This is a genomic window from Brevundimonas sp. C43 (genome assembly GCF_030732185.1).
Lineage (GTDB): Bacteria > Pseudomonadota > Alphaproteobacteria > Caulobacterales > Caulobacteraceae > Brevundimonas > Brevundimonas diminuta_C.
In genome coordinates, this window is record NZ_CP132231.1 from 782,898 (window position 1) to 837,191 (window position 54,294).

The 54,294-nt window shown below is 63.9% G+C and carries 60 protein-coding genes, 2 tRNA genes and 1 pseudogene (2 of these 63 running past the window's edge); 33 read left to right on the forward strand and 30 right to left on the reverse strand.

Going from position 1 to position 54,294, the window contains the following annotated elements; translation table 11 throughout:
- On the reverse strand, positions 1 to 1,088 hold the 5' portion of the coding sequence (locus Q9R14_RS03845) for a carboxylesterase/lipase family protein (RefSeq protein ID WP_371929757.1). It extends 475 nt beyond the left edge of the window; the window shows 1,088 of its 1,563 coding nt (coding positions 1–1,088); the start codon lies at positions 1,086 to 1,088; the stop codon falls past the left edge of the window.
- 335 nt (positions 1,089 to 1,423) lie between these two features.
- On the opposite strand from Q9R14_RS03845, the gene Q9R14_RS03850 reads away from it, so the two are divergent.
- The 7 genes from Q9R14_RS03850 to Q9R14_RS03870 all read left to right on the forward strand — a co-directional run bounded on the left by Q9R14_RS03850 (position 1,424) and on the right by Q9R14_RS03870 (position 7,957).
- On the forward strand, positions 1,424 to 2,629 hold the full coding sequence (locus Q9R14_RS03850; RefSeq protein ID WP_185224815.1) for a site-specific integrase: 1,206 nt from the start codon (positions 1,424 to 1,426) through the stop codon (positions 2,627 to 2,629).
- 336 nt (positions 2,630 to 2,965) lie between these two features.
- Positions 2,966 to 3,178 carry a helix-turn-helix transcriptional regulator gene (locus Q9R14_RS16355; protein ID WP_371929758.1) on the forward strand — a complete coding sequence of 71 codons (213 nt, stop codon included), beginning with the start codon at positions 2,966 to 2,968 and terminating at the stop codon, positions 3,176 to 3,178.
- A gap of 77 nt (positions 3,179 to 3,255) precedes the next feature.
- The gene (locus Q9R14_RS03855) at positions 3,256 to 3,486 is read left to right on the forward strand and encodes an AlpA family transcriptional regulator (RefSeq protein ID WP_269219356.1); all 231 of its coding nucleotides are present in this window, start codon (positions 3,256 to 3,258) and stop codon (positions 3,484 to 3,486) included.
- Positions 3,487 to 3,515: 29 nt separating this feature from the next.
- Positions 3,516 to 3,671 carry a helix-turn-helix domain-containing protein gene (locus tag Q9R14_RS16360; RefSeq protein WP_371929779.1) on the forward strand — a complete coding sequence of 52 codons (156 nt, stop codon included), beginning with the start codon at positions 3,516 to 3,518 and terminating at the stop codon, positions 3,669 to 3,671.
- Positions 3,672 to 3,885: 214 nt separating this feature from the next.
- A complete protein-coding gene (locus Q9R14_RS03860) occupies positions 3,886 to 5,670 on the forward strand; it encodes a site-specific integrase (protein WP_269219355.1) in 1,785 nt (594 codons plus the stop codon).
- Positions 5,667 to 6,812, forward strand: a complete 1,146-nt coding sequence (locus tag Q9R14_RS03865; RefSeq protein WP_269219354.1) for a site-specific integrase — start codon at positions 5,667 to 5,669, stop codon at positions 6,810 to 6,812. Before Q9R14_RS03860 ends, Q9R14_RS03865 begins: the two co-directional genes overlap by 4 nt.
- 131 nt (positions 6,813 to 6,943) lie before the next feature.
- Entirely contained in the window at positions 6,944 to 7,957 is a 1,014-nt protein-coding gene (locus Q9R14_RS03870) for an IS110 family transposase (protein WP_039247628.1), read from the forward strand.
- Positions 7,958 to 8,231: 274 nt separating this feature from the next.
- On the opposite strand, the pseudogene Q9R14_RS03875 reads toward Q9R14_RS03870, so the two are convergent.
- Positions 8,232 to 9,441: pseudogene (locus Q9R14_RS03875) on the reverse strand (IS3 family transposase).
- 405 nt (positions 9,442 to 9,846) lie between these two features.
- Here Q9R14_RS03875 and Q9R14_RS03880 point away from each other — a divergent pair.
- The 6 genes from Q9R14_RS03880 (at position 9,847) to Q9R14_RS03905 (ending at position 13,745) form a co-directional block, all read left to right on the forward strand.
- Positions 9,847 to 10,308, forward strand: coding sequence for a hypothetical protein (locus Q9R14_RS03880; protein WP_269219353.1), 462 nt, complete (start codon positions 9,847 to 9,849; stop codon positions 10,306 to 10,308).
- 572 nt (positions 10,309 to 10,880) lie between these two features.
- Positions 10,881 to 11,030 (forward strand): YhhA family cyclophane-containing RiPP, encoded by a 150-nt coding sequence (gene yhhA, locus Q9R14_RS03885; protein WP_269219352.1) that lies wholly within the window; start codon positions 10,881 to 10,883, stop codon positions 11,028 to 11,030.
- The gene (yhhB, locus tag Q9R14_RS03890; RefSeq protein ID WP_269219351.1) at positions 11,030 to 12,187 is read left to right on the forward strand and encodes a cyclophane-forming radical SAM/SPASM peptide maturase YhhB; all 1,158 of its coding nucleotides are present in this window, start codon (positions 11,030 to 11,032) and stop codon (positions 12,185 to 12,187) included. The genes yhhA (Q9R14_RS03885) and yhhB overlap by 1 nt, the downstream gene beginning before the upstream one ends.
- Entirely contained in the window at positions 12,184 to 12,357 is a 174-nt protein-coding gene (yhhA, locus tag Q9R14_RS03895) for a YhhA family cyclophane-containing RiPP (protein ID WP_269219350.1), read from the forward strand. Before yhhB ends, yhhA (Q9R14_RS03895) begins: the two co-directional genes overlap by 4 nt.
- 1 nt (position 12,358) lies before the next feature.
- The gene (gene yhhC, locus Q9R14_RS03900; RefSeq protein WP_269219349.1) at positions 12,359 to 12,961 is read left to right on the forward strand and encodes a cyclophane-containing peptide 2OG-Fe(II) oxygenase YhhC; all 603 of its coding nucleotides are present in this window, start codon (positions 12,359 to 12,361) and stop codon (positions 12,959 to 12,961) included.
- The gene (locus Q9R14_RS03905; protein WP_269219348.1) at positions 12,939 to 13,745 is read left to right on the forward strand and encodes an HEXXH motif-containing putative peptide modification protein; all 807 of its coding nucleotides are present in this window, start codon (positions 12,939 to 12,941) and stop codon (positions 13,743 to 13,745) included. Before yhhC ends, Q9R14_RS03905 begins: the two co-directional genes overlap by 23 nt.
- On the opposite strand, the gene Q9R14_RS03910 is transcribed toward Q9R14_RS03905, so the two are convergent.
- Together Q9R14_RS03910 and Q9R14_RS03915 are read right to left on the reverse strand one after the other, a co-directional pair.
- Positions 13,742 to 14,404 (reverse strand): hypothetical protein, encoded by a 663-nt coding sequence (locus Q9R14_RS03910; RefSeq protein ID WP_269219347.1) that lies wholly within the window; start codon positions 14,402 to 14,404, stop codon positions 13,742 to 13,744. The two genes, Q9R14_RS03905 and Q9R14_RS03910, sit on opposite strands and share 4 nt — an antisense overlap.
- Before the next feature lie 95 nt (positions 14,405 to 14,499).
- Positions 14,500 to 15,864 carry an AAA family ATPase gene (locus tag Q9R14_RS03915; RefSeq protein WP_269219346.1) on the reverse strand — a complete coding sequence of 455 codons (1,365 nt, stop codon included), beginning with the start codon at positions 15,862 to 15,864 and terminating at the stop codon, positions 14,500 to 14,502.
- 564 nt (positions 15,865 to 16,428) lie between these two features.
- Here Q9R14_RS03915 and Q9R14_RS03920 point away from each other — a divergent pair.
- From Q9R14_RS03920 to Q9R14_RS03930, 3 genes are read left to right on the forward strand one after another with little or no spacing between them, the layout of a single operon-like run.
- Positions 16,429 to 16,935, forward strand: a complete 507-nt coding sequence (locus Q9R14_RS03920; RefSeq protein ID WP_269219345.1) for a hypothetical protein — start codon at positions 16,429 to 16,431, stop codon at positions 16,933 to 16,935.
- Positions 16,936 to 16,938: 3 nt separating this feature from the next.
- On the forward strand, positions 16,939 to 17,442 hold the full coding sequence (locus tag Q9R14_RS03925; protein WP_269219344.1) for a Pycsar system effector family protein: 504 nt from the start codon (positions 16,939 to 16,941) through the stop codon (positions 17,440 to 17,442).
- A gap of 1 nt (position 17,443) precedes the next feature.
- Entirely contained in the window at positions 17,444 to 18,145 is a 702-nt protein-coding gene (locus Q9R14_RS03930) for an adenylate/guanylate cyclase domain-containing protein (protein ID WP_269219343.1), read from the forward strand.
- 220 nt (positions 18,146 to 18,365) lie between these two features.
- Here Q9R14_RS03930 and Q9R14_RS03935 read toward each other — a convergent pair whose 3' ends face one another.
- Positions 18,366 to 18,641: a metal-sensing transcriptional repressor gene (locus Q9R14_RS03935; RefSeq protein WP_269221135.1), complete on the reverse strand. Its 276-nt coding sequence runs from the start codon at positions 18,639 to 18,641 to the stop codon at positions 18,366 to 18,368.
- Positions 18,642 to 18,707: 66 nt separating this feature from the next.
- Positions 18,708 to 19,067: a MerC domain-containing protein gene (locus Q9R14_RS03940; RefSeq protein ID WP_269219342.1), complete on the reverse strand. Its 360-nt coding sequence runs from the start codon at positions 19,065 to 19,067 to the stop codon at positions 18,708 to 18,710.
- 56 nt (positions 19,068 to 19,123) lie between these two features.
- Here Q9R14_RS03940 and Q9R14_RS03945 point away from each other — a divergent pair, with 56 nt between their 5' ends.
- Positions 19,124 to 20,452 (forward strand): MFS transporter, encoded by a 1,329-nt coding sequence (locus Q9R14_RS03945; RefSeq protein ID WP_269219341.1) that lies wholly within the window; start codon positions 19,124 to 19,126, stop codon positions 20,450 to 20,452.
- Between the two features lie 125 nt (positions 20,453 to 20,577).
- Positions 20,578 to 21,762, forward strand: coding sequence for a chromate efflux transporter (gene chrA, locus Q9R14_RS03950; protein ID WP_269219340.1), 1,185 nt, complete (start codon positions 20,578 to 20,580; stop codon positions 21,760 to 21,762).
- Between the two features lie 80 nt (positions 21,763 to 21,842).
- On the opposite strand, the gene Q9R14_RS03955 is transcribed toward chrA, so the two are convergent.
- The 6 genes from Q9R14_RS03955 to Q9R14_RS03980 all read right to left on the reverse strand — a co-directional run bounded on the left by Q9R14_RS03955 (position 21,843) and on the right by Q9R14_RS03980 (position 29,505).
- A complete protein-coding gene (locus Q9R14_RS03955) occupies positions 21,843 to 22,514 on the reverse strand; it encodes a transmembrane anchor protein (RefSeq protein WP_269219339.1) in 672 nt (223 codons plus the stop codon).
- A gap of 14 nt (positions 22,515 to 22,528) precedes the next feature.
- Positions 22,529 to 23,254 (reverse strand): HupE/UreJ family protein, encoded by a 726-nt coding sequence (locus Q9R14_RS03960; RefSeq protein ID WP_269219338.1) that lies wholly within the window; start codon positions 23,252 to 23,254, stop codon positions 22,529 to 22,531.
- A complete protein-coding gene (locus Q9R14_RS03965; protein WP_269219337.1) occupies positions 23,251 to 26,433 on the reverse strand; it encodes an efflux RND transporter permease subunit in 3,183 nt (1,060 codons plus the stop codon). Before Q9R14_RS03965 ends, Q9R14_RS03960 begins: the two co-directional genes overlap by 4 nt.
- A 15-nt stretch (positions 26,434 to 26,448) precedes the next feature.
- Positions 26,449 to 27,714 (reverse strand): efflux RND transporter periplasmic adaptor subunit, encoded by a 1,266-nt coding sequence (locus Q9R14_RS03970; protein WP_269219336.1) that lies wholly within the window; start codon positions 27,712 to 27,714, stop codon positions 26,449 to 26,451.
- Complete coding sequence (locus Q9R14_RS03975) at positions 27,711 to 28,979, reverse strand: TolC family protein (protein WP_269219335.1); 1,269 nt, start codon at positions 28,977 to 28,979, stop codon at positions 27,711 to 27,713. The genes Q9R14_RS03970 and Q9R14_RS03975 overlap by 4 nt, the downstream gene beginning before the upstream one ends.
- A 112-nt stretch (positions 28,980 to 29,091) precedes the next feature.
- Entirely contained in the window at positions 29,092 to 29,505 is a 414-nt protein-coding gene (locus Q9R14_RS03980; RefSeq protein WP_269219334.1) for a hypothetical protein, read from the reverse strand.
- Positions 29,506 to 29,676: 171 nt separating this feature from the next.
- On the opposite strand from Q9R14_RS03980, the gene Q9R14_RS03985 reads away from it, so the two are divergent.
- Positions 29,677 to 29,874, forward strand: coding sequence for a hypothetical protein (locus tag Q9R14_RS03985; protein WP_269219333.1), 198 nt, complete (start codon positions 29,677 to 29,679; stop codon positions 29,872 to 29,874).
- Here the strand turns inward: Q9R14_RS03985 and Q9R14_RS03990 are convergent.
- Both Q9R14_RS03990 and Q9R14_RS03995 read right to left on the reverse strand, forming a co-directional pair.
- Entirely contained in the window at positions 29,871 to 30,224 is a 354-nt protein-coding gene (locus Q9R14_RS03990) for a VOC family protein (RefSeq protein WP_269219332.1), read from the reverse strand. The genes Q9R14_RS03985 and Q9R14_RS03990 overlap by 4 nt on opposite strands.
- Positions 30,221 to 30,862, reverse strand: coding sequence for a hypothetical protein (locus tag Q9R14_RS03995; protein ID WP_269219331.1), 642 nt, complete (start codon positions 30,860 to 30,862; stop codon positions 30,221 to 30,223). The genes Q9R14_RS03990 and Q9R14_RS03995 overlap by 4 nt, the downstream gene beginning before the upstream one ends.
- Positions 30,863 to 31,062: 200 nt before the next feature.
- On the opposite strand from Q9R14_RS03995, the gene Q9R14_RS04000 reads away from it, so the two are divergent.
- Entirely contained in the window at positions 31,063 to 31,614 is a 552-nt protein-coding gene (locus tag Q9R14_RS04000; RefSeq protein WP_306003566.1) for a helix-turn-helix domain-containing protein, read from the forward strand.
- Positions 31,615 to 31,905: 291 nt separating this feature from the next.
- Here Q9R14_RS04000 and Q9R14_RS04005 read toward each other — a convergent pair.
- From Q9R14_RS04005 to Q9R14_RS04035, 7 genes are all read right to left on the reverse strand, one after another.
- Positions 31,906 to 31,995: transfer RNA gene (locus Q9R14_RS04005), tRNA-Ser, on the reverse strand.
- An 87-nt stretch (positions 31,996 to 32,082) separates the two neighbouring features.
- Positions 32,083 to 33,015, reverse strand: coding sequence for an NAD regulator (locus Q9R14_RS04010; protein WP_306003567.1), 933 nt, complete (start codon positions 33,013 to 33,015; stop codon positions 32,083 to 32,085).
- 4 nt (positions 33,016 to 33,019) lie between these two features.
- Positions 33,020 to 33,661, reverse strand: a complete 642-nt coding sequence (locus tag Q9R14_RS04015) for a YfbR-like 5'-deoxynucleotidase (RefSeq protein WP_017505221.1) — start codon at positions 33,659 to 33,661, stop codon at positions 33,020 to 33,022.
- 94 nt (positions 33,662 to 33,755) lie between these two features.
- Positions 33,756 to 34,556 carry a methyltransferase type 11 gene (locus tag Q9R14_RS04020; protein WP_306003568.1) on the reverse strand — a complete coding sequence of 267 codons (801 nt, stop codon included), beginning with the start codon at positions 34,554 to 34,556 and terminating at the stop codon, positions 33,756 to 33,758.
- A 73-nt stretch (positions 34,557 to 34,629) separates the two neighbouring features.
- Positions 34,630 to 35,490 carry a MoxR family ATPase gene (locus tag Q9R14_RS04025; protein ID WP_306003569.1) on the reverse strand — a complete coding sequence of 287 codons (861 nt, stop codon included), beginning with the start codon at positions 35,488 to 35,490 and terminating at the stop codon, positions 34,630 to 34,632.
- A 63-nt stretch (positions 35,491 to 35,553) separates the two neighbouring features.
- A complete protein-coding gene (locus tag Q9R14_RS04030) occupies positions 35,554 to 35,748 on the reverse strand; it encodes a hypothetical protein (protein WP_306003570.1) in 195 nt (64 codons plus the stop codon).
- Positions 35,749 to 35,760: 12 nt separating this feature from the next.
- Positions 35,761 to 36,204: a hypothetical protein gene (locus Q9R14_RS04035; RefSeq protein ID WP_306003571.1), complete on the reverse strand. Its 444-nt coding sequence runs from the start codon at positions 36,202 to 36,204 to the stop codon at positions 35,761 to 35,763.
- 156 nt (positions 36,205 to 36,360) lie between these two features.
- Here Q9R14_RS04035 and flbT point away from each other — a divergent pair, with 156 nt between their 5' ends.
- Entirely contained in the window at positions 36,361 to 36,783 is a 423-nt protein-coding gene (flbT, locus tag Q9R14_RS04040) for a flagellar biosynthesis repressor FlbT (RefSeq protein WP_045811316.1), read from the forward strand.
- A complete protein-coding gene (flaF, locus tag Q9R14_RS04045; RefSeq protein ID WP_055808591.1) occupies positions 36,743 to 37,108 on the forward strand; it encodes a flagellar biosynthesis regulator FlaF in 366 nt (121 codons plus the stop codon). Before flbT ends, flaF begins: the two co-directional genes overlap by 41 nt.
- A 251-nt stretch (positions 37,109 to 37,359) precedes the next feature.
- Here the strand turns inward: flaF and Q9R14_RS04050 are convergent, their stop codons facing one another.
- From Q9R14_RS04050 to Q9R14_RS04080, 7 genes are all read right to left on the reverse strand, one after another.
- Positions 37,360 to 38,124, reverse strand: a complete 765-nt coding sequence (locus Q9R14_RS04050; protein ID WP_221414913.1) for an exopolysaccharide biosynthesis protein — start codon at positions 38,122 to 38,124, stop codon at positions 37,360 to 37,362.
- A gap of 99 nt (positions 38,125 to 38,223) precedes the next feature.
- Positions 38,224 to 38,409, reverse strand: a complete 186-nt coding sequence (locus tag Q9R14_RS04055; protein ID WP_271041364.1) for a DUF3008 family protein — start codon at positions 38,407 to 38,409, stop codon at positions 38,224 to 38,226.
- Positions 38,410 to 38,439: 30 nt separating this feature from the next.
- Positions 38,440 to 39,609: an isovaleryl-CoA dehydrogenase gene (locus Q9R14_RS04060; protein ID WP_306003572.1), complete on the reverse strand. Its 1,170-nt coding sequence runs from the start codon at positions 39,607 to 39,609 to the stop codon at positions 38,440 to 38,442.
- Between the two features lie 43 nt (positions 39,610 to 39,652).
- Positions 39,653 to 40,807, reverse strand: coding sequence for a lysozyme (locus tag Q9R14_RS04065; RefSeq protein ID WP_306003573.1), 1,155 nt, complete (start codon positions 40,805 to 40,807; stop codon positions 39,653 to 39,655).
- Between the two features lie 78 nt (positions 40,808 to 40,885).
- Positions 40,886 to 42,304, reverse strand: a complete 1,419-nt coding sequence (gene mgtE / locus Q9R14_RS04070; protein WP_306003574.1) for a magnesium transporter — start codon at positions 42,302 to 42,304, stop codon at positions 40,886 to 40,888.
- A 65-nt stretch (positions 42,305 to 42,369) separates the two neighbouring features.
- Positions 42,370 to 42,454: transfer RNA gene (locus Q9R14_RS04075), tRNA-Leu, on the reverse strand.
- Positions 42,455 to 42,540: 86 nt separating this feature from the next.
- Positions 42,541 to 42,792: a FliM/FliN family flagellar motor switch protein gene (locus tag Q9R14_RS04080; RefSeq protein ID WP_017505209.1), complete on the reverse strand. Its 252-nt coding sequence runs from the start codon at positions 42,790 to 42,792 to the stop codon at positions 42,541 to 42,543.
- 65 nt (positions 42,793 to 42,857) lie between these two features.
- Between Q9R14_RS04080 and lipB the strand changes: the two genes are divergently transcribed.
- From lipB to Q9R14_RS04125, 9 genes are all read left to right on the forward strand, one after another.
- Positions 42,858 to 43,574 carry a lipoyl(octanoyl) transferase LipB gene (gene lipB, locus Q9R14_RS04085; RefSeq protein ID WP_306003575.1) on the forward strand — a complete coding sequence of 239 codons (717 nt, stop codon included), beginning with the start codon at positions 42,858 to 42,860 and terminating at the stop codon, positions 43,572 to 43,574.
- A 127-nt stretch (positions 43,575 to 43,701) separates the two neighbouring features.
- Positions 43,702 to 45,186, forward strand: coding sequence for a hypothetical protein (locus Q9R14_RS04090; RefSeq protein ID WP_306003576.1), 1,485 nt, complete (start codon positions 43,702 to 43,704; stop codon positions 45,184 to 45,186).
- Positions 45,187 to 45,258: 72 nt separating this feature from the next.
- Positions 45,259 to 45,753: a peptide-methionine (R)-S-oxide reductase MsrB gene (gene msrB / locus Q9R14_RS04095; RefSeq protein WP_306003577.1), complete on the forward strand. Its 495-nt coding sequence runs from the start codon at positions 45,259 to 45,261 to the stop codon at positions 45,751 to 45,753.
- A gap of 48 nt (positions 45,754 to 45,801) precedes the next feature.
- A complete protein-coding gene (locus Q9R14_RS04100; RefSeq protein ID WP_306003578.1) occupies positions 45,802 to 46,389 on the forward strand; it encodes a hypothetical protein in 588 nt (195 codons plus the stop codon).
- Positions 46,390 to 46,662: 273 nt separating this feature from the next.
- Positions 46,663 to 47,958, forward strand: coding sequence for a site-specific integrase (locus Q9R14_RS04105; protein ID WP_306003579.1), 1,296 nt, complete (start codon positions 46,663 to 46,665; stop codon positions 47,956 to 47,958).
- Between the two features lie 89 nt (positions 47,959 to 48,047).
- Entirely contained in the window at positions 48,048 to 48,485 is a 438-nt protein-coding gene (locus Q9R14_RS04110) for a hypothetical protein (protein ID WP_306003580.1), read from the forward strand.
- 70 nt (positions 48,486 to 48,555) lie between these two features.
- Positions 48,556 to 48,753 carry a helix-turn-helix transcriptional regulator gene (locus Q9R14_RS04115; protein ID WP_371929759.1) on the forward strand — a complete coding sequence of 66 codons (198 nt, stop codon included), beginning with the start codon at positions 48,556 to 48,558 and terminating at the stop codon, positions 48,751 to 48,753.
- A 178-nt stretch (positions 48,754 to 48,931) separates the two neighbouring features.
- The gene (locus tag Q9R14_RS04120) at positions 48,932 to 51,334 is read left to right on the forward strand and encodes a DUF5906 domain-containing protein (RefSeq protein ID WP_306003582.1); all 2,403 of its coding nucleotides are present in this window, start codon (positions 48,932 to 48,934) and stop codon (positions 51,332 to 51,334) included.
- A 540-nt stretch (positions 51,335 to 51,874) separates the two neighbouring features.
- Positions 51,875 to 52,195 (forward strand): hypothetical protein, encoded by a 321-nt coding sequence (locus Q9R14_RS04125; protein ID WP_306003583.1) that lies wholly within the window; start codon positions 51,875 to 51,877, stop codon positions 52,193 to 52,195.
- Between the two features lie 47 nt (positions 52,196 to 52,242).
- Here Q9R14_RS04125 and Q9R14_RS04130 read toward each other — a convergent pair whose 3' ends face one another.
- Both Q9R14_RS04130 and Q9R14_RS04135 read right to left on the reverse strand, forming a co-directional pair.
- A complete protein-coding gene (locus tag Q9R14_RS04130) occupies positions 52,243 to 53,265 on the reverse strand; it encodes a hypothetical protein (RefSeq protein WP_306003584.1) in 1,023 nt (340 codons plus the stop codon).
- A gap of 51 nt (positions 53,266 to 53,316) precedes the next feature.
- Positions 53,317 to 53,532 carry a hypothetical protein gene (locus Q9R14_RS04135; protein WP_306003585.1) on the reverse strand — a complete coding sequence of 72 codons (216 nt, stop codon included), beginning with the start codon at positions 53,530 to 53,532 and terminating at the stop codon, positions 53,317 to 53,319.
- Between the two features lie 121 nt (positions 53,533 to 53,653).
- Here Q9R14_RS04135 and Q9R14_RS04140 point away from each other — a divergent pair, with 121 nt between their 5' ends.
- Both Q9R14_RS04140 and Q9R14_RS04145 read left to right on the forward strand, forming a co-directional pair.
- A complete protein-coding gene (locus Q9R14_RS04140; protein WP_306003586.1) occupies positions 53,654 to 53,977 on the forward strand; it encodes a helix-turn-helix transcriptional regulator in 324 nt (107 codons plus the stop codon).
- A gap of 139 nt (positions 53,978 to 54,116) precedes the next feature.
- Positions 54,117 to 54,294, forward strand: partial view of an ImmA/IrrE family metallo-endopeptidase gene (locus tag Q9R14_RS04145; RefSeq protein WP_306003587.1) — the 5' end (the start) only. 518 nt of this gene lie beyond the right edge of the window; 178 of the gene's 696 nt are visible here — the first part of the coding sequence; the start codon lies at positions 54,117 to 54,119; its stop codon lies off the right edge, out of view.

Consider the following 54,294-nt stretch of genomic DNA (forward strand, 5'->3'; position numbering starts at 1 on the left):
GCTTCCGGCGTGATGTCGATCCGCATGACGCCGGGCGACAGTCGCGCCGCCAAGGTGTCCCACGTCAGACCGACGTTTTTCGGATCGTTGCCCATAAATCCTAGCGTTTCTTCGCGCGTATTTCCGATGATCATGGGAATCGTCCGGCCCAGCGGCGCCGCATCGGGATAGAAGGGGTGGCGGGGCAGGGTGCGGAAATCCAGCACCGGCCCGAAATACAGACCGCCGAAGCCCAGGATCGGATCCTCGGCGCTCTGCGCCTCGAGCAGCCGCTCGACCGGCATCGTCGCCGCTTCGGCCGCCCGATCCGGTGTCAGGCCCAGAGCCTTCAGCCATGTCGTGGCTCGCGTCGTGGCGTTGATCGGCCCGGACGCGGTCACCTGCTGACCGCTCATGGTCGCGGCGCGGTGGAACAGACCCTGCGCCGCCGGCGTCGCCATCAGGGTGGCGATCTTTGCGCCGCCGCCGGACTGACCGAACAGCATCACTCTGGAAGGATCGCCGCCGAACGCAGCGATATTGTCCCGTATCCACTGCAGCGCCAGAATCAGATCCAGCTGGCCGACGTTGCCCGAATCTTCGAACCCCGGCGCCAGTCGCGCCAGATAGGCATAGCCGAAGACATTCAGCCGGTGGTTCAGCGTCACCACCACGACATCGCCGCGCGCCGCCAGACGCGTGCCGTCATACAGCGGGTCCGATCCCGATCCGCTCGAATAGGCGCCGCCGTGGATATAGACCATCACTGGCCGCCGACCCGCGTCGGTCCCCGGTGTCCAGACGTTCAGAAACAGGCAGTCTTCGCTTTGATTCGGCTCATCGCCGCGCTGCGGACTGGCCGCGCCGTAACGTGTTGCACGAACCGGGTCGCGCCAAGGCGTCGGCTTTTCTGGCGGTTGGAACCGCCGAGTCGGCGCTCCATATCGCACGCCTCTGAAGACGCTGATTCCCTCCCGTCGTAGACCGATCACCGGTCCTGCGGTTGTCATCACGCGATCTGGCGCCGTCGCCGCAAGAACGCCGGAGGGCGCCGAAAGCAGACCTGCGATCGCCATGCTGCTCAGCAGCGCCTTACGTCGCGTGATCATCGATCGTCGCCCATCTGATATCCAACGAGAGTGACCCTGACACCGGTATCATGATCATTCAATGCGTAATGCTTGAGAGTCCGAGGTGCAGGCGCAGAAACCCAACGACAAGGGCCGAAGCCTCGTTTCGATAATGTTGGAACTTGGGCTAGGCCTTCGTCAGGCCGGTGGCGGAGAGGGTGTCTGCCTGACCAACGTCCACAAAAGTATCTCTCAATGTTTTATATGAATATAAAACAATAGCTTAATATTGTGAGACGTCCACGCCCAACCATGGTTGTCGCTTGAAATCCACTATACTATGTGGGACAACAAGTGGGTTTGATGGAGGGCTCGTGCCGCGCAAAGCCAAGGAGTTGTCTGCACTGGCCGTGAGCCGCCTCAGAGATGAAGGGCGCCACGCAGTTGGCGGAGTCGATGGTTTGCACTTGCGCATAGCGGGGGCAAGTCGAGCTTGGGTGCTGCGCGCAACGGTCGGTGAACGCCGTTGCGATATAGGCTTGGGGCCGTTTCCAGAAGTGACGCTCGCGGAGGCTCGCGATGCCGCAATCGACTTAAGGCGGCAAATCCGGAGGGGCATTGATCCCGTGGAGGAGCGGAAACACGCCAGACTGCAGAATCAGGCAGAGCGGCAGCCTGTAACCAGCTTCGGATCCTGCGTGGAGGCCTATGTGGAAATGAACCGTGCAGGCTGGAAGAATAAGAAGCACGCCGCTCAGTGGTCAGCGACTTTGAAGACCTACGCCTATCCCACGATTGGCGAGAGTGCTGTCGCCGACGTGGATACGCGTGCGGTGCTTACCATCTTACAGCCGATCTGGACCTCAAAAACCGAGACAGCCAGTCGTCTGCGGGGCCGGATTGAAGCGGTCCTCGACTGGGCTCGGGTTCAAGGGTTTCGGGATGGCGACAACCCAGCGCGATGGCGTGGCCACCTAGATAAAATTCTGCCTCCACGTCGACGTGTGCAGGACGTCATTCACCATGCAGCTCTGCCCTATAACAAAGTCGCTGAGCTGATCCGCGACCTCCAAATGCGACCTGGCGCTAGCGCCCGTGCTCTCGAGTTCAGCATCCTGTGCGCTTCGCGGTCCGGCGAGGTCAGAGGGGCCCTGTGGAATGAGTTCGATCTGGAGGGCGCTATTTGGACAATCCCAGCCGACCGTATGAAGGCGGGTAAAGAGCACCGGGTCCCGCTCGCGCCTCAAGCGGTCCAGTTGCTGAGAATCCTGCCGCGTTTCGACAAGGAGCCTCACGTGTTCGGGGCGCCTCGAGGAGGGCCGCTATCTGACATGTCATTGACGGCCGTACTCAAGCGTATGGGTTATACGGATATAACCCAACATGGGTTTCGATCGACTTTCAGAGATTGGGCTGGCGAAACGACAAACTACCCCCGGGAGGTGATCGAGCACGCCCTTGCGCATCAACTGAAAGACAAGGCGGAAGCCGCCTACCAGCGTGGTGACCTCCTCCAAAAGCGGGCCTCATTGATGAGGGACTGGGGCGACTTCTGCACGCGCTTTCCGACGACGGATTGACGGTCATGAACCTCGTTCCATCGACGCACTTGCTGATTAGCCGCGGTCGTCGCAGGTTCCGTCTGGTCCTGATGCGGACGCCGAAGCTTGGGATTGTCTATCGCTGCACAGAGCGTAAGTCGGGCCGATCCGCGAAAAAAGTGCAAGCCCGAAGAAGGCGCCCAAAGAATTTTATAAGTCACTGAAATCGTTAAGTCGTGACGGGCGTTATTGTCTCTCGTTTGAAACGCCAAGCGATTTTTTTGTGCTGAAAAGCGGGCCGCTCCGGCGGTCGTGACGCGATGCTGATGTCCTGTCTGCGCAACCCGCGTAGGCGATTTAAAAAGGGACATCTTAATGTCAGTCGATAGCCTCCGCCTTGAGCGGCTGACGAGCGTTGTCGCTCGCACGGGCATGAGCCGCTCTTGGCTCTACAAACAGGTCGCCGCCGGCCGCTTTCCACCTCCATGCAAGGTGGGTGGCGCCTCGCGTTGGAGCGCAGCTGCGGTCGATGATTGGATTTATGCCCAACTCGATGCCGCAAGAGCGTCTGCCGGAGGGCGCCAATGACCGTTTCGACTCACGCTGGGTCGTGTCGTAAAGCCCTCTTATGGGCCAGGCAGATTTCCTACGGGGAGCCTGAGCCCGTGCATCACGCCATCAAATCCCCCTGCCTCGAACGGTTGCCTTCGGTTCTCATGCGGACCGGCATGGGCAAGTCTTGGATCTATCGCGAAATCGCAGCCGGTCGTTTTCCACCTCCGGTAAAGATCGGCCGATTCAGTGCCTGGAACACCGCTGCAGTTGATGCCTGGATCGAGACTGCGCTGATCGTTGAGGCATCTCTCGTACCGGCCCAATCCGGGGATCGCGCATGATGAGGGTGCCAACGAACCTCGGTCTGATGATGACGAAAGCCGAAGTTTCACAACGCCTCCAGGTGTCAATCAAAACGATCGAGCGGTGGATGGCTTCCGGCGAATTGCCCGTCCACCGCTTCGGCAAAAGCGTCCGGATATCTGCCGCCGACTATCGTGTATTTGTCGAAAGAGGGCGAAATTGAAGCGTGATCTGCGTGGTGGCAATCAGAAAAGGCCAACCAATGGGGGCGCTATTAGGCTTATTCATGGCGGCATAAGTAACAATAGCCATAACAATGGCTGAGTATATGACGCCATTATACAATAAATGTATTGGCTATTGTCGTGGGCTGTCGCGTTCCGTCGTCCATTGTTGGTCTGCCGCGTGTCCGCGTATCCGTAATGGAGAAAGATAGGATGATGACTACAGAAACTGCTGATGCGATGCTTGTTCTACGTCGTGCCTCGGATGCTCCGCGCGCCACGAAGGCGTCAGTCCGCCGCGGATGGGTCCGCGCCTTTGATTTGGACGATCCGACGGATACGCCCAGGACCTTTGCGGAGGTCATCGCTCGCCTTGATATGCAGGATCCGCCGCATCGCTATGCCGATCAGGTAAAGTGCGCCTTCAACCGCATGTCTGATGTCTTTGGTAAAGCTCCAGGGCAGGTGCCGACTGATCCGGTGGTTATTCGAAAACTCATTGCAGATGCGGTGCCTGCCGCGGTGCCGAAGATGACGCCTGCTCGCTGGACGCGCATCCGTAGCCTTGTGACCACGCACCTTCGAAAAAGCGGGATCGAAATTGAGCCTGGTCGCGACGTCGGCGGCCACAGCGCTGAATGGTCTGTCCTTCTTGAGGGAGCTGCGAAGCCTATCCAACTGGGGCTTTCTCGGTTTGCTAGCTACTGCACACGCCATGCGGTTCAGCCGACGAACGTCAATGAAGCGACCTTCGATCAGTTCGAAATTTATCTGCGTGACCGCTCTTTGAAAGAGGGCCACGAAGCCGTGTTTCGCAACTCGGTCCGCCGTTGGAATGATGCTGTCGGTGTTGTTGTAGGCTGGCCTCAAGTGACAATTCCCCTCAAGCGCCATGCACGCTATTTCTCGCGGCCTTGGACAGATTTCCCAGCTAGCTATGTCGCCGAAGTAGAGTCCTTTCTGACGTCGTACGCGGTGGATGATATTTTCGCGGACGATTATAAGGATAAGTCCGCTCCCACGACGATTTCGCTCCGGCGCCGTCAGCTACGCCTCCTCTCAAGCCTTCTGGTTTGCAGCGGCTTTCCTATCGAAAGTCTCACAAGCCTGTCGGTTCTCGTCACCCCTGAAAATGCTATCTCAGCTTTCAGAGTCCAAAAAGATCGGAAGGGTATATGCCGATCACTTGAGCAGATGGTTTGGCTTCTTTCACTTATTGCCGACAAAACCGTGAAAAACAGTGCTCACGCCGCTGAATTGCGTGAGCGCGCCAAGCGGCTTAGCAAAAAGCTCAGCAAACGTACTGGCATGTCAGAGCGCAACCTGGCGCGGCTGCGGCAGTTCGATGTGCCAGCCAATAGAGCGGCGCTGCTGAACCTTCCCTACAGGGTCTTCGCTGAAGCGCGTATGGACGAGGGGCGCGATAAGAGTGATCCGCGTCGCCTGATGCTGGCTTTTGCGGTCGAGATGCTACTTTTCGCGGCGCTTCGAGGGAGCAATCTCACCGCCTTGGAAATAGATCGGCACTTTGTTGTGATCGGGCGTGGACGCCACCAGGTTCGCCATCTTCATATTGACTCGGAGGAGATGAAGGGCCCAGACGACCTCGAAATGGCCATGCCGCCTGACACCAGCGCGCTGATGGATGAGTATCTCGCTCTGTATTGGCCTCGCCTCGCATCGGCTGGATCTAGCTTCTTGTTTCCGAACCGCTTTGGCCAAAAACGGGCAACGGCCCATTTCGCTCAGGCAATCTGTGCATTCGTGCGCGAGGAGACCGGCCTGATCATGCATGTGCACTTGTTCCGGCACCTTGCAGTCAAAATGTATCTCGCCGCGCACCCTGGAGATATGGAAACGGCGCGTCAGTTCCTAGGGCATCGGTCCGACAAGGTGACCCGCACGCACTATGCAGAGTCGCAGTCCAATACCGCCCATGCGCAATACCATCACACCCTTGCCGAGGCCCGCGTTAGCCTACGTCAGGGTGTCAGATGAAGCAGACGCCTGAGAACCGCTCTTTACCGCTCTGGCAGTGGCCAACCTTTGATAGGGAGCGTTGGACACAAGCCATTCAGGGCCGCGACATCTTCGATCTTCGATCGAACGCTCTTTCTGAGCTGGCGCCGGCCACGATCGAAGGGATCGCGCATGGGTATGGCCATTGGCTGAACTGGCTAGGTCGAGAGGAGCCGTACCTTCTCATGCTCCGGCCGGGGGACCGGGCGACCATTGACGTCTTGCGGGTTTATCATTCAGCCATGAGAAAGCAGGGGCTTGCAGACTACACGATCGCTGGTCGGATCCGCTCGATTGCAAGAGCCTTGGGAGCGATCGAGCCAGATAACGACTGGTCCATCCTCCGGCTCGCGGCCGACCGTGTTCATCGCGAAGCCAAACCCCAAAAGGAGATCCGAAACATCCTGCGACCCGCTGCCGAAGTGCTGGATTTAGGGTTCGCTTTGATGGAAGACGCCGTAACGGGCGCCCACGGTCCAGATGCGGGCGGCTATGGTTCGCTCCGGTTTCGGGATGGGCTGATGATTGCGTTGCTCATCTTCTGCCCGCTACGGCGCCGCAACCTTGCATCGCTGGCCATTGGTAATGGATTGGAGAGGCAAGGTGATCACTGGCAGATCCGTATCCCCGGCGAAGAGACCAAATCCGGACGGGAAATCTTTTGCCGTTGGCCGGGTCAGTTGGATGTGGCGTTGGCCGAGTATCTGACGGTTCACAGACCAGCACTGCTTGCACGATATGCCGTTCGTGGGCCAGCTACCGAAGCTCTCTGGATATCGCGCCACGGCCGCAAGATGTCATCTCAGGCCATATATGAAACGGTGTGTCGGCGGACGGAGGTCGAGTTTGGGACGGCGATCCATCCTCATGCATTTCGCCATATTGCTGCGACAACGATTGCGACCAGCGCGCCAGAACAGATCGACCTGATAATGACGATCTTGGGCCATTCTTCGATCCGCACGTCCGAAAAATACTACAACAAGGCGCGCGCTTTGGAGGCGGCCTTGAGGGTGAACCAGAACCGGGCTCGCGAGCGTCGAGCCTCACACCCGGCCGGGATCGGTTGGCGGGCTGCTGGGATACTCGCCGACGGAACTATCCAATCGCGTCCTAGCTAGACGCCGATAACCACCCGCGCAGCGCTACGCGCGACGCGAAGCCGACCTGACGTGATGGTGTGGACGACCTCCGCCTAACCGGCTGTTCTGGCGGTGTCGTCATCAGGGACGTCACGTCTAGGAGCGGTATCATGCAGACCATCGCTGTCGTCGGGCTCGATCTGGCGAAGACTGTTTTCCAGGTTCACGGTGTAGCCGCAGACGGCACGGTTGTCGTGAGACGGCAACTGCGGCGCGGCCAGGTGCTGGCCTTCTTCCAGTCGATCGGGCCATGCCTGATCGGGATCGAGGCGTGCGCCTCAGCCCACCACTGGGCGCGTGAGCTGATGGCGATTGGGCACGAGGTGCGGCTCATGCCGCCAGCTTACGTGAAGGCCTATGTGAAGCGAGGCAAGACCGACGCGGCCGACGCCGAGGCGATCGCCGAGGCCGTCACCCGGCCGACCATGCGGTTCGTGGCTGTGAAGTCGAAGGTCCAACAGGCGGTGTTGATGCTCCACAAGACCCGGGATCTCCTGGTTCGCCAGAGAACGATGCTGATCAATGCGCTGCGGGGTCACCTCGGGGAGTACGGCCTCACCGCGCCTCAAGGCCCCGCCGGGGTGCAGGCCGCTCTGAAGGCTTTGCGGGAAGAGGATCAGGACCTGCCGGATCTGGCGCGAGCCGCCCTTGGCGGATTGGCGGAACAGCTCGAACACCTCGGCGAAGAGATCGGCCGACTGGAGCGTCGGATTCTCGATTGGCATCGGCAGGACGAGACGAGCCGGCGGCTAGCGACCATCCCGGGCATCGGCCCGATCACCGCCAGCGCCATGGCGGCCAGCGCGCCAGATCCAAGTCTCTTCCGGTCGGGCCGCCAGTTCGCAGCCTGGCTGGGGCTCACGCCGCGTGCCAACAGCAGTGGAGGCAAGGATCGCCAGGGTGGCATCAGCAAGATGGGCGACAGCTACCTTCGACGTCTTCTCGTCGTCGGGGCGACAGCCGTCCTCCGAATGGCCCGGCAGCAAAGACGCGAGGGCTGGGTTGGCAATCTCCTCGAACGCAAGAAGCCGAAGGTCGCTGCCGTGGCCTTGGCCAACAAGACGGCCCGCATCGCCTGGACCCTGATGGCGCGACAGGAGGACTACAAGCCCACGGCGGCCTAGAGATCGGCCCGGTCTTCACCCAGGACCGGCGCCGTAGGCGAAGGAGTGGTGAGACGTGATGACGAACCGGCCGCAGCCGGGGATCGGTGAAACCCAGGGGGTCAGAGCGCCTTGAGCGCGTTGACGTGATTAGGGAGCCGGTCCGCGGACTTCATCAGGGCCAGCAGCGCACACAGCTGCATCAACAGGCCGAACACATGACTGCACTCGACCGAGCGCCAACGTCGTTTCCACTCTTGCGTCTTGGAGGTCGTCCACACATGACCCCCATTTCTCATCCAGCCATAACGAGAGTCCTTTGGTGATCTGAGCTGGGGTTGTCGGGGTTGGCAAGAGGCCGGTCAGCGCAGCCCCCAACCAGCGCAGCGGACCGGCCGATCTGTCCGGTGAGCGCTTCTGCATAGGCCTGCGGCGTCAGCCACCCGAGCTTCGAGTGCGGACGCCGTTCGTTGTAATCGCGCCGCCAAGCTTCGAGCACTGCGCGGGCGTGCGGCAGGGATCGGAACAGCGTCTCGTTCAGCAGCTCGTCGCGCAGGCGTCCGTTGAAGCTCTCGTTGAAGCCGTTCTGCTGGGGCTTGCCGGGCGCGATGTAATGCCAGCCGACGCCGGTGCTGTCGGCCCAGGCCAGGACCGCGTTCGAGGTGTATTCCGTCCCGTTGTGGCTGCGCCGACCTTCGGTTCGCTGACGATGGTGTCGGGCCGGCCCCGCTGCCGGATGACGGCGTCCAACTCCCGCACGACCCGCGCGCCCGACAGCGAGGTGTCGGCCACCAGCGCCAGGCATTCACGCGTGCAGTTGTCGATCACCGTCAGGATGCGGAAGCGCCGCCCGTCAGTCATCTGGTCGGCCACGAAGTCCAGCGACCAGCGCTGGTTCGCCACCAGTGGCAACTCCAGCGGTCTTTGGGTGCCGATGGCGCGCTTCCGACCGCCGCGTCGACGGACCGTCAGTCGCTCCTCGCGATAGATCCGCTGGATCCGCTTCCTGTTGACCGCATGGCCTTCGCGCCGCAGCAGCACGTGCAGGCGGCGATAGCCGAACCGGCGACGCTCCTGGGCCAGAGCCTTCAGCCGGTCGCGCAGCGCGCCGTCGTCCGGGCGCGTCGCCTGATAGCGCACGCTCGTCCGATCGACGCCCAGCACACGGCACGCCCGCCGTTCGCTCATCTCGTAGGCGGCCTGCAGATGGCTAGCCGCCTCGCGATAGCCGGCGGGCGTCACCACTTTTTTCCCAGCAGATCCTTCAGCGCGACGTTGTCCAGCATCGCGTCCGCCAGCATCCGCTTCAGCTTGGTGTTCTCGTCCTCCAGCGCCTTCAGCCGCCGGGCCTCCGACACGTCCATGCCTCCGAACTTGGCCTTCCACTTGTAGAAGGTCGCCGAGCTGACACCGTGTCGCCGGCACACCTCTGCCGTCGCCACACCGGCCTCCTGCTCCCGCAAGATCCCGATGATTTGCTCTTCCGTGAACCTTGATCGCTTCATTCTGTCCGTCCTTCGTTGGGCGGACTCTAGCTATTCCTGGAGGAGTTTCAGGGGGTCACGTCAGACCAGATGAAATGTAAATTACGTCTATCTGAGCCCAAACCCCGGAAAACTAGCCCCAAGCCTCTGCATGGGGGAGGGCGATCATAGACCACCAAGCGCATGCCAACGTGAAACAGGAATGATGCCGCCTAGCATGTGCATTCCTTTCGTGATCTAAAGCCCCGGTCGCGGCTCGGCTTGAACACCGCTCGCGACCGCGCATGCCGTGAACACAGGAGACCCCGCTTTTGTCGGGCGGCTCCCGGAATACAACACCTCTCGTAGGAAATACGGGAGGCGCGTTCCCTGTGTGCGCGTGTTCAACCGCCCCGGCTTCAGCCGGAGGCGAACACGGGGATGACTATGCGTATTCAAATGCTGGCATGCGCCGCTGTGGCGCTGTCCTTGTCTGCTTGCCAACCGTCCAACCAGGTTCAGATAAAACCACCTGAACAACAATCAGCCGAGCAGCAACTGGAGGCGATCCGCCAGCAGGATCCTGACTATGTTACAGAAGCGGAGAGCAGAGCAAAACTGGAGCAGATACCGGCGCGGCCTGAATCACCGTCTGACAAGATATGGTATGTCGCTGCTGTGGGGGAAGGAAGGTGTGAAAGCCTTACCAGCAGCATCAACCTGGAAAACCCTGCCCAAGTCATCGATCTATTCGCTTCGCAGGGAATGCCTCTGGAAGTCATCTACGATGATGGTTCTATGGTGGCGGTGCGGAAGGTGGGAGATCCAAATGATGCAGGAATGGTGTTTGTCAGAGGGGAGTCGACCTGCCGGACTGCCTTAATCGGCCTTACGGCCATGGCGCGCTGAATTTCAGCTTTGTCTTCTCCGCGCAAGCTTTGACGACGCCGACGGTATCCTCCTCGTGATCTCGCCGCGGCCCGTTATCCGAGGAATCCTTTTGGTGTCCCATTGTCGGGTGCGGAAGATGGTCGATCGGACATCCGTACTTGGACGACACGGTCGCGGGCAAATAGCTTCATCTGACGTGGTCGATTGCCCACGTCCGTTTCTGACTCAAGGGAGAAGTCCAAAGCGTCCGTTTTTCGACGGCAGCGGCGGAAGCTGAAAGACGAGCGGAGCTGGAGCAATGTGCGCAGCGCGGCATACCAAGACTCAGCGCTCTGCGGAGCGAGTATCAGGATCGAGTTCCGCGCAATAGCAGGCGCCTAATTATAGCTTTATCAATAGGACTAGCAAAGTATTAATCCATCCTAACGGATAGGACGTGTTGGTTGCACATTGAGGTGGAGGTTAGACTCTGTCAATAAACGCCCATTAACTAGGATCAATGTTTAGAACCCGCAGCATATACGCTACGACAAAAGGGGTGGAAAACTTCGACCGCTCAGGCTATTTTCCACGCTGAACGAGGAAGTGCCATGGATCGACCGCAGCAAACCGACACCATTCTCCGCGCCAAGGAGGTGCCCTCTGCGGCCCTGGCGCGGCTCATCGGCGAAGTCACCGGGCCCGAAGTGAAGGCAGCTGCCGGTCGCTACAACCGGACGCACAACCGGCACAATCGATAGTGCCGGCGGAGACACCGTTCGTTCTCGACACGGTGCTGTTGAAGGTTGCGAGCCGCTGCAACCTCGATTGCAGTTACTGCTACGTCTATCACATGGGCGACGAGGGCTGGCGCGATCAGCCCAAACGTATGAGCGCCGAGACCGGCGCTCGCATCGCCGAGCAACTGGGCGGCGTCTTCCGTGCGCAGCAGGTTCCCTTCAGCGTCGTACTTCACGGGGGCGAGCCGCTGCTCTTGGGACGCAAGCGGCTGGCCGAGCTGCTCGCTGCGCTGCGCGCCGAGCTCCCGCAGCCTTGCGGGCTTCACATCCAGACCAACGGCCTGCTGCTGAGCGACGACATCATCGATGTCCTGATCGCCTACGATGTGGGCGTGTCGATCAGCATCGATGGCCCGGCAGAAACCCACGACCAGTTTCGGGTCGATCACCTCGGACGTGGGAGCTACACGCGGGTTTCGAAGGCGATCGCCCGGCTGCGAGCGCGCCCGGACGCGATGCCCTTGTTCGCCGGGGTGTTGGCTGTCATCGACCCACGCACCGACCCCGCGGCGGTCTATGCCTCGCTGAAGGCTGCCGGGGCGCCGGGCGTGGACGTCCTGGTGCGCGACGGGAACTGGGATCGGCTTCCGTTCGGCAAGGCGGCTCCTGAGACGCTCGAGTACGGCAAATGGCTTGAAGGTCTGCTGATGGCCTATCTTGCCGATGCCGATCCTCCGCGGGTGCGCCTGCTCGACGACTTATTGCGGCTGATCTTGGGGGGGCGGTCCCAAAAGGAAGGGGTCGGCCTTTCCGACTACGGCATCCTAGTGATTGAGCCCGACGGCGAAGTGCAGAAGAACGACACCCTGAAGGTGGCGCACGCCGGAGCCGACCGCTTCGAGACCACCTGGAATGTCCACCGTGATCGGCTGACGGACATCCTCGGGAGCCAAGCCTACGCGGCCTACCACGCTCAGCAGCAACCCACGTCCAGTCTATGCCAAGCCTGCCCCGAACTGAGCGTATGCGGCGGCGGCATGGTCGCCCACCGCTGGCGCGACGGCTCGGGATATGAGAATCCCACCATTTTCTGCGCCGACCAGAAGCACCTCATCGCGGCCATGCGTGCGACGATCGCGCAATTGCCCGCCTTGGAACCGAGAAGCACCGCCGCATGACTGAGTTGGACCCCAAAGCCTTTGCCGCCGGACCCGAATCGAAGCTGATCGGCCTGAAGGCGATTAGCAGCACCGCCTTGCGCCGGCTTATCGAGGAGGTGCGCAACACGGGCGACGCCAAAGCCGATGTGACGGCCTACAATCGCACCTATCACCGGCACAATCGCTGAGATGAGCGTCGCCGCCACGGGGTTCGACATCGGCCGGCCGGATCTGCAGGTGGCGCCTTTCAAGCACATCCTGGTGGACCGCTGCCTGGATCCGCACGCTGAGACGGCGCTGCTGGACTGGTTCGAGCGGGACGCGCCTTGGCGGCTGGTCGAAACCGACTTCTACGAGCAGTACGAATTCAGCCTGTTCCATGAGACTTTGCCGCCAGCGGTCGCCCGCCTGTTCGACGAGTGCGCTATGGCGGCGCTCCGCCGGCAGCTGTCCGAGACGTTCGGCGTTTCGTTCACGCCACGCCTAAACGCCATCGCACACAAGTTGACGCCCGGTCAGCGCATCGCGATCCACAATGACTACCTTGTCGGCGAAGAGACCCACCGGCTGACCGTGCAGCTCAACCGCGGGCTCGATGTGGAGGCTGGCGGCCTCTTCATGTTGTTCAACAGCTTCGATCCCACCGACATTCATTCCATCCATCGGCCCCTCTCGCGCAGCGGGATCGGCTTTGCGATCGGGCCGGACTCGCATCACGCCGTTTCGCGCATGCACGCCGGGGAGCGGTTCACGATCGTCTTTTCCTTCTATGCCGAGCCCGTCGATTTCTGACCTGGACCTCGACTTCACCCGGCCGTGGTTTCCGGGCCTTGCGGAGCATCTGGTGGGGCCGGTTCTGGCCGCGCGCGGCCTGACCCCCGCCACGTATCGAACCAAGCGCTGGATTGACGGGGAAGCAGTAGACGCCGGACCACCATCGCGCTTCGAAGATCCGCCGTCGTCGCTGATCAAACCCTATGCCGAGATGGGGCTGGCCTTCGCCGCCCCGCCTAGCTCGAAGGCTCATGCCTTGCTCGGCGACGCCTGGGGGTTCCTGGACCGTGTGCCCGATGCGGAGCAGGCGATCTCGACCCTCGTTTGCTCGATTCATGTCCTCGAGCCACCCGGTCCGGGCTACGACACCAGCCATAGCGATCCTGACCTGCCGTGCTCAATCTTCCTGTCACTGCCCATCGGCGAGCCGCACGCGGCGCTTCGGGCTGCCGAGTCAATCCTCCACGAGGCCATGCACCTGCAGCTCACGCTGATCGAGGCGCAGGTGCCGGTCGTGCGGGCCAGCGGCGCGACCCTCTATTCGCCGTGGCAGCAATGCCACCGCCCGGTGTCTGGTCTCGTGCACGGCCTCTATGTCTTCGCCGCGATCGACGCCTACTTGGCCGAGCTGCTGACCCAGGACGGAGTCCTCGACGAAACGGCCGCATTCGCGCGGAAGCGACGGCGCGAGATCGGCGAGGAGATTAGCGAGGCGAGGGAGGTCGTGGGCCACAACGACCTGACGCGCTTCGGCCTGGCCTTCGTCGATGGCTTGCTGGCGGAGATGAACGCGCGCGCCTAGCGGCCGAGGGTGTCGAGGACCATGGCACTGAACGGCTCCTGCGCCTGCGCCATCACCTCCAGTTCGGCGGCGGCGTCGTGGCCGTCTGCCTGCGCCTCGGCGCTCGCGCCCGGCAGCAGCCCGGCTCGAACGAGCTTTTGCAGCGCCGTTACATGGCGGAAGTAGCGCCAACGGACCCCGTTCAGCTCGATGCGGTCGAGGTTCAGGCATTCAATGGTGGTCCAACCGATTTCGCTCAGACCAGTCGGCACACTGTTCTCGAAACGGATGTGGGCCCTAGGATCCTCGTCGCCGGTCGGATCGAGCAGGAGCGGCTCTTCATTGGCCACCGCCTCTGGGGTCGTCGCCCGGGCGTCCGGGTTGCGCAACGGGAAGAGGTTCTTCTTTCGTGAGCGATTGCAGCGCTCGCAGGAGAGGACCAGGTTCGTCCAGTCGTAGGCGAGCCAGTAGTAGCCTGGACGGATCGTTGGTGCGCCGACGTTCTGCTGGCTGTAGGCCTTCGGTCGCTGATGCTCAGTGTCGCCATAGCTGAAGGCGCGGAAGTCGCCTTCGCAGTAGGCGCACTTGCCGTGCTGCATCGCGATCAGGGCGTCCTTCACCGGAGTCGCGCCGTAGATCTTGTTGTCGAACGTGAAGGGCTCGTCTTTGCCACCGGCCACTCCCGGTCGGTCACTTACCGCTTGGTGCATTGCCTGCACAAGGGCATCACCGGCCCTCAGATCGGTCGGCGCCGGAGCTGTGCGCTCTATTCTGATCACGTGTCGGCGCCGTCCCGCTCCAAGCGCGCCGCGGCGCGGCGGATGATCGCCAGTGCCCGGTCGTCGGCTGGATCACTCTCCTGCGGCAGGTCCATCAGTTGCTGCTCGACCTCGGCGAGCCGCAGGGTCTCGGCCGGGGTCCGCTGGCGCTTGGTGCGGAGTAGGCGCTGTGTCTCGAAAAGGGCCTCGACCTCTGGCGAATAGGCCGATGTCAGGCCGAAGAGTTCCGAGGTGATGACCTGGTCGAGTCGCCAGCCCTTGACCGCATCCGGCTCGTTGACGATCACGGCATGGTCGCCCTCGCGGCGCACCACGGCCAGGTTCTCCGACATGTAGGCCTGGGCCATGAGCGGGCTGTGGGCGGTAGCGATGAACTGCACTGCCGGGAAGTGGGCCGCCAGCCGTTCGCGAAGTTGCCGCTGCCAACGTGGGTGGAGGTGAAGGTCGATCTCGTCCACCAGCACGATAGCTGGTTGTAGCAAGGGGTTGGCGCTCTCGGGATAGTGCCGGAATAGCCGGTAGCCAATGTCCGCCAGCCACGCCGTCATCGTCTGATAACCGAAGCTGAGCTCACTTAGTGGAACTTCGCCGTATGGGGTGCGGACTACGACCCCTACCTTCTGCCGCGGCGTGAGGGGGGAGGGGCCGTAAAGGATAATGTTCTCGGCCGTCTCCACGTCGGGCAGCAGGGCCGCGATCATCTCCTTCATAACCCTGTTCTGGCGCGAGGAGATCTTGCTGCCTCGCCGCAGCGCCGCGTAGTCAAGCTGCTGAATCAACTCCTCGGCGTCCACGAGCTCGACCTGGTCGTCAAAGAGCGAGGCCATCCCGGCTGTGGCGGACACCGGATCGATGTTGCCCCGCCCGAGCTTTCGACCGGCACCGTAGGCGATGATCAGGGGTTCCTTTTTTATGACGTCTTCAGTCTGGCTTGCCTCGAACCGCTCGATTTTGCCGCTCTTCCGCTCGAACTCGACGAAGTTGGTGAATTGCCGGGACCGGCGGTTTCGCTGCGACTCGTCGAGCACGCCAGCGGCGACGAACGTCGCCTCGAGCCGCACATTTTGCGCGCCATGACGTGCAAGCGCCTCAATATTGGAAACTTCCGACGCTCCCGTAGGCTCAATAAAGAAGGTGGGGTCCTTCGCGCCGTCCGGGTCATTAGTGTTCCGGAAGGGTGCCATGTGGGCGATACACTGGAGCAAGGTAGTCTTACCCACGCCGTTATCGCCCAGGATCAGTGTCCACCTGGCCAAGCGATCTTCGCTGTCGCGCAGGCTCAGAACATGATCGTCCTTGAACGACTTGATGTTCGAGAGCTTGAGCTCGGTCAGGTACGTACCAGTCTTGGCGTTCGGCATATGGCGTCTCTGGCACGAGTCGCGCTCGGGCTCTGCTGTGTTCGACTTGCGTACTGCAAAGCGGCGTCAAGCTCCATACGCTCAGCGGTCCTCGACGTCCCTCCGCAAGGCGCGCCGGTGATGTTGGCCACCTTTGTGCTGAGCGTAGACAATCGTTGAATCGCGCTCGTCCCAGCGGCGTTAGAAGCTGAGTAGCACGCCGCCTCTCACCATCGACCAGAAGTGCCTTGATCGCCTCGTTCACGGCCATCTGCCCGGTATCGCTGAATGTCTGCATTCGGATGCCAGCCCAACTACCGCTACTGGCGTATCTCAGACATTTGCGTCCGAAGGCAGCACCTGACTCATAGCGGCCGTTGAACCTGTCCGCTCATAGGGCTTACCTGACCTTTCCAAGCGCAGGCGGTCGGCCGTTTGGACGAGGTCAGAAGATCGCAATTTTGTAGACCTCTGCGCTAGTGAAAAACCGACGATCCACAACTATCGAGTGTTGGGATAACGACGGTCATTGCATCCCCTGACATCGGAGAACAGAATGGCAACTCTGATTCGAGCGAGGAAGTGATGACCGATCAAACTAGCGAAGTCACTGACGGAGTGTCGGCAGGGCCGGATGCTGACGAGTCCCAACCGAGCATATTCGACCAGCCGGAAGGCACGGACTGGCTCCTAGCGTGGTTGCTTACGTATGCAGAGAACTACGGAGTGGAGTTTCAAGTCACGCTGCACGTTCGCGGGCTGATTATCACGGGCGTGCTGATCAGCGGTCATGCGTACCTGACTGAGATGGCTAAGCAGTTTCGTGGGCTGATCCATGGGGATCCTCCCGAGGGGCAACTATCAATCCATGCGCTCGTTGCGGACTCTCTGGATCAATACAAATCCATCTACCGCGACCCCGCGAGTGAAGGACCATTTGAACTGGCTCAGCCGGGATACATGCATTTGAGACGATCGAGGATCATCCATGATAATGGCACGATGATCCCGAGCGGCGGTGCCCTCTGGCGCGGAAAACTTAGCTCAGTTGACGGCTTCACCATCGGTGAACTGTCGGTTTCGCGGAGCTAACACATGGACAACGAACGCGGCTTCGCCCTAGGTCAGCTGGATCGGGTGCAGGCGATGTTCCCACGAGTGGAGGGCAAGGCTTCGTTTCTCTTCGCACTCGATGTCGCCATGCTCGCGGTCGTCGCAGTCAACTTGAAGCTGACGGCATCGATGGGCTGGGAGGGCGGCATCGCCTTGGCCACCATTGTCATCCTCGGCGTTAGCCTGTGGAAGTTATTTGCCGCTTACGCCCCCAACCTCGAAGGCGCGAGCAGAAAGTCCCTAGTGTATTTCCGCGACGTGGCCCAGCACACCGAGAGCGCCTATTGCGCCGCCGTGAAAGCGGCCACCGATGCGGACTTGATCGACGACGCGCTGGCTCAGGTTTGGCGCAACTCCGAAATACTCCAGCGCAAGTTTGACCGGGTACAGGATGCGTTCACTGCGACGATGGTGAGCGTTCCGTTTTGGCTAATCTTCCTGGTGGCTACGTCGTTCGACACCGGCTTCGTCAAGCTGGGGAACTGACGTGGCATTCAAAGAGAATCTGACCAACTACGTCGTGAACGGGCTGGCAGGGGAGTGGGAGATCACGGCCGGAACGGTCGTCCCACACGAAGGAATCCTGAAAGTCGCGAAACACGGCAGCCGGGTCCAAGCCACAATCCTCTATGCTGATCTAGCGGATTCAACGCAGCTCGTTGATGGGTCGGCTGACTGGTTCGCGGCAGACGTCTACAAGGCGTTTCTGCTCTGTGCCGGGCAGGTCATCCGCTCTGACGCTGGTGAGATCGTGTCGTATGACGGCGACCGCATCATGGCTGTCTACATGGGTGATGATCGGGACAGCCGCGCTGTCAGGTCCGCCTTGACGATAAACTGGGCTGTCAGGGAAATCGTCCGCCCCGCTATCCAGCGGCGCTACCCGACGAGCACATATCAACTCCGTCACGTCGTGGGGGTAGATCGGTCTCAAGTGCTGGCTACGATCGGCGGTATTCGGGGCAACAATGACCTGATCTGGATTGGTCGCGCTGCGAACTATGCCGCGAAGCTTTGTTCTGAGGATGACAACTGGCCGACTTGGATCACCGGAGAGGTCTACGATCACATCACAGACGATCTTAAGTACGCGATCGACACAGGTTCGTTGATTTGGGAAGGCGCAGTTTCAAATGCGCTACCGCATATGCGGGTGGTGCGGTCGTCCGGGTGGTACTTCTATACCTAATGATACTCTGTCGCGTGATGGTAGCCGAAATCTGAGCGAGATCGGATCGCTTGGGATAGCTGTTGAGGAATGTCGTGTTGCGGGCGGCTAGTGAATGACCCCTTCTGGCGCATAGGCGACCCGAGGCAGCGGGAAGGGCAGGGCGCTTTGCGCCTAAGCGGCATTCACCGAAACCGAGATTGCTGGGGGTAAACTTGGTACTGTCCGCCTCCGGTCGATCTCACAGATACTTCGTGATCTCGCGAAACTGCCCCATCGCCTGACGTGCCTCCGCCGGGTCGCCTTCGGCCGCGTGCGCTAGGCAATGGTCGATATGGTCGTGGATCAGCGTCTTCTTCGCGGCGGCGACAGCCTTTTCGATCGCATGCAATTGCTGGGCGAGGTCCAGACACGACCGCTCGGCCTCGATCATGCCGATGACTGTACGCAGGTGCCCTTCGGCCCGCTTGAGCCGCTTGATGATGTCGGGGTGCGAGGCGTGAGATACGTGTGCCATGGAATTTGACCTATCCCCCTGGAGGGGATACGGCAAGATGAAATTCCAGTCCGTAAGGCGCGCGGATCAGACCCGACGAAGGGAAGCGACGTGCGCCGAGATCAGGAGAAGCGAACCGAGAATCGTGCTCCCCACAGCCCAGCCGTGCCCCATGAGTTCGGTCGCGCCGAACGCCAGTAGCGAAACGCCTAAGACGGCGACCGTCTTGATCGCGGTCGCAATGTCCGGTCGGCGCAGGATCGACCCGTAGGCGAAGGGCGCCGCGATAAGGGCGAACACGCCGTGCAGCCACTCGGTCGTCGCCAGACCGATCAGCGGCAAAGCGCTGACCAGCACGGGGGCCGTCAGACAGTGCAACAGGCACACCACGGACAGACCGGCGCCCAGAACGTCTCCAGACCTGCGAGGCGTAAGGGCTTCCGACAAAGACATACTCCGATGTTACGCCGTAACGTTTAGTTCCCTCAGTCAGGCATTGAAAGATGTTCTCCCCGCTTCGTAACGCCGCATATCGCCACCTCTTCATCGCCCAGGTTTCGGCCCTGCTCGGAACGGGGATGGCGACGGTGGCGCTGGGTCTGCTCGCTCATGACCTCGCCGGCGCCAATGCGGGCGAGATCCTTGGGGCGGCCCTGGCCATCAAGATGATCGCCTATATCGGCGTCGCACCCTTCGCGAGCGCCCTGGCGGCGAAGTTGCCGCGCAAGACCCTGCTGGTCGGCCTCGACCTCGTCCGCGCGGGCGTGGCCGTCGCCCTGCCGTTCGTGGGCGAGGCCTGGCAGGTCTATGCCCTGATGACGGTGCTGTACGCGGCCTCGGCCGCCTTCACCCCGGCCTTCCAGGCGATGATCCCGGACATCCTGTCGGACGAGGCCGAATACACTAAGGCGCTGTCGCTCTCGCGGCTCGCCGCCGATCTGGAAAGCGTCGCCAGCCCCATCGTCGCCGCCCTGCTGCTGGCGGTCATCAGCTACAACAATCTGTTCGTCGGCACGGCTATAGGCTTCGTCCTGTCCGCAGGTTTTGTCGTCACGGCGATCCTGCCGCGTCCGTCGGACGTTCGGCCCCTGCCTTTCCTGCGTCGCCTGACCGGCGGCCTGCACCTGTTCGCCTTCACGCCTCGACTGCGCGGCCTGTTGGCGATCAGCCTGGCGACGGCGGCGGGCGGCGCCATGGTGTTCGTCAATACGGTCGTGCTGGTGCAGTCCAACTTCGGTCTGTCGCAACAGGCGACGGCCTGGGCGCTGGCGGCCTTCGGCGGAGGCTCGATGACGGCCGCCGTCCTGCTGCCCCGTCTGCTGCACAGCCTGACCGACCGGACGGCCATGGTCCTGGGCGCGGGACTGATGACGGCGGTTCTGACAGCGGGCGCGATCGTCGCCGACACCTATCCGATCCTGATCGGCCTGTGGATCGCGATGGGGTTCGGCTACTCTCTGACCATCACGCCGGCGGGTCGGGCTTTGCGCCGGTCGGCGGCGCCCGAGGATCGACCGGCCCTGTTCGCGGCCCAGTTCGCCCTGTCCCATGCCTGCTGGCTGATCGCCTATCCCGTCGCGGGTCTGGTTTCGGCCGAAGCCGATCCGAGGGCGGCCTTCATGGTCCTGGCCGGGTTGTGCGGTCTGGGCGTCGTGCTGGCCTTGTGCATCTGGCCTGCGCATGATCCGCTAAACCTGCTGCACAGCCACGACGACCTGGCGGCCGAGGATCCGCATCTCAAGGAAGGGATGACGTCGGATGAAGCGTGCGCGACGCACGCCCACCCCGTGGTGATCGACGACCGTCACAGGCGCTGGCCGCGCGGGAGGTGATGCGATGAACGCTTCACAAACGCGGCCTTTGGCATAAGCTGCAAGTACGGGCCTGCTGCGGACGCCCGTTCAGACGCTTCGTCCAAGATCCGCTCCATCGGCCGCGCCTGCGGTCTGGAGCCGACATGACGACATCGTTCGAACCCCGTCCCCCTTCACTTTCCCTGCTGAGCCTGTTCCTGAAGTTTCTCGGTTTCGGCGCGATGGCCTTCGGCGGTCCCGTCGCCCAGATCGCCATGATCCGGCGGGCGTTGGTCGAAGAAGAGCGATGGATCTCCAGCGCACGGTTCAACAAGCTGATCGCTGTGATGCAGGCGTTGCCCGGTCCGGAAGCGCATGAACTATGCGTCCACCTTGGAGTGATGGCGAGGGGGCGTTGGGGCGGCGTTCTGGCCGGACTGGGTTTCATGGCGCCGGGGTTTGTCCTGATGCTGGGCGCGGCCTGGCTTTACGACACCTTCCTAGCGGGCCGGATGATTTGGGTCGGCGCCCTGACCGGCGTCCAGATCATGGTCCTGGCGTTGATCGCCCGCGCCGTCGAGAAGATCGGCCGCCATGCGATAGCGGGGGCTCGACTTTGGGGCGTCGCCGTCTTCGCCCTGGCGGCCACGCTCTTGCACGCACCCTTCTGGCTGCCGCTCGTGGTTGGAGGTGTGGTCGGCGTATTGCGCGCGCCAAGATTGGTTCTGGCAGGGCTTCTGATCGTCGCGCTGGGCCTGGCCTATCTCATGGGCGACCGCACCGCTGGTCCGTCCGTCGCGATCCAGGCGTCGGAGCCGACGCTTTGGCTGCTGTTCCTCGCCGGTCTGAAGGGCGGTCTGCTGACCTTCGGCGGCGCCTATACCGCCATTCCCTATGTTCAGGCCGACACGGTGGGACGGGGCTGGATTTCGGGACCGGCGTTTCTGGACGGGGTGGCCTTCGCGGGCGTCCTGCCGGCGCCCCTGGTCATCTTCAGCACCTTCGCCGGCTATCTGGCGGGCGGGGTTCCCGGCGCCCTTGTGATCACGGCCGGGATGTTCCTGCCGGCCTTCGCCTTTTCGCTGGTTCTCTATGAAAGACTGGAGGCCTTGGTCGAGGCGCCGACCCTGCACGACACTCTGACGGGCGTCGCTGCCGCCGTGGTCGGCGTCATCGCCGGCGTCTGGTTACGGATGGCCTGGACGACGGGAGCCGCCGTACCCTCGTTGGTGGTCGGCATGCTTATCTTCATCGTCGCCCTGACCGCGATCTGGCGCCTGAAAAGCCGCTGGGCGGCCCCCGTGGTTATCATCGGTGGAGCCGTGGCCGGGCATCTTGCTCTGGGTTGAAAGAAAAGAGGGCCGCCCTTTCGAGCGGCCCTCAGTCTGCGTCGGGTCAGACGAACGATACCCATCCGCACAAGCCGGTGTCAGACCACCCGCTTGATCTCGGTATAGGCGCCCTGGGTGCGCAGGGTGATGGTCACCGGCTCGCCCGTGCGGTTGCGCCAGAACCAGCCGTGGCTGCCGGTGAAGGCCGCCGTCAGTTCGCCGGACTGCTGCTGGGCCGAGCCCTTGCCGTAGCCGTGGTAGGACAGACCCGGTCGGTCGGCGTGGGTGTCGAAGTTGATCTTGCCCCCGCTGCTGAGCCAGGTGAACCGCGCCTTGGCGCCTTCGGCCATCACCAGCTTGATCTCGGCGGCCTCGTCAGGCGCGAGGGTGATCACGGTCTCGTCGTCGCGCATCTCGACAGCGGGCGTCGCGGCGGCGGGAGCAGGCGCGGCTTCGGCGGGGGCGGCGGGAGCGGTTCCCCCTGCGGCGGGCGTCGCCACTTCGAGCGGCGGAGCCTCCGAAAGGCCGGACGCGGCGGCCGCATCGGCAGCGGCGTCGGCCTCCGCTTCAGCGGCGAGTTGGACCTTGATGCGGCCCATTTCAGTCAGGCCGAGCGCCGAGCCGATACGGGTCGGATCGACGCCGTATTCGCTGGGCAACACCACGGTCACGAGAAGGACCGAGGCGACGGCGGCGGCGATGCCGGTGGATTTGAGAAGCTGACCTGTGGTCGGCAGGTCGGAGCGGGCGGGACGGTTTGCGTTGTACATGGAGGTGTCTCCGATCATATGACGAAGAAGCCGACGAGCTGATAGCCCATCAGGATGAAGCCGCAGGTCATCAGGACGACCTGGGTGAGGTAGGCGTGTTTCCAGAAGCTGTTCGACTGACGCCAGAAGCCCATCAGGATCAGGATGCCGCCCAGGGCGAGCAGTTGGCCGATCTCGACGCCGATGTTGAAGGCGATCAGGTTCGGGATCAGACCGTCAGGCGACAGGTTGAAGTCCTGCAGCTTGGTGGCCAGGCCGAAGCCGTGGAACAGGCCGAAGACCAGGGTCGCGCCCTTGGTCGAGGGCTGGAACCCGAACCACCTCTGGAAGGCGCCCATATTGTCGAGCGCCTTGTAGACGACCGACAGGCCGATGATGGCGTCGACCAGATAGCTGGAGACGCTGATGTCGGTCAGCACGCCCAGCAGCAGGGTCGAGGAATGGCCGATGGCGAACAGCGTCACATAGATGCTGATGTCCTTCATCCGGTAGAGGAAGAAGATCACGCCGAACAGGAACAGCAGGTGGTCGTAGCCGGTGACCATGTGCTTGGCGCCCAGATAGACGAAGGGCCAGAACAGGAAGCCGGAGGTTTCCTGGATATAGCCCTTGTCGCCCTCGGCGACGCCGTGGGCGAGGGCCGTGCCGAGCAGGCCGTCGGCGAAGAGGATGAGTAGGCCCAGCAGGAGGACGCCCGTGGGCGTCCTCCACCAGGCGGCCAGATGGCGCGCGACGGTCATGCGTTGCTCCGATTGAAAGGCAGGCGCGAACGCCAGTTGCTAGAGGTTCCGGCCCCGGCCGAAGGGCGACCGTGAACCAGGCTGTAGAGAGCCGGCAGGACCAGCAGGGTCAGCACCGTCGAGGAGACGATGCCGCCGATGACCACGGTGGCCAGCGGACGCTGGACCTCCGCGCCTGCGCCGACATTGATCGCCATCGGCACGAAGCCGAGGCTGGCGACCAGGGCGGTCATCAGGACCGGCCGAAGCCGGGTCAGGGCGCCGTCGCGGATCGCTTCTCCGACCGGTTTGCCCTCCTGGATCAGCGACCGGATGAAGGTCACCATCACCACCCCGTTCAGCACGGCCACGCCCGACAGGGCGATGAAGCCGACGCCTGCCGAGATCGACAGGGGCAGACCGCGCATAGCCAGCGCCGCCACCCCGCCGGTCAGGGCCAGGGGCACGCCGGAGAAGACGATGGCGCTGTCCTTCCACGAGCGGAACAGGGCGAACAACAGGCCGAAGATCAGCAGCAGCACGGCCGGAACGACCAGTTGCAGCCGTTTGGCGGCAGAGATCAGCTGTTCGAAGGTGCCGCCATAGGTGACCCAGTAGCCGGCGGGCAGTTCGACTTCGCGTTCGATCCGCTCCTGGGCCTCTCCGATGAAGGAGCCCAGGTCGCGGTTGCGGACGTTGGCGGTGACGACGATGCGTCGCTTCCCGTCCTCGCGGCTGATCTGGTTGGGTCCCGTCTCAAGCCCAATCGTGGCGATCTCGCTCAGCGGCACGAAGCCGCGCGGCTGACCGTCAATCGCCGGCACCGGCACCTGGATGCGGCCGATGGCGTCGGTGTTCGACCGAAGCGCCTCCGGCATCCGCACGACGATGTCGAAACGGCGGTCGCCCTCGAAGATCTGCCCGGCCGTCGTGCCGCCCATGGAGGTGGCGATGACGGACTGAACATCGTCGATGCTCAGACCCAGGCGGGCGATGGCGGCGCGGTCGGGCGTGATCTGCAGCATGGGCAGGCCGGTGACCTGTTCCGCCTGCGGATCGGCCGCGCCGGGAATGGCGCCGACGATCTCCTCGATCTGCGAGCCGAGCTGCACCAATTGATCCAGGTCGTCGCCGTGAACCTTGATGGCCACGTCGGCGCGGACGCCGCTGAGCAGTTCGTTGAACCGCATCTGGATCGGCTGGGTGAACTCGTACTTGCTGCCTGGCACCTCGCTGACGGCCTCCTCCATCTCGCGAACGAGCTGCAGCTTGGGCTTTCTCGGGTTCGGCCAGTCCTCGCGATCCTTCAGAAGGATGAAGGTGTCCGCGACCGAGGGCGGGACGGGATCGGTCGCCACTTCGGCGGTGCCGATCTTTGCGACGACACGCTCTACTTCCGGGAACTTCGCCAGTCGGGCCTCGAGCGCGGTCTGCATCTGGATGGCCTGGGACAGGCTGGTTCCGGGGATGCGCAGGGCGTGCATGGCGATGTCGCCCTCGTCGAGGTTCGGCACGAACTCCGAACCCATCCGAGAAGCGATCAGGCCCGAGAGCGCCACCAGGGCTACGGCGGCGCCGACCATCAGGACGCGGGCCTTCAGTGCGAAGTCGAGGGCCGGCTGATAGCCGGTCCGCGCCCAGCGCATCAGGAAGCTGTCCTTCTCCTGAACCTTGCCGGTGACGAACATCGCCACGGCCGCCGGCACGAAGGTCAGCGACAGGATCAGGGCGCCGGTCAGGGCGATGACCACGGTGATGGCCATAGGGTGGAAGGTTTTGCCCTCCACGCCGTCCAGCGCAAAGATCGGCACGTAGACCAGGGTGATGATCAGCACGCCGAACAGGGACGGACGGATCACCTCGCTGGACGCCGAGGCCGCAAGGCTGAACCGTTCCTCGCGGGTCAGCAGGCCGCCCTTGTGGTGCTGGGCTTCGGCGAAGCGACGCAGGCAGTTTTCGACGATGATGACGGCGCCGTCGACGATCAGACCGAAGTCCAGGGCGCCTAGGCTCATCAGATTGCCCGAGACCCCGGCCTGAACCATGCCGGTGATGGTCATCAGCATGGTGATCGGGATGACCGCCGCCGTGATCAGGGCCGCCCGGATGTTGCCGAGCAGCAGGAACAGGACGACGATGACCAGAAGGGCGCCTTCGACCAGGTTCTTTTCGACCGTCTTGATGGCCCGCTCGACCAGGTCGGTGCGGTCATAGACCGGCGAGGCGACCACGCCCTTGGGCAGGGCCTTGGCGGCTTCCTCCAGTCGCGCCGCCGCCGCCTGGGCGACCACGCGGCTGTTCTCCCCGGCCAGCATCAGGACGGTGGCCAGCACCGTCTCCTTGCCGTTCTCGGTCGCCGCACCGGTACGAAGCTCCTCGCCCAGGCCGACGTCCGCGACTTCCGCCACCCGGATCGGAACCCCGCCGCGCGTCGCGATGACGATGTTGGACAGGTCTTCCTGGGTGGAGGCCTGACCCGGCACCCGGATCAGCCATTGCTCGCCGAAACGCTCGACATAGCCGGCGCCGACATTGGCGTTGTTGCGCTCCAGCGCCTCGACCACTTCGCCCATGGTCACGCCGAAGGCCGAGAGCCGTTCGGGGTAGGGGTTGACGTGGTACTCACGCACGAAGCCGCCGATGGTGTTGACCTCGGTGACGCCTGGGGTGTTGCGCATTTGCGGGCGGATGACCCAGTCCTGCAGTGTGCGCAGGTCTTCGGGCGTATAGGCCGTGCCGTCCGGCTTGCGGGCGTTGGGTTCGGCCTCGATCGTGTACATGAAGATCTCGCCCAGCCCCGTGGCGATGGGGCCGAGTTCCGGCGACAGACCCGGCGGCAACTGACCGAGCGCGCTCTGCAGCCGCTCGTTGACCAGTTGCCGCGCCCGGTAGATGTCCGTGCCGTCCTCAAAGACGACCGTGACCTGGCTCAGGCCGTAGCGCGAGACGGATCGGGTGTAGCTGAGGCCGGGCACGCCGGCGATGGCGGTCTCGACCGGGAAGGTGATGCGTTGTTCGGCTTCGAGCGGCGAATAGCCGGGCGCCTCCGTGTTGATCTGGATCTGGACGTTGGTGATGTCGGGCGTGGCGTCGATGGGCAGCTTCTGGAAACTCCAGACGCCGACCGCCGCCGCGACCAGGACGAGCGCCATGACGACCCAGCGGAACCGGATCGACAGCGCGATGATGCGTTCAAGCATGATGCGCGCGCCCCCTTAGTGGTCGTGGCTCGCGCCGGACTTGTCGATGTCCGCGCGAATGAGGAAGGCGCCGTCGACGACATAGGTCGTGCCGGGCTCGATGCCGCCAAGAACCTCGGTCCACTCGTCGGTCCGACGGCCCAGATCGAGCATCCGCACCTCGTATGTGTCGCCGACTTTGGCGTAGACGACGGTGAAGTCGCGGAACGGCTGCAGGGCCTTGGTCTTGACCGCCAAGGGAACTTCGCCTGCCCCGACCTGGACGACGCCCGACACGCCCAGACCCGGTCGCCAGGCGCCCGACTGGGCCCCCAGGTGGACATGGGCCACCATCGTCTGGCTCATCACGTCCGCCGACGGCAGGATTGCCTCGATCGTCGCCGTGGTCCGGCTGTCGCCGGCCAAGCTCTTGACCTCGACACGCTGGCCGACACGGACGCGTTCGGCGTCACGCGGATAGAGGAAGAACTCCGCGTGCAGTTGGGACGGGTCGCCGATCTCCAGCATGGGCTGGCCGCCGCCGGTGATCTGGCCGGGGTTGGCGTTCTTGACCGTGATCACGCCCGAGATCGGGGCTGTGACCGTATAGGTCTGCAGGCTTTCGCTGGACTCGACGCGTGCCAGGACCTGGCCGCGCCGGACCGACTGACCCAGTTCCACGTTCATCGAGACGATCCGACCCGGATAGCGGGCATGGACCTCGGCCTTGCCCTCGGGCTTGATCTCGACCCGACCGTTCAGCGGCAGGGTCTCTCCCAGCACCGCCGGCCCGACCCGTTCCGTCGTCACACCGCCGGCCTGAGCCGCCTGCGCGGTGATCGTGGTCCGTCCCTCATAGGACTGATAGGTCCAGTTGGACCGATTGCCGGCCCGGACCGCATTGACCGAGACGTCGAACGAGTGAGGCTCGAACACGACGCCGGGGCTGGCCAGATAGTCGTTCTCCGGGGTGAAGACGAACCGATCCACCTTCGGCCCCAGACGGCTCAGGGCCATTGTGACCTGGACCTGACGCGGATCCAGCGGCTTGTCGTTTTGGTACGGATAGAGGCGGAAGAGCGGTTCCGGACCTTCTTCATAGATGGTCACTTCCAGGGCGAAGTCGCCGTCGCGGAGCAGACGACCGTTGTGCGGGCCGCGCTCGTAGTCGGCGGCGGCGGCCGCCGCCTCCTCGGCGGTCGGTTCCGCCTTCTCCGTGCCGCCGCCGCAGGATGCCAGGGCAAGAGCCAGAACGGTTACGGCCGCGCCATAGGCGAGCCTGGGGGTTCGGATGCTGTTCATGGTTGGGTCTCCAGGCCGAGCAAGTCGGCGTGCGCTCCGGTCAGCCGGTCGAGGCGGGCGCGGTCGTTGTGGAAGGCCTGCAGCACGGCCACGCGTCGGGCGCGGGCCTGCAGAAGGGCCGTATGGGCGGACATGACGTCGTTGTAGGTGAAGCCCCCTCGGGCGAAGCCGTCGCGGACCAGGGTCACGGCCCGTTCCGCCTGAGGCAGGGTCTCCTCGGAAATCCGCCGCGCTTCGTTGGCCTGGGTCAGAAGCAGGACCTGCAGACGGGCGATCTCGCGATCCAGTTCGATCCGGCGCGCGTTCATGTCCGCCTGGGCGGCGACGCCTTCGGCCCGTGCGCGGTCGATGGCACCCTGGTTCGTGTCGTAACGCTGCAGGGGAATACTGCCCCCGAACACCAGCGAGACGTCGTTGGCCCACATATGCCGTACCCCGACGCTGACCGTCGGATCGGCCACGGCGCGCGCCTCTTCGACACGAACCTGGGCCTCGGAGATTGCCCGACGCGCCTGGAAGACCTCCAGGTCGGCCGGCGAGACCTCGCCCGCCGCGATCCGGGACGCGCTGGTGTCCTCGAAGGCGTCGCGGCCGACCGAGAAGTCGACGACGCCGTCCCAGAACTTCGCCAGCACGATGCGGGCGAGGCGGGCCGCGACCTCGGCCTGATCGAATTCGATCTGGGCCTGGGCCAGTTCCGCCTCGGCGCGCGCCCCGGCGAACAGGGGATCGCGGGCGGCGTTGACGCGCCGCTGCACCTCGGCCTGGAAGCGTTCGGCCAGATTCAGTCGTTCGCGGGCGATCTCCACCTGGGCGTCGGCGGCGAGGGCGTCGGTCCAGGCGCGCTGGACCAGTTCCAGCCGGTCGAGTTGGGCCACCCGCGCCTCGGCGACGACCAGCAGGCCTTCGCTACGGGCCAGGCTGGACCGCGCCGGTCGATCGCCGCCGCGTTCCAGCCTCTGATCATAGGTCAGGGTGGTCTGGGTCTGGTCGATGAAGGAACCGGCGCCGAAGGTCGGCAGGTTCTCGACCATCAGGCCAAGGGTGGGGTTGGGCCGCACGCCGGCTTGGCGCACCCCGGCCTCGACGGCGCGCAGGCGCGCCTCGAGACCGGCGCGGGCCGGGTCGGCGGCGATCGCGCGGCGCAGGGCCGCATCGAGGTCCATGAGGGGCGCCGCCGATGAGGCAGGCGCGGCGGGCGACTGCGCGAGCGCAGAGGAAGGCGGCGACAGGGTCGCGGCCGCGACGAGCACCAGGGCGGACACAGCCGCGCCTCGGCCTCGCCATCCGGCAGAGCCGGACTGAGGACGTATCAAGGAATTTCTCCAACAGGACGCACACGGCCGAACGGCCGCGCAGGATCAGCTTTTCAGGCGATCAGGCGTTCTGTCTGGGAGGTTGGTGCGGGGCGTCGACCAGGGCGCCGGGCGGCACGGAATCGGGCGCAGGCCCGAGACGCGCGACATGGATCATGGAGCCGTCGATCGACGGCAACTCGTCGCCGATGACCAGATGCTGGTCGCCGCCGCCGTGGTGGTGGTGCGGTTTGACCGGCTGCTCGTCGATATCGCTATCGGCGACGTCGAAGGCGGTATCGCCCGGTACGGCATCGACAGCCTGGCGATCATGGTCGTGGTCATGATCGTCGGCGGCGATTTCGACGTAGGCGACGCCGGGGAACTGCACCGCATGTTCGATCTTGTGCTCGGCGCTGATCGCGCCAAAGCCCTGCAGCGCGACCATCAGGGTCACGGCTAGGCCGACGCAGAACTGGCGAGCAAGGTGCGACAATGGAATACCCCGGAGCCTCCGCTTACGCCGAACGCGGAGTTTCGGCAATGGGACGCTCCTGGGGCAGATTGTCCTTGACGACCCCTAGAGTGATGACGGTGCGTTGGGCTCATCTTTGGATTGTATTTACGTCGCGTGTGTAGTTGTGCCTCTCGAACAGGGAGAGACGCGATGAAAGCGATGTCCGGTATTTCACCCCAAGTGGCGGGCGGTGTTCTTGTCGCGGGCTCCGTGCTCTCGGCGGCGACCTTCATTCTCTGGGGCGCAAGCATCGGGCACGCGATGGAGGCCGTCGAAATGTCGGCTCTCGCCGTGGTTCCCGCCGCGCTCGGCATGGCGATCTATCGCTCGGGTCTTCGCAAGGCCTAGTCCGAGATCCGTCCGATCCTGACGAGCGTCCCATCCGGATCGCTCACCGCGAACTCGTAGGTTCCCCACGGCTTCAACTCGGGCGACCCCGGGGCGAGGATAAGATCTCGGACGCGGTCGGCGACCGCGTCGACGTCGTCCACATAGAGGTACAGGCCGAAAGGATTGTCCTCGATCCGTCCCGGCCATTGGGCGGCGCTCAGATGCAGATGCCACCCCCGACCATCGGACAGGATCAGATAGTGCCCATGGTCGCTGACGACCCGAAAGCCGAGGCGGGCGTAGAAAGCTTCGCTGACCTTCAGGTCACGACTGGCCAGAATGGCGACGGCTCGATGCGTCTCGCTCATCGTGCGGGCTCCTTAGCGGGGGCGACCATCATCTGCGATGCGATCAGGATCGACCAGAGGCCGAACAGGGCCGTGGCGGTCACCGCTGGATAGAGGCCGAAGGCGCCCTGGCCGACGATCATCCAGCACGCCGCTGCGACGGCCGCGATGAGGCCGAGGCCGCCCGCGATCCGTGCCACCATGTCGAGCCGCAGCATCCGCACGGCCCAGGTCGCCATGGCCGCTGCGGTCAAGGCCATGCCCAGATTGGCCAGGGCCTGGTTCAGCGCCACGAAACCCTTGAGCATCAGACGTGCATCGTCCGGTTCCAGGCGCGCCGCGACGCCGCTGGCGGCGAAGCCGCTGATCAGGGCGGCGGCGATGAAGGCGGTCATGCCGCTGTCGAGTAGCATGGCGCCGAGACGAACACTGAGGTGTGCCTTGCCCAGTCGCTGCGCCCATTCGGCGTGACCGAAACGTAAGGCCAGCAGGCAGACGATCATGGCGCCGTGCACGGCCGTGTTGCTCCAGTCGTTCAACAACAGGCCGTCGTCCGGTCCTTTGAAGGATGTGGGGTGGTGAAGCATCAGCGTGGCCGCAGCCCCGACAGCGCCGACAATCAATCCCCCCGAAATACGATCCTGATCGCGCCCGGTCATGTTCATCCCCTCGAAATATGGAGAGCGAAGGTGGGCGCAGAGGCAGACTGTCCGCCAGAGACGAAACCGCCAAAAGTCCGATTCCGGACAACGGGGCGCAATCGTCCGCCGGCATGGTCGCCTGACGGGCTGAACGTCGTGCGGGCTTGGGCTATCGTCACGACATGACCCAAGGTGCCGATCACGATCTGGACCGCCGAATGAAGCGCACCCGCGCGGCGATCTTCGACGCCCTTATCCGCCTGATCTTCGAGCGCCGGTACGACGCCATCCGCACGGCCGATGTCATCGAGGCCGCCGGCGTGGGCCGCTCCACCTTCTATGAGCATTTCCGGAACAAGGACGAGGTTCTGCTCGCGGTGATCGAGCCGGTCTTCATCCCTTTGGCGGCGGCTGCTTCCGGTCGGACCAGTCGAGCCGCGCTGAAGGCCATGCTCGAGCACGTTTGGCCCCAACGCGCCTTGACCCGGATGCTGTTCGAGCCGCCGCTGTTGTCCAAGCTGCAACGAAAACTGGCGACCATGATCGAGGCCCGTTGGCCGATGGGCGCGGAGAGAGCGGCGGCGCTTCTTTCTGCGGGTAACGCCGCCGGACAGATGGCCATGCTCCGGATGTGGCTGATTGGAGAAGTGTCGTGTTCGTCAGACGAACTCGCCGGATGGTTCATGGAGTTCAGCGCACCGCCCGCGCCGACATGTACCGACATGAACCACCCAATGTCGTTTTTTGGGACAGATGGTGAGGTCCGCTAATGGCGCATTGCAGACTTCGGTGAGCAAAGGAGGGCAGGGGTCTTTGCGCCTAGCGGTGGCGTTTGAAGGATAGTGGCTTCACGAAATGCGATCTCCGATCAGGCCTTAAGGCTGCATAAGTGGAGACAAGTTAGCGTTAGACTGACAGCACCCCCGTTAGACTGCCAGCACCTCCGCGCCAGCACCAACCGGGGGTCAGACTGACAGCACAGACCCGCCTCATCTTTTGAGGGGAGGGATGTGGGCCGGAAGCCCTATCGGGGTAAATTATATAAATAATTCAATCGGAAATGGCGGAGAGGGTGGGATTCGAACCCACGGTACCCTTCCAGGCACGCCGCATTTCGAGTGCGGTACATTCGACCACTCTGCCACCTCTCCGCGGCGCCGATATCGCTTGGTCGAGCGAGGGGCTTCTCTAGTCGGAGCCGCAGCGCTTCGCAACCCGTCTGTGAAAGAAATCCGACGCTATCTTTGCGCGGGCAAAGACAGGCCCGGCGCGGCGCCGGTCTGGGCGTCCACGCCTTTGAATCGAAACAGTTCGGCGGGTCGGCCGCCCGTGGTGGAAGACAGCTGTCCGGTGGGTTCGACCAGCCCTGTCCGCTCCACACCGCGCCGGAAATTCTGCTTGTGCAAGCTGAGACCCGATACGGCCTCGGCGCCCGCCTGGAGTTCAGACAGGGTGAAGACGCCAGGCGTCAGATCGAACAGAACCGGGCGGTATTTCAGCTTGCTGCGTAGCCGGCCGAGCGCGGTCGCCAGGATGCGCCGGTGATCGGACGACATAATGCGGCCCGGCATGGGCTGCGTGGGCGGCCGGTCGGCGTCGCGCCAGGCCTCGCTGACCAGACGCGCTTCGTAGAGCAGTTCATAGCGTTCTAAGACTCGCTCCTCGTTCCAGCGATGATCGGGCGTCAGGGCGAACAGGGCGCGAGCGCGGGCCAGGCGGTGCTCGTCGCCATCGGCCCAGGCCAGTAGGCCTTCCGTGATCTGAGCCTCGCGGCCGCCGCGCCGGTCTTCCCATGGGAAGAACTCGAATACGGCGTCCCAGCGGGCGTCGTGTGTCTGGCCTTCCGCCGCGTCGGGCGTCAGGGCCAGATAGCCGACGGAGACCTCCCTGTGACGGCCGGGGCCGGGCGTCGCGCGGGGAGAGGCGCGGCCCGCGTCGCCGAAGGTGTAGAGCTGTTCGACAAAGCCGAGCCGGAACCCGGTCTGAACAGTCACGAAGTCCCGCAGGGCGCGCTCGAAGGTTCGGTCGCGCACCGGATCGAACGGCCCGAAGGGCAGGGCGCGCGAACCGTCCTCGGTCGGGGTCGTCAGGACGACGGCCTGTCGGTCTTTCAAGGTCATCACGACCGCCGACAGACCGATGCGAACGCCGTCCTCCGCCCCCTGGGTCATTGCGCTATTCCGTGTGCCAGGCGTCGTCGGCGGGGATCAGGCCGACGGCTCCCGCCAGGACGCGATAGCGTTCCAGATAGCGGGCCTGGGCGACCGGCGCGGGTTGGGGTTCGATCGTCAGGCTGTAGCCCTCGGGCGGGCTGCCGAAGAAGCCCAGCGATTCCTTTTCGGTGAAGCCCGCCAACTGCGTGGCCTCGAAAAAGGCGCAGGCCTTGTCGGCCTTCTTGATCAAGGTCTTGATCGTCTGCGGCGTCTTGGGCGGCAGGCCGTAGCGCAGGTGAATCGCGGCTTCCAGCTTGGCCTCGAAGTCCTTGTAACCCGCCCCGAGCGCCGCCTTGAACGGCGAGATCATGTCGCCGATGACGTACTCCGAGGCGTCATGCAGCAGGGCGGCCAGACGCCATTTCGGATCCAGGCCGGGCTTGATGTGGGCGGCGATCTCTTCGACCACGCACGAGTGCTGGGCGACCGAAAAGGCATGCTCGCCGATGGTCTGACCGTTCCAGCGGGCGACGCGTGCCAGGCCGTGGGCGATGTCTTCGATCTCGATGTCGAACGGCGACGGGTCCAGCAAATCTAGGCGACGACCGGACAGCATGCGCTGCCAGGCGCGGGGGGCGTTCTTCTTGGTGGGGCGCTCGGCCAAATCGCGTGTCCTGATCGCTTGTCGGCTGGTCAGGTGACGCAAAGATACGCCGGGATCAAGCGGGAGGGACCAGACGGCGAAGGAAATCGCCGCATCAGCGTCCGACGTTCAGCGTAACCAGGTCCTTGGCGTCGTCGAAAATGCCGTCGTTTCGGCGATCCTTGGACCTGACCACGGCGATGACGATCGGGCCGCCGCTGGGGCCGCGCGCCTCAAAGCCGACCTGGCGCCAGCCCGCATCGCCGGGCTGATCGTCAGCCAGGATGTAGGTCATGCGCGTCGCCGCGCCCGGCGCACGGGTGCGCACGCGCGTGGAGTTGTCGTTGGCGTCCACGCTGACCGTCGAGGTTTCGGTGCGGACGTTTTGTCCGTCCTTGGACTGGATGTTTATGCCGCCGATGCGGACGCTGGCGTTATCGCCCTGGGTCTCGATCTTCAGGCCCGGCAGCCGGACCGAGGCGTCCTCGCCGCGCGTCTTGATGTCGACCCCAGGCGCCTGGACCGAAGTCGTATCGCCTGCCTCGATCGCTGGCGGCGGCGGCGCATCTCCGGCTCCGGGAGCAAGTCGCGCGACCGTGTGGGGCAGGTCGGCGCTGGCGCGCGCTTCGAAGTCCCGCAGCACGTCATCGACCGAGCGATCATCCAGCTTGACCAGATGCAGCACGACGTCGGCCCCCTTGGGGCCGCCATAGACGCAGTTCGCGCCGCCCGCCGCCGCCAGGCCCTTCCGCGTCAGGACGCCAAGACTGTCCGGGCATTGCAGGGCGTCGATCACCTTCAATACGCCTGCGCCCTGATCGTCGCTGGAGGAGGTGGTGGTGATGCGGACCGAGTTGTCGCCGTCGCAGGCGGCAAGGCTGGCGCTGAGGGCTAGATAAAGCAGGATATGACGCATGGTCGAACCTCTCTTGGCCTCCATTCTGCCCGCTGCGGCCGCGTGATCCAGTGAAATCGCGGTAATCACCGGATCAGCCGCCGGGGCGCGAGCCTTCGCGGCGATTCAGGAAGGCCAGGCGTTCGAACAGATGCACGTCCTGCTCGTTCTTCAGCAGCGCGCCATGCAGCGGCGGAATCAGCTTGTTCGGCGTCTTCTCACGCAGGGTCTCAGCGTCGATATCCTCGACCAGCAACAGCTTCAGCCAATCCAGAAGCTCCGAGGTGGAGGGCTTCTTCTTCAGGCCCGGCGTGTCGCGGATTTCGTAGAAGGTCTTCAAAGCCTGGGAAACCAGGCGCGGTTTGATGCCGGGGAAGTGCACGTCGACGATAGCCGACAGGGTATCGGCGTCGGGGAAGCGAATGAAGTGGAAGAAGCAGCGCCGCAGGAAGGCGTCGGGCAACTCTTTTTCATTGTTGGAGGTGATGATGACGATGGGACGCACTTCGGCGCGGATCGTCTCGTCCGTTTCCTGGACGTAGAACTCCATCCGATCCAGTTCCTGAAGCAGGTCGTTCGGGAACTCGATGTCGGCCTTGTCGATCTCGTCGATCAGCAGGACAGGGCGGACAGGGGCGGTAAAGGCCTCCCACAGCTTGCCCTTCTTCAGATAGTTGCGCACGTCATGGACGCGCTCCTCGCCCAACTGGCTGTCGCGCAGTCGGCTGACCGCATCATACTCATACAGGCCGTTGTGGGCCTTCGTCGTGGATTTGACGTGCCAGGTGATCAACGGCGCGTCGAAGGCCTTGGCGATTTCATAGGCCAGGACCGTCTTGCCTGTGCCGGGCTCGCCCTTGATCAGCAGAGGACGCTCTAACGCGACCGCAGCATTCACCGCGACCTTGAGGTCGCTCGTGGCGATATAACGGTCCGTGCCTTCGAAACGGCTCATAGAAAAACCCACTCCGTGTTTCCACGGAGTGGGTTAGCGGATCGTCCGCGTCGTGAACAGCGATCAGATGATGCGCTTGGCCGAGACCGGATCGCTGGCGGGGAAGGTTTCTTCCAGACCCTCATCCACCAGCGCCTCCTGGCGGCTTTCGGACTTTTCGATCTTGTCGAGTTGGTCCGGCACGCCGTCCTGCGAGAGCGTACGCTTGGCGTGCGGGGCGTCGGTCGACGCGTCGTGACGGGCTTTGTCGTCGGTCATGTCATTGTCTCCTTATCGCGCCGGAGCGTCTTGGTCGCCGTCCGGGCCGTATCCCAGGTCCGTGATGTCGTCATCCGAGAGCCGTTTGGCCTCCCAATGGGCGGCGCTGGCCTGTGCGCCGCGTTCGTTTTCCATCAGGCCCGAATAGACGAGCTCGACTTCATCCGGCGCTGACGCAGGCGCGCCTTCGGCGTCGATCTGATCGCGGTTTTCGCCATCGACGCCCAACAGGGCGTCGGCTTCGCGTTCGATGCCGTCGAGAGCTAACTGGTCGTCGAGATCGACCTCGGCGTCCTCGTCGAACTCCTCTTCGTCGGCGTCGCCGTCAGCCTGGGTCACGTCCAGCACCTGATCGGCCTCATCCAGCAGAAATTCGCCGTCGCCCTCGTCGTCCAGATGGGTTTCGTCGAACGTCTCAGACTGTTCCTGATCGTCCTGATAGTCGTTGTCCGGCATGGTCGTCTCCTCTTCGACAAGCCAACGCAACGGCGACGATACGCGTTCCAGCGGATCGATCTCACAAGGGATGGTTAACTGATGCCGGGGTAGGGTCTGATTCACTCGGAGCTGTCGTGCGCGACCGGCTCGACCACGACTGGAGTACGGTCCTCAATGGCCTTGAAGCTGTCGCTGAAACCCGGCGAGAAGTTCGTTCTGAATGGCGCCGTGGTCCAGAACGGCGATCGTCGCGGCGTGCTGATCCTCCAAAACCGCGCCAGCGTTCTGCGCGAGAAGGACATCATGCAGGCCGAGGACGTCACCACGCCCGCACGCCGCATCTATTTCCCGATCATGATGATGTATCTGGACGAGAGTTCGGCGTCGAAGTTCTTCGACGAACTCGCTCTGCGGATCACAGAATTCATGGGCGCGACGCAGAACCCGGACATCCTGGCCGAATGCGTCTCGGCCTCGCGTCATGTGCTGGCGCGCGAATACTACAAGGCCCTGATGTCTGCACGTAAGATTGTCGAGTATGAAGAGAGAGTGCTGAATGTCGCTTCAGGCCTACACAGCGGCGACAGCGAGGGCTGAGAGCCCGCGCGACCTGGAGTACCGTCTGTTCGGTCAGGTCACGCGCGCTCTGGTTCACGCCTCGACCGTCGACGAGTCCGACATCGCCACCCGTATCGACGCGCTGGACTGGAACCGGCGCCTCTGGTCGACGCTGGCCGGCGAGTGCAGCGATGCAGGCAACGCTCTGGGCGCTCCGATGCGCGCGCAGATCATTTCCCTGAGCCTGTTCATCAATCGCCATTCCTCGGCGATCATGCGGGGCGAAGAGAGCTTTCAGGATCTGATCGATATCAATCGCATGATCATGCAGGGCCTGTCCGGCGGGGCGTCGCCGACGCAGTAGATCGACACGCGTTCACGAAAGCGCGAAGCCCATTGGCGCAAGGCGTTGAGCCGTCTTATGTTTCACCTCCCTGTTCAACAGTCGAAAGGAGGTGATCCAGTGTCTCATTGTCATCAATCGCGAGCGGCGACCGCGACCCTGGCCCTCGGAGAGGGTCTGGTCTGAGCCTTGCAGACTGAGTTGCGGCCGGACCGTTCGCGGTCAGGCAATGAAGGGTCGCCGGGGAAACCCGGCGGCCCTTTTTGTCGCCGTCAGTGCAGCAGTTTGGCGAACCAGCCGGTCACGTGCTGGGCCACCTCGACTACCGTCGCCCATATCAGGAACAGATAGAGAGCGCTGGCTGCGGTGGCGACGACGCCGAGCAGGATGGCGACCCCGTCGCGCTGCATCATGCCCAGGGCGAACAGAACCAGGGCGATGCCGGGCAGGGCGTCTCCAAATGGGATGGGCAAGGCCATGATCAGGGCCAACACGACGCAGACCAAGCCGGTGAAGGTGTCGGCGACATCGCCGGTCAGCAGCGGCAGGCGCGGGCGGGTCAAGCGTTCGATGGCGCGGACCATCTTCAAGACGCTCAGGCCATTCGGGCGTCTGCGAACGGCGCGCCTCACGCCGTCGGAAAAGATGTAGCGGCGCCCGGCGATCCGCACCCTTGCCGACAGCACCCAGCGGCGTAGCCAGGCCGGGGCTGCGAACGGCGTGGCGATCAAGGACGTGTAGGCGGCGCGGGACACCGAGGCCTTCAACATCCAGCGCGGCAGCCACACACTCTGTCTCTGGAAGGCCAGTTCCAGGGACATCAGGATGATCGGTACGGCGAAGACCGCCTTGCCGCCGGGCGGCCAGGGTAGGAGCGCCAGCAGCGACAGGATCAGGATCATGGCCCCGAAGCCACGCTCGCCGAACGACGCGACCAATTCGGCCATGGTCAGCTTGGGCTCTGGGGCGTGGCCGAGGTCTTCAAGGACGTCGGAGAACCGCCGCAGGTCGTCGTTCGGAGGCGGTTGGGCGGGCATCAGGCGGGGCGCTCGGCTGGAGATTGCGCCCATCTAGGCGGTCGGCGCGCGGATCGCCACTTACAGAACGGACAGGCGATCAGATAAATCGACTGTGTCTCAGTCCTGCACGTGCTCGGGTTTGCCCTTGCGCTTGGTTTCGGCAAGGTCTTGCAGCTGCTTTTCCGTCATGGACTCGACCATGGACTTGGACGCGCCCTTAAGCTTCGACTTTGGCGTGTCTCCTCGCTTAGCCGACAGGGCCGCGCCGGCGGCCTTTTGCTGAGCGGCGGATTTGGCGGGCATGGTCTGTCTCCCTTGTGCGGAGACAAGCCGTCAGCCGCCCAGCAGTTCCCGTCCGATCAGGAAGCGGCGAATCTCGTTGGTGCCGGCGCCGATGTCATAGAGTTTGGCGTCGCGGACCAGTCGTTCAACCGGCCATTCCTTGGTGTAGCCGGCGCCGCCCAAGGCCTGAACGGCCTCCATCGTGACCTTCACCGCATTTTCGGACGCCAGCAGGATCGCACCCGCCGCGTCGTAGCGCGTTGTCAGGCCGGCGTCGCAGGCACGGGCGACCGAATAGACATAGGCGCGGGCGCTGTTCAGGGCGACATACATGTCGGCGATCTTGCCCTGCATCAGCTGGAACGAGCCGATCGGCTTTCCGAACTGTTTGCGGTCGCGGACGTAGGGCAGGACCACGTCCAGCGCGGCCTGCATGATGCCGAGCGGGCCAGCGGCCAGAACGGCGCGCTCATAGTCCAGGCCGCTCATCAGCACGCCGGCGCCGCCACCCAGCGGGCCCATGATGTTCTCTTCAGGCACTTCGCAGTCCTCAAACACCAGTTCGGCGGTGTCCGAGCCGCGCATGCCCATCTTGTCCAGTTTCTTGGAGACGCTGAAACCCTTCATGCCCCTTTCGATCAGGAAGGCGGTGCAACCCTTTGATCCCGCATCCGGATCGGTCTTGGCATAGACGACGAGGGTGTCGGCATGGGGCGCGTTGGTGATCCAGAATTTGGTGCCGTTCAAGACGTAGCGATCGCCCTTCTTTTCGGCGAGGGTGCGCATCGACATGACGTCGGAGCCTGATCCGGCCTCGGACATGGCCAATGAACCGACGTGTTCACCGCTGATCAGCTTGGGCAGATATTTCTGCTTCTGCTCGGGCGTGCCCCAGCGCCGAATCTGATTGACGCACAGATTGGAGTGGGCGCCGTAGCTGAGGCCGATCGAGGCCGAGGCGCGCGACACTTCCTCCATCGCCACGACATGTTCGAGATAGCCCAGGCCGAGGCCGCCGAACTCTTCCTCGACGGTGATTCCGTGCAGGCCCAGCTCGCCCATTTCGGGCCAGAGTTCGCGTTTGAACGCGTTCTTTTCGTCGATCTCGGCGGCCAGCGGCGCCAGGCGATCGGCGGCCCAGCGGGCGGTGGTGTCGCGGATGGCGTCGGCGTTATCGCCAAGGCCGAATTCCATGGATTGGGGCGCGAAGGGAATGCTCATGCGCTAGGGCGTAGCATCGCGCACGGCCTTTCGCCAAGCGCTGTCAGGCGCGGTCAGCCCGTCCCCAGCGCCGATAGCAGTTGTAGCCCGACACGCCGAGGCAGGCGGCGGCGACCAGGATCAGGACCCAGGCGACCGTGGCGGTGTCGCTGCTGCTCGATAGCGACGCGCGGCGAAAGGCGGCCATGGCGACGCCGAGACACAGGGCGCCCAGGCCGCCCATGATGACGAAGGTCAGGGTTTCCCCCAGCCCCGAGCGCCGCTTGGCCCGAGCGCGGGCCACGACCTCGCGCGTGCTCAGCACGTCTTCAGCGGATGCTGCGTCGCCCTCGATGGCCGGTTCGACGGGGCTGTCGGCTGGCGCGGCTTCGGCCAGGCCTGGCGCGGTCAGCACCACGCTGGTCTTCTGCGCATCGGCGAAGCCCGACGGCGTCTCCGGCCGTTGGGTTTCAACCGGGGCGTGGATATCGTTGGCGGCGATGATCGGCGCAGCGACGGAGACGCTCTCCGACTGCCCGGTCAACGGCACGACGTCCGGGACCGGGCCGACAGCCGTCGCGACATAGGTGGCGTGCGGCTGAGGCGTGGTGGTCGCAGAGGCGGCTTGAGCCAGCACCACGCCGTCCTGGGCCGGGAAGGGAGCGACGGCTTCATCCAGGGAGCCGTCGACGGCGGGCAGGGTCGGCTCGTCCGTCTCGAAAGGAGACGGCAGGGGCGCGGCCAGAAGATCCGTCAAGGTGACCGGCGCGCCGGGCGCGGCATTGAACAGCGCGTGTTCAGCCGAGCGCCGGCGGGTTGGCGTCTCTGCGGCGGCTTCATCGGCCCAGGTGCTCATGGAGGCGGACGCCTGACGCGCAGACCCCGCGTTCAACTGCGCGACCACGTCGGAGGCGGCGAACCTGTCTGCGCCGATGGAGAAGGCGAAACTGGCCAGGGCGTCGAACTGATGCTGGTTGAGAGGAACGCGGACGTGATTGGTCACAGCCTTCACGACCGGGATCAGGTCGTATTGCATCAGCAGTTCGGCCTCGGCCTCGGACACGCTCGCGCCCTCGCGGGCCGACTGGGTGTGGCCATAGCCGATGACCCAGCGACCGTCGCTGCGTTGCATGGCCCGAGGCCGGAAGCCTTCGAAACTCTTGATCAGCAGGACGCCCTCGCGGGACACCTTGCTGGGTTTGGGGAGGACGTCAGACACAGTTGACCCAATTGGAAACAGGCGCGCGGCGCTCGCACCGCTCCCAGCAAGGGCCGCGCCGGATCGTCCGCGTCGTGTCTAGAGCAGCACCAGTGTGGCCAGACCAAGGAAGATCAGGAAGCCGAAGAAGTCGGTGGTCGCCGTGACGAACACCGCCGAGGAAACGGCCGGGTCGAACTTGAGCTTGGAGAGGGTCAGGGGCGTCAGGACCCCGATCGAGGCGGCGACCAGCAGATTCAGGATCATGGCCGCGCCGATCACCAGGCCGATCTTCCAGTCTTCGTCCCGGAACCAGAAGCCTGCCGCGATGCCGATCAGGGGCGCCAGGATCAGGCCGTTGGCCAGGCCCACCACCATCTCGCGCCAGAAGGTGCGCGGGGCGTTCGAACTGTTCAACTCGCGCGTCGCCAGGGCGCGCACAGTCACGGTCAGGGCCTGGGTGCCGGCGTTGCCGCCGATGGCCGAGACGATCGGCATGAGGACGGCGAGAGCGACGATCTGTTGGATTGTGGCTTCAAACAGGCCGATGACGCTGGCGCCCAGGGCCGCCGTCGCCAGATTGATCGCCAGCCAGGGCACGCGACCGCGTACGATCTCGGGAATGGACGAGCCGCGGTCCTCGTCCGCGACGCCGGCCAGACGCAGGATGTCTTCGCGGTTCTCTTCCTGAATGATGTTGACGATGTCATCGACGGTGATCTGACCCACCAGCCGACCGGCCGCGTCCACGACGGGCGCCGAGATCAGGTGGTATTTCTCGAAGATGTAGGCGACTTCTTCCTGATCCTGATCGACGGCGATCTCGTTGATCGGCTCCATCAGATCGGTCAGGGCGATGGTGCGGGCGGCGCGCAGCAGGCCGCTGATCGGCACGCCGCCGACCGGGCGGTTCAGCGGATCGACAACATAGATGTCGAAGAACAGCTCGGGCAGGTCGTCGCCCTGTTTGCGGATGTGGTCGATGGTGTCGCCCACGCTCCAGAACTGAGGCGCGGCCATCACCTCGCGCTGCATCAGGCGCCCGGCGGATTCTTCCGCATAGCCTAGGCTGCTTTCGATGGCGGCGCGATCGACTTCGGGCATGGCGGCCAGAACGCGTTCGCGCTGGTCGTCTTCCAGGTCTTCGACGACGGCGGCGGCGTCGTCGGAATCCAGTTCCTGCAACGCCTCGGCCAGGGTGCCGTGCGGAACCCGCTCCAGCACTTCCTCGCGGATATTGTCGTCCAGTTCGGGCAGGGTTTCCGCCAGAAGCTCGGGCGGCAGCCACAGGACGACGACGGCGCGGTGTTCCGCCGTCAGAAAGCCCATCAGATCGGCGACGTCGGCCGGGTGCAGGTCTTCGAGAAGGGAGCGCAGCCGCATCCCGTCGCCGTCGTCGGCGGCGTCCACGACTTTCTCGACGAATTGAGGGGTGAGGACATAGTCCTCGTCCAGGGCGGCGTGGTCTTCGTTATCGAGCGTCTCGTCTGGAGCAAAGGCGGTGTCCGTGGTGCTCACGTGGTCGCCTCCCTTGGTAGAATGTCCAGCCGTACTTAGCCGATGAATCGCCCTGTTTAGCCAGATGGTGCGGTCGAGAAGACTCGAACTTCCACGGGTTGCCCCACAGCGACCTCAACGCTGCGCGTCTACCAATTCCGCCACGACCGCTCGCATCGGAGCGGCGGCGAATAGACGAAGCCGTTGGAAAAGGAAAGGGCGAAATGAACGACGCAAAGACGTCGCGGATCAAAGCCTCAGGCCGACCCGGCCATGAAGTCATACACGTCCGCCTGGCGGGTGACGGTGATGGCGATACGGTCGTCTCGGATCTCGATTTCGCCGCGCGCGACCGGATAGTTGTTGGCCAGGATCCAGACCTCGTCGCCCTCTGCAGCGTCCAGGGGAATCACCGCACCGCGACCCATGCGCAGCAGTTGCGACATCGGCAGCACCGAGCGACCCAGAACCACTGAGATTTCGACATCGACGGCGTTGATCTGGGTCACGTAAAGCTCTCTTCACTGGAGGGCCGTCTCTTGCAGAAACGCCCTGGCGATCACATTGAAGCGTCATGCTTGCTGAGCCGTTAAGCCCATCCCTTCAGAAAATGCGTCTCGACGATGACCGACCGGTCGAATGGGCCGTGTCGAAAGGCTACGTCGACTATGCGGCCGCAGAGGCCTTCATGGAGGCGCGCGTCGCGGCCATTGCGGCGGGCGAGGCGAATGAGATGGTCTGGTTGCTCGAGCATCCGCCGCTCTACACCGCCGGCGTCTCGGCCAAGGACGACGACCTTCTCGATGCCGGCCGGTTTCCGGTGCATCGCACAGGGCGGGGCGGGCAGTTCACCTATCACGGGCCGGGACAGCGCGTGGCCTATGTGATGCTGGACCTGAACCGGCGCGGCAAGGACGTCCGGTGTTTCGTGCGCGGGCTGGAGCTGTGGCTGATCGGCGCCCTGGAGACGTTCGGCGTAAAGGCCGACATCCGGCCGGGCCGCGTGGGCGTGTGGGTCGAGCGCAAGGGGGCGGGCTGGTCCCGCGAGGACAAGATCGCCGCCATCGGCGTCAAGGTCCGCAAATGGGTCAGCTTCCACGGCATCAGCCTGAACGTGGAGCCGGATCTGGATCATTTCGGCGGCATCGTCCCGTGCGGCATTCAGGAACACGGCGTCACCAGCCTGGTCGATCTCGGCGTTCTGGTGACGATGGACGAGGCGGACGAGGCCTTGAGGCGCAGCTTCGATCGGATCTTCGGCGCAGCGGTCGAGGCGCCGGCGCCGCTTTGATACGCGCCGCATCGCCGCAGCCCATGTGACAATCGGGCGAAATCCCGCGCGGCGGGGTTGGCAAGCGCCGGACGCATGGGGTTTAACCTTTCCCACGAGCTTGAAATCAAAGGCCGCAGGAAACCCCATGAACCGAATGATCGCCGCCGCTTCGGCCGCCGTTCTGTCGCTGACCGTCGCCGCCGGCGCCGCTGTCGCACAGGATTTTCGCGCTCTGGCGCAACAGGACCTTCAGGCCGCGCATGACGCCCTGGCCGCCAACCACCCCGCCGCCGTGATTCCCGGCGCGCCCAGCGAAGCGTTTCGCAGCTGGATCGATGCCGGCCTGACCGATGCGCAAGGCAAGGTTGGCCGCGTGAACAGCGGCGACAGCCACGCCTATCTGATGCGCTACTACGCCAACGGCTTCCGCGATTCGAACATCGCGATTCGCCCGACTTATGAAGGCCTCGGTCCCTTCTTCGCGACCAGCTGGCCGGGCGTGACCACTGCGTGGCGCAACGGCGAATATGTCGTCTCCTATGTGAAGCCCGGCGTTCGCAACGTGCCGCCGCTCGGGGCGACCCTGGTCAAGTGCGGCGACAAGACCGCCGCCCAGTTGGCCGAAGAGCGGCTGGACCGGTGGGAAGGCGATCTGACGACGGAAGCCGGGCGTGTCCGCACCGCGCCCTATCTGCTGTGGAACCGCAACAATCCCTTCACCGGCGGCGTGCCCTCGCTGTGCACCTTCAAGGTCGGCCGTCGTGATCGCGACTTCCAGATGCAGCCCCAGCCGGCCGACGCCGCCAGTCTGGAAGCGGCCTATCGCGCCACCGTCTACACGCCGGGCGCCAATCCTTTGTCGGTCGAGACGGTCGATGGCCGTCCGTGGATCAATGTCCATACCCTGGCTGACGACGCCGGATGGGACGCCTTCTACGCCGCTGTCGAAGCCCAACTACCCGCCATTCGCGGCGCGCAGGGGCTGGTCATCGATCTGCGCGGGGCAAACGGCGCTTCGCTGAATGCGACGGGCAAGGGCTATGGCCTGGCCAATCGCATCTGGACGCCGGAGTTCACCGTCAGCCGTCAGCCTGAAGCCGGCTCGATCACCTACCGCGCCACACCCGCGAACCGTCAGTGGTTCGCCGACACCCTGGCCCGCATGCAGGCCGACCCGCGCTTCGTCGCCGAATCCGGCCCGGTGATCGAACAGACCCAGGCCATCGTCGCCGCCTTCGATTCGGCCATGGCCGCCAATCAGCCGACCTTCACCATGCCGGGCCGCCCGTCGGTGGCGGACACGGGCGCAGCAAACCCCGTGGCGGGTCCGGTTGTGGTCCTGGTCGATAGCGGCTGCACCAGCGGGTGCCTGGATACGCTGGATCTTCTGACGCGCCTGCCGAACGTGCGCCTGGCCGGATCGGTCACGGCGGAGGATTCGATCTTCATCGAGCCGACCGTTCTGCGCCTGCCGTCGAACTATGCCGAGCTGACCTATGGTCATAAGGCCTGGACCACGCGTCAACGCGGCAATGACGCGCCGTTCACGCCGGCGCAGGGCCTTGCCTACACCGGTTCCGCGACGGACGAAGCGGCCGTGCGCGCCTGGGTGGGCACGCTGTTCCAGTAAGGAACGGTCGGTCGAATGACCGAGGGGCGGGCAGGGGTGGAACCCTTGGCCCGCCCTTCTTATTTGCAGTCCATGACCGATCTCGCCCAAACCTCCGAATCCCTCCGTTCGCCGTCGGGCTATGACCTGACGCCGCCAGACGCCGAAGAACGCGCCCGGCTCGAAGCCGACCTGAACCCAGAGGAAAAGCGCGTCCTGCTGTCCCATGGCACGGAGGCGCCCTTCTGCGGTACTCTGCTGGGCGAGAAGCGGGCAGGCGTCTTCTGCTGCCGCGAATGCGGCCTGCCGTTGTTCAAGAGCGGAACCAAGTTCGAAAGCGGCACCGGTTGGCCCAGCTTCACCCAACCGGTTGATGAAGCGCACGTCCACGCGATCCGCGACACCAGCTACGGCATGGTCCGGATCGAGACCCAATGCGCCCGCTGCGGCAGCCACCAGGGTCACGTCTTCCCCGATGGCCCGCCGCCAACCGGAAACCGCTATTGCATCAACTCGGTCGCGCTCAGTTTCGTAGCCGAGGGAGAGGCTCTGCCGGACCCCCTCAATCGCGGCGACGGCATCGCCTGACCTTGGCCTCAATCGCTGTGCTAGGATGATGTCGAACGGAGGTGGCCTATGCTGATCGCAAGTCTCTTGGCGGGTGTGGCTTTGGCGGCGTCGGACGGTGATCCGGACGGCGTGGTGACGACGGCGCCGACAAACGCGCCTACCCTGGCTCAGGCCCTGGCGGCGGCGCCTGAGGCGTCGTTGACTGCGCCGACGGCTCAGGACGCCGCCCCGCACGGCATGACCACCGAACAGCAGATCCAGAACTGGATCAGCGCGCGCACGCCGGGCGCAACCTTCGACGAAAGCGCAGAGCCGGGCGCCCCGGCCGAGCGCAAGATGCATGGCATGGTCGAGGCCGGGATCGGCACCGGCGGCTATCGCAGCTACGGCGCGGCCGTTTCCTTGCCGGTCGGCGAGAACGGTCGCCTGGACCTCGCCTACCGCGAAGGCCGCAACGAACCTTGGGGATACGGCTACGGCGGCTATGGTCTGCGCGGACCAAGCTTCTATTCGCCTTATGGCGGCGGCTGGCGCGGTCGAGGCTATGGGGCCGACACCACGACCAAGTCGATGTCGATGGGATTCAGCTGGAGCAAGGATGGCGATGCGGATGACCGCGATCGCTATCGCCGGGGCCTGTACGGCTACGACTGAAGGCTTGTCCGTCCGATCTGGAAAATCAAAAAGGCCCGGCGAAAGCCGGGCCTTTTCAAGTCTCAGATGGTGCCGCCGGGGGGAATCGAACCCACGACCTCAGCCTTACCAAGACCCAGCGAACCCGGAAGGGCGGGTAAGATAGGGTAAGGTCTCACGATAAAACACTAGGTAGATCAGGCATCTGGCGCTAGTTCGGGTAACGAGTGGTAAGGGGCGGTAAGCTCGAATAGCCGCTCATCTCGTTACCCGAGCGATACCCGGAGCGCCATCATGCGGACCAGACTGACAGAGAAGGCCGTCGAAAAGATCACCTTGCCGCCCGGCAAGGAGCGCGAGGAGGTGCATGACGACTATCTCCCCGGCCTCGTCCTCCGCGTAGGTCGGAACCGCAAGTCCTGGTCCCTCATGTATCGGGTGGCCGGGGCTGGCGAGCGCGGTACACGCGGCAGTCTATCCCGCATGACATTGGGTGCGTGGCCCCTCGTTGATCTAAAGGACGCCCGCGACCGTGCTAGGGCAGCGCTGGAGCAGGCGGACAGGGGTATTGACCCGGCGGCGAAGCGGGTTGAGCAACTGGCCCAACAGACGACCCAGACCTTCGATGCCGTATTCCGGCGGTTCGTCGACCTCCACGTCAAACAGAACACCAAGGAGGGGCGCTTCGCCAGAGACCGCGCGGCCGTGCTGACGGCAGCGGCCGAGGGCAAGGCGGTCAGGCTGAAGGGGCCGAAGAGCAAGCTGGGACGGTCAGCAGCCGAGCGAATCATCGCGGATGATGCGCTGCCCGTCTGGAGTGGGCGTCTGGTCGAGACCATCACACGGGCAGAGGTCCACGACCTGCTCGACGCGGTCGTGACGGAGAAGGGCGAGGCCCGCGCCAGAGAACTTCGCAAGCACCTGACGAAGATGTTCAACTGGGCTGCCGACCGGGGCCACCTCGCGGCCAGTCCGCTCGCCGGAATGCGGCGCCCAGAGCTCGGCTACGTCGCCCGGGAGCGCGTTCTCTCGATGGAGGAACTTGGGCGTGTGTGGGACGCCGCCGGGGCGGCGGGTTATCCGTTCGGCCCGATGGTCCGCCTGTTGATCCTGACGGGCCAGAGACGATCCGAAATCGCTGAGCTTGAGGTGGGCTGGATCGACCGTGACCAGAAGGCTGTGGAGATACCGGCCTCCCGCTACAAGACTAAGCGGGCGCACGTTTACCCGCTCTCGGCACCTGCTTGGGCTTTGGTTGACGCTCTGCCGAACTGGAATGGCGGTGACTGCGTATTCTCCACCACAAGTGGCGAGCGGCCCGTCAGTGGCTTCTCCAAGTCGAAGGCGCGTCTGGACGAGCTCATCACCAAGCGCGGGGCGGCGGAGGAACTGCCCCCGTTGGCCCCGTGGACAGTCCATGACATCCGCCGGTCTGTCGCCACGCACATGGCGCGGCTCGGCATTCCACAGGAACACATTGAGCGGGTCCTTGGGCACGTCGTCGCCGGTGTGGCCGGGACCTACAACCGCTACAGCTACATGGACGAGAAGCGCTCGGCGTTGGAGACGTGGGGGAAGCTATGGATCTAGCAGAGGCCCGAGCGCGAGCCTTGGCAGTGTACAAGTCCACTCTGTCATTGGCGGACAGTCGCCACGAGGCGACAAAGGTTCGGGACCGCTTGCGTAAGCTCTCTCCGTCTGGTGGTGAGGCGGCGTTGCCACCAGAGTCCGCTGCAGACTGGCAATGGCATCGAGAAAACCAACAAGGCTTTGACCGCCTTACTTTCGAGCTCCAGCGTGAAGAGGTGCTCGGCATTACGGGACCGCGCGGCGTCGACGGGTATGCTGCCGCGCGCGCTGCGGGTTTCATACTGCTCGACTGGCTGGGTTCTACCGGCGCCGAGATTACGGCGATGAAGTTTGGCACATCCAGCGGAGACCCGGGACCTGACGACAACCTGTACCTGCCAAGCTACGCCGTCGACTTTCTCGCTCAGCAACTAGTTGACCTCGATCCGGCGCTAGACCGGGAAGATACTCGTCGTCCAGGGAGCAACCTTGCCTTGGACGCCGCCAATCGCGTCGTGCGGCTCTACCTCCAATCGCGATCCGGCTGATTTCGCGTAAGTGCCTACAGCGACGTACCCCCGTAACCCCGTCCTTACCCCGCCGAACGAGGAGGACGCAGTGGACCCGAATGATCGCCTTTTGAGCATGACCGACGTCGAGCAGATAGTCGGTTTCTGCAAAGTCACCATCTACAAGCTGATCCGAGAGGGAGACTTCCCGGCACAGGTAAGGCTCGGCCCGAACAAGGTCGCTTGGCTACGCTCCGAGGTGCTGGCTTGGATCGGTGAGAGAGTGGCGGCCCGCGAAGCCGCCTGAGTTGGCCCCACCGCCGGGAGTAGGCGGTGGGACCGGCTCAGCAAGTGGCGCCTCGACCAAGAAAGCACCGGGGAAGAGAATAGGCCCCCCGGCCTCCGGAGCGGAGCTCCAATACTTGAACGAATGGCCTCACCACTGACCGACCCGCCCGGCCGCCCGGCCGAGACGAGTTCTTGAGATGACTACGCCTATCAGTGACATCGCTGAGTCCACTCGCTTCCTCCAGTGGCTCCGCCCGGGGGGGCCTTGGGTCCTGACGGCTATCCCGCCCGAGGGCGGCCGGACCGACACCGCGACCTTCACCGACGTCGCCGAGGCCGAGAAGTGGCTGAGCTCCCGGTCGGGAAAGCTAAACCTCTACTTCAGCGTCAACCCGCTGCGGGCCGCGACCGACAAGAAGGCCAAGAAGGAGGACGTGGAGGAGCTTGCCTTCCTCCATGTGGACGTCGACCCCCGCAAGGGCGAGGACCTCGCCTCCGAGCAGGCGAGGGCGATCACGGTGCTGGAGGGCTTCAGCCCGAGCCCCTCGGCCATCATCTTCTCCGGCGGCGGCTATCAGGCGTTCTGGCGTCTGGAGGAGCCGGTCTACATAGGCGGCGACGCCAACCGGATCGCTGAGTCCGAGGCCTACAACCGGCAGATGGAGATTGTTCTCGGCGGCGACCACTGCTGGAACATCGACCGCATCATGCGGATACCCGGCACGATCAACATTCCCGACGACAAGAAGCGCAAGCGCGGCCGGGTCGAGACCCTCGCCACCATCGTCGAGCTCTCTGACATCACCTACCCGCTCCACGACTTCACCCCGGCGCCGGAGGTCCAGTCGACGAAGGGGACGGGCTCCGCCAACAAGGTCGTCATCAGTGGCAACCTGCCTCGCCTGAAGGACCTGGATGAGCTCCCGGAGGCCGTGACGCAGCGGACCCGAATGCTCATTGTCCAGGGCGACGATCCCGACGACCCGACCCGCTACGGATCGAAGTCTGAGGTGATGTGGGCCGTCGTCTGCGAGCTCGTCAGGGCGGGCTGCGAGGACGACATGATTGCGTCCGTCCTGCTTGACCCTGACTTGGGCGTCTCAGACCACCCCCTCCGCCAGAAGCGCTCGCTGGAATACGTGGCCCGCCAGATTGAGAGGGCCAAGGAGGAGGTCGTCGAGCCGATGCTGCGTAAGCTCAATGCCGAGCACGCTGTGATAGAAATGTACGGGGGAAAATGCCGCGTGGTGTCCCATCGCCCTTCAGAGGTCGATCCCGCCCGGCAAGAGCTTGTCCCCCAGTCGTTCGAGGACTTCCGCAACCGATACATGCACATCAAGGTGCAGGTCGGGACGAGCAAAAACGGCGGACCTCTGTACGCCCCAGCCGGCAAGTGGTGGTTGGAGAACCCGATGCGGCGTCAGTATCGCAGCGTCGTCTTCCGTCCCAATGCCGAAACAGAGGGCGGCGAGGAACTGAATCTCTGGCGTGGTCTCGCTGTGAAGCCACGGGCGGGCGAGTGGCCGCTGCTGCGTCAGCTGATCGAGGAGGTGTTAGCGGCTGGCGACTCTCGGGCTGCTAACTACATCCTCCGATGGGCGGCGTTCACAGTGCAGTACCCGGAGCGCCCGGCCGAGGTGGCGCTCGTTCTGCGTGGTGGCAAAGGCACCGGGAAGAGCACGTTCGGTCACGTCATGCGACGTCTGTTTGGGCAGCACGGGACCAGCATCGCGAGCTCCCACGTCATGACCAACAACTTCAACAAGCCGCTCCACGACTGCTGCCTTCTCTTTGCTGACGAGGCTTTGGCGCGGGGGGATGCCAAAGCGGAGGGGATCATCAAGGCGCTGATCACGGAGCCGACGGTCATGATCGAGCCTAAGGGGGTGGACGCCTTTCCGGCGCCGAACCGCCTGAAGGTGATCATTGCCTCCAACGAAGACTGGGTGGTCTCAGCTAGCGCGGATGAGCGGCGGTTTGCGGTCTTCGACGTCTCGCCCCATCTCGCCGCTCCGCCGGGAAGCGCTCAGTCCGACGAGCGAGGCCGGTGGTGGGCCGCGTTGAATGCCGAGATTGACGGTGGAGGCCTTGAGGCTTTCCTTCACGACCTACTTGCCGAGGATTTGAGCGGTTGGCATCCCCGGTATGACGTCCCGCAGAACGACGCGCTGGTGGGGCAGAAGGCGGCCTCGCTCCGGGGGCTGGAGAGAGTGCTGTACGACATACTCAGCGCCGGGACGGTGCCCGTAAATCTGCGGGTGGCGCAGCTGTCGGAAGACTCATTTGTCGTGCCGACGGAGGAACTCCAGAAGTATTGCGCCGGGCTGGCAAGGCGCTTCGACCCCACCTCCAACGCGATCGGTTATCTCCTCGGAGAGGGCCGCAGGGTTCGAGGAGGAACGGTTCCACGTCCGGGATTGGGTTTCACCAAGCGTGACTACCCACGGCCGAAGGGCTGGGTGTGGCCTCCGCTCGTCGAGGCTCGCCGCCGATGGGACGAGGCCTTTTGGCCGGGCGAGTGGGATACCTCGTCGCGGTGGTCGCTAGACGACGAGGAGGAGGACCGTGGGGCCAGGGGGTGTGACGATGCTCCGTACTGACAAGTTGGCGACCGAAGCACTACCGACCCATTACCGACCCAACCGACGCCCGCGCAGTCTATAGCCCACAGCGAACTGACGTTCGCCGACCCAACCGACCTAACCGACCCAAAGCAGTCAGCCGGGAGACGGGGCGCGGAGACTGGGAGCGAAGAGGTCAGCGATTGGATTGGTCCTGATCTATTTTAGGTCGGTTGGGTCGGTTGGGTCGGTAATCTGGCCAATCTATTGGATCTGACGCTACCGACCCATCCGTCTTGGTCGGCTTGGTCGGGGACATCGACGTCGATGATGGCGGCCGTCCGCCCAAACCGATGGGCCTTACGCGCGCGGGCGCCCGACACGCTGTCGACCTGGGCCTCGGCTAGGCGCAAGCCGCCCACGACGACCGACGGCCCTCGTGGGCGATCAACTGCCCGCCGATACCCCGGGTAATATGTCGGGTAACAACCCGGCGGATTTCGCAACAGTGCCTTGCGAGCGTCACCGGCTGACAACGTCCATGCTTACACTTTCGTCGGCATCAGCAAGGAGGTCGTCATGACCGACAAACTCACTCCTACGTTCGGCAGCTTCGAGGACTGGAACTGGCAGCCGCCGATGGTGGCCCACGTCATGGAGGAACTGGCCCGAGCGCACTGGGATGATGAGGGAGAGACGTATCCCGGGTTCGCTGCCGCGAGCGGTGGCCTCCGGCTGGCCGTGGCCGCTGATACCATAGGACCGGACGCCGAAAAGGCTGCCCATGTCTTGCACCACCTAGGCTGGATCGCTGCGTACATGACCAGTCTCGATGTCGACGATGACCAGCGCGGTGCCTTCGGTGCTATCATCGCAGCAACTGAGAAGTGGAAAAGCTGAAATGCTCGTGCTCCCCCGCCGACCCTATCGGCGGGGGAACTTCGCCCTCAGCGCCGTCCCTTCCCTCGGCGCCGTGCGGACATTTCCATCCTCATGATTTTGTCGAACTGGAACTGCCAGTCGGCCGTATGGACAACGCGGTCGAACTTGGCATCATGATCCCGCAGGAGGTCGAGGCGAGAACGCTTAGAGATGTCGCCCCAATCATCGTACAGGATGTAGAGAGCATTGCCGTAGCGGAGGTTCTCGAAGACGACGAGGTCGTCGGCGAACTTGGCTCCAAAGTAGGAGCCGAACTGGCCTGATCCCCGGATGTAGGACTGGGGTTGCAGCTTGTTGAAGGCGGCGGTCCGGTCCCGGAGATGTTTGTCGAAGTCTGGCGAGCGCGAGGCGGCGCTCGGCTTCGAGGTGAACCACGAAACGACGTCATCAATCGTCCCGGGCGGGAAGATGTCCCAGTCGAGCTGGATCGTCCCGAGGAAGTCCTCCTTGGTCGCAGTGCTGGACGCCACGCCCGTCACGCCTGTGTTCTCCTGCAGCACATTCAGCGCCCAGAGGAGCATGAGCTCGAACTCCGGCTGGCCTCGGTTGAGCAGAGGCGTCAGGGCGAACTTCACCACCACGTGGTCGCCGGTCGTCTGAGACAGCACGGTGGGCTCAATCTCCATGCCCTGCGCCTCGAAGACCTGGTTCTGGTACACCTGTCTCGTCTGGTGGTGGGTGTGGGTCCCGTAGGTGGAGGCGTCGCCGAAGTTGGGTGATTCCCAGACGAAACTCTTCGGCACCATCGGGAGGTCGGGGCGCTTGCGGTCCCAGCCGCGCGCGTTCCGATAAGACCACTTACCCGCGTCCTCTGGCGGCCGCCTGGGGCCGTTGGCGACAATGGAGCCATCGAGGAGGTCGGTCTCAAGCCCGAGGTGCGCGTACAGCCCGCTCTGGACGTCCGCGACACTGACCGACTTGACGGCGGCGATGGCGATGAGATCGCCGTCAATCTTGTCGAGGTCCGCGCGCACCTTGGGCGGGACCTTTAGGAAGTTGCCCTTCCAAGGAAAACGCTTCGTACCCATGCCGTGTCTCCGAGAGATTGCTGCGCCGCCTTTCGACGGCGCAGCTAGTTGCTACTTTTCATGCGTGGTGGTGTTCGGGCTGCGCTTCCCGTGCGCCGTCGTCACGAACCGCCCCGAGATGGCGCTGCGATAAGCGCCCCCCGTGCTGCCGCTCGTTCCCCCGGCCTCCCGCACCGTGGTGCGAGGGCTGCGCTGCCCGTGGGCCTTCGTCACATATCGACCCGAAATGGCGCTCCGAAACGAACCGCCGCCTTTACCCTTAGCCATGATGGCCTCCTTTCCGGCAGAGTTCGGTACTGCCATATCTGATGTATGGGAACACCGAGTTCGGTTGTCAAGCACAAGAGATCAGGTTATCGCCGAACTCGAAACGGAAGCAGGAGAGCCCATGCCGTCGAAGCTAGGCATCAAAATCAATGAACTCCGTCGCCAGAAGGGGCTCACTCTGGAGCAGCTGGCCCAGGCGACGGACAGCTCCAAGAGCTACATGTGGGAAATAGAAAACAAGGAGGTGGCCCGGCCGTCTGCCGAAAAACTGGAGCGCATCGCCGCCGTTCTCGGCGTCACAGCTGGCTTCTTGATTGACGCATCACAGACTCAGCCCAGCCAGACCGACAAGGATGCGGCGTTTTTTCGGAAGTTCGAAAAGGCCGATGAAGAAGTGAAGGAAAAACTCAAGCGCATATTGGACGTGCTTGAAGATGAGGGATGACCCAACCAGTCCGGCTGCTTGGGCGAACTTTCTGGTCCGAGCTTGGGGACCCCAATTCCCTGTAGACGTCAGGCAGATCGCCCTCGAGTACTCAAAGACGAAGTTCGAAGACCCGGTGCGCGCCATAAAGGAGGCCGATGTGCCGACCTTCGAGGGCGCATTGTTGCCGATGCCAAAGGGGGGCTGGGCGATCCTCTACAATCCGTCGATAACTTCGCCGGGGCGGACAAACTTCACCCTCGGGCACGAGTTGGGACATTACCTGTGCCACCGCAGGCAGCGTCCGGAAGGTATCGAATGCGGGGTTCGCGACGTAG

Coding starts and splice junctions, on each gene's coding strand:
- yhhA (WP_269219352.1), top strand. CDS start 10,881: ATGGATCGACCGCAGCAAACCGACACCATTCTCCGCGCCAAGGAGGTG.
- Q9R14_RS04130 (WP_306003584.1), bottom strand. CDS start 53,265: ATGGGTACGAAGCGTTTTCCTTGGAAGGGCAACTTCCTAAAGGTCCCG.
- Q9R14_RS04025 (WP_306003569.1), bottom strand. CDS start 35,490: ATGAGCCGTTTCGAAGGCACGGACCGTTATATCGCCACGAGCGACCTC.
- Q9R14_RS03925 (WP_269219344.1), top strand. CDS start 16,939: ATGGACAACGAACGCGGCTTCGCCCTAGGTCAGCTGGATCGGGTGCAG.
- Q9R14_RS03990 (WP_269219332.1), bottom strand. CDS start 30,224: ATGAGCGAGACGCATCGAGCCGTCGCCATTCTGGCCAGTCGTGACCTG.
- Q9R14_RS04000 (WP_306003566.1), top strand. CDS start 31,063: ATGAAGCGCACCCGCGCGGCGATCTTCGACGCCCTTATCCGCCTGATC.
- Q9R14_RS03870 (WP_039247628.1), top strand. CDS start 6,944: ATGCAGACCATCGCTGTCGTCGGGCTCGATCTGGCGAAGACTGTTTTC.
- Q9R14_RS04120 (WP_306003582.1), top strand. CDS start 48,932: ATGACTACGCCTATCAGTGACATCGCTGAGTCCACTCGCTTCCTCCAG.
- flbT (WP_045811316.1), top strand. CDS start 36,361: ATGGCCTTGAAGCTGTCGCTGAAACCCGGCGAGAAGTTCGTTCTGAAT.
- Q9R14_RS04050 (WP_221414913.1), bottom strand. CDS start 38,124: ATGCCCGCCCAACCGCCTCCGAACGACGACCTGCGGCGGTTCTCCGAC.
- Q9R14_RS03860 (WP_269219355.1), top strand. CDS start 3,886: ATGATGACTACAGAAACTGCTGATGCGATGCTTGTTCTACGTCGTGCC.
- chrA (WP_269219340.1), top strand. CDS start 20,578: ATGACGACATCGTTCGAACCCCGTCCCCCTTCACTTTCCCTGCTGAGC.
- Q9R14_RS04055 (WP_271041364.1), bottom strand. CDS start 38,409: ATGCCCGCCAAATCCGCCGCTCAGCAAAAGGCCGCCGGCGCGGCCCTG.
- Q9R14_RS04140 (WP_306003586.1), top strand. CDS start 53,654: ATGCCGTCGAAGCTAGGCATCAAAATCAATGAACTCCGTCGCCAGAAG.
- Q9R14_RS03970 (WP_269219336.1), bottom strand. CDS start 27,714: ATGAACAGCATCCGAACCCCCAGGCTCGCCTATGGCGCGGCCGTAACC.
- Q9R14_RS04030 (WP_306003570.1), bottom strand. CDS start 35,748: ATGACCGACGACAAAGCCCGTCACGACGCGTCGACCGACGCCCCGCAC.
- yhhA (WP_269219350.1), top strand. CDS start 12,184: ATGACTGAGTTGGACCCCAAAGCCTTTGCCGCCGGACCCGAATCGAAG.
- Q9R14_RS03960 (WP_269219338.1), bottom strand. CDS start 23,254: ATGACCGTCGCGCGCCATCTGGCCGCCTGGTGGAGGACGCCCACGGGC.
- Q9R14_RS04020 (WP_306003568.1), bottom strand. CDS start 34,556: ATGCGTCATATCCTGCTTTATCTAGCCCTCAGCGCCAGCCTTGCCGCC.
- Q9R14_RS04060 (WP_306003572.1), bottom strand. CDS start 39,609: ATGAGCATTCCCTTCGCGCCCCAATCCATGGAATTCGGCCTTGGCGAT.
- Q9R14_RS03880 (WP_269219353.1), top strand. CDS start 9,847: ATGCGTATTCAAATGCTGGCATGCGCCGCTGTGGCGCTGTCCTTGTCT.
- Q9R14_RS03945 (WP_269219341.1), top strand. CDS start 19,124: ATGTTCTCCCCGCTTCGTAACGCCGCATATCGCCACCTCTTCATCGCC.
- Q9R14_RS04090 (WP_306003576.1), top strand. CDS start 43,702: ATGAACCGAATGATCGCCGCCGCTTCGGCCGCCGTTCTGTCGCTGACC.
- msrB (WP_306003577.1), top strand. CDS start 45,259: ATGACCGATCTCGCCCAAACCTCCGAATCCCTCCGTTCGCCGTCGGGC.
- Q9R14_RS04100 (WP_306003578.1), top strand. CDS start 45,802: ATGCTGATCGCAAGTCTCTTGGCGGGTGTGGCTTTGGCGGCGTCGGAC.
- Q9R14_RS16355 (WP_371929758.1), top strand. CDS start 2,966: ATGTCAGTCGATAGCCTCCGCCTTGAGCGGCTGACGAGCGTTGTCGCT.
- Q9R14_RS03995 (WP_269219331.1), bottom strand. CDS start 30,862: ATGACCGGGCGCGATCAGGATCGTATTTCGGGGGGATTGATTGTCGGC.
- Q9R14_RS04125 (WP_306003583.1), top strand. CDS start 51,875: ATGACCGACAAACTCACTCCTACGTTCGGCAGCTTCGAGGACTGGAAC.
- Q9R14_RS03935 (WP_269221135.1), bottom strand. CDS start 18,641: ATGGCACACGTATCTCACGCCTCGCACCCCGACATCATCAAGCGGCTC.
- Q9R14_RS03965 (WP_269219337.1), bottom strand. CDS start 26,433: ATGCTTGAACGCATCATCGCGCTGTCGATCCGGTTCCGCTGGGTCGTC.
- Q9R14_RS03865 (WP_269219354.1), top strand. CDS start 5,667: ATGAAGCAGACGCCTGAGAACCGCTCTTTACCGCTCTGGCAGTGGCCA.
- Q9R14_RS03905 (WP_269219348.1), top strand. CDS start 12,939: ATGCCGAGCCCGTCGATTTCTGACCTGGACCTCGACTTCACCCGGCCG.
- Q9R14_RS04135 (WP_306003585.1), bottom strand. CDS start 53,532: ATGGCTAAGGGTAAAGGCGGCGGTTCGTTTCGGAGCGCCATTTCGGGT.
- flaF (WP_055808591.1), top strand. CDS start 36,743: ATGTCGCTTCAGGCCTACACAGCGGCGACAGCGAGGGCTGAGAGCCCG.
- Q9R14_RS04035 (WP_306003571.1), bottom strand. CDS start 36,204: ATGCCGGACAACGACTATCAGGACGATCAGGAACAGTCTGAGACGTTC.
- Q9R14_RS03985 (WP_269219333.1), top strand. CDS start 29,677: ATGAAAGCGATGTCCGGTATTTCACCCCAAGTGGCGGGCGGTGTTCTT.
- Q9R14_RS03915 (WP_269219346.1), bottom strand. CDS start 15,864: ATGCCGAACGCCAAGACTGGTACGTACCTGACCGAGCTCAAGCTCTCG.
- lipB (WP_306003575.1), top strand. CDS start 42,858: ATGCTTGCTGAGCCGTTAAGCCCATCCCTTCAGAAAATGCGTCTCGAC.
- Q9R14_RS03955 (WP_269219339.1), bottom strand. CDS start 22,514: ATGTACAACGCAAACCGTCCCGCCCGCTCCGACCTGCCGACCACAGGT.
- Q9R14_RS04010 (WP_306003567.1), bottom strand. CDS start 33,015: ATGACCCAGGGGGCGGAGGACGGCGTTCGCATCGGTCTGTCGGCGGTC.
- Q9R14_RS04105 (WP_306003579.1), top strand. CDS start 46,663: ATGCGGACCAGACTGACAGAGAAGGCCGTCGAAAAGATCACCTTGCCG.
- Q9R14_RS16360 (WP_371929779.1), top strand. CDS start 3,516: ATGACGAAAGCCGAAGTTTCACAACGCCTCCAGGTGTCAATCAAAACG.
- Q9R14_RS03920 (WP_269219345.1), top strand. CDS start 16,429: ATGACCGATCAAACTAGCGAAGTCACTGACGGAGTGTCGGCAGGGCCG.
- yhhC (WP_269219349.1), top strand. CDS start 12,359: ATGAGCGTCGCCGCCACGGGGTTCGACATCGGCCGGCCGGATCTGCAG.